The 41,396-nt window shown below is 71.6% G+C and carries 39 protein-coding genes; 18 read left to right on the top strand and 21 right to left on the bottom strand.

Annotated features, from left to right (window positions below):
* Positions 1-230 precede the first annotated feature (230 nt).
* Together ACFWVP_RS02315 and ACFWVP_RS02310 are read left to right on the top strand one after the other, a co-directional pair.
* Positions 231-422 (top strand): DUF6381 family protein, encoded by a 192-nt coding sequence (locus ACFWVP_RS02315; protein ID WP_384493053.1) that lies wholly within the window; start codon positions 231-233, stop codon positions 420-422.
* A 128-nt stretch (positions 423-550) separates the two neighbouring features.
* Complete coding sequence (locus ACFWVP_RS02310; protein WP_384493052.1) at positions 551-2,971, top strand: ABC transporter; 2,421 nt, start codon at positions 551-553, stop codon at positions 2,969-2,971.
* A gap of 25 nt (positions 2,972-2,996) precedes the next feature.
* On the opposite strand, the gene ACFWVP_RS02305 is transcribed toward ACFWVP_RS02310, so the two are convergent.
* From ACFWVP_RS02305 to ACFWVP_RS02295, 3 genes are read right to left on the bottom strand one after another with little or no spacing between them, the layout of a single operon-like run.
* Positions 2,997-3,743 (bottom strand): succinate dehydrogenase/fumarate reductase iron-sulfur subunit, encoded by a 747-nt coding sequence (locus tag ACFWVP_RS02305; RefSeq protein WP_384493051.1) that lies wholly within the window; start codon positions 3,741-3,743, stop codon positions 2,997-2,999.
* A complete protein-coding gene (locus ACFWVP_RS02300) occupies positions 3,740-5,689 on the bottom strand; it encodes a fumarate reductase/succinate dehydrogenase flavoprotein subunit (protein WP_384493050.1) in 1,950 nt (649 codons plus the stop codon). Before ACFWVP_RS02300 ends, ACFWVP_RS02305 begins: the two co-directional genes overlap by 4 nt.
* 1 nt (position 5,690) lies before the next feature.
* Entirely contained in the window at positions 5,691-6,398 is a 708-nt protein-coding gene (locus tag ACFWVP_RS02295) for a succinate dehydrogenase (RefSeq protein WP_384493049.1), read from the bottom strand.
* Positions 6,399-6,494: 96 nt separating this feature from the next.
* Here ACFWVP_RS02295 and ACFWVP_RS02290 point away from each other — a divergent pair, with 96 nt between their 5' ends.
* Complete coding sequence (locus tag ACFWVP_RS02290) at positions 6,495-7,463, top strand: LysR family transcriptional regulator (RefSeq protein WP_384493292.1); 969 nt, start codon at positions 6,495-6,497, stop codon at positions 7,461-7,463.
* Between the two features lie 96 nt (positions 7,464-7,559).
* On the opposite strand, the gene ACFWVP_RS02285 is transcribed toward ACFWVP_RS02290, so the two are convergent.
* From ACFWVP_RS02285 to ACFWVP_RS02275, 3 genes are all read right to left on the bottom strand, one after another.
* Positions 7,560-9,734: a putative bifunctional diguanylate cyclase/phosphodiesterase gene (locus ACFWVP_RS02285; protein WP_384493048.1), complete on the bottom strand. Its 2,175-nt coding sequence runs from the start codon at positions 9,732-9,734 to the stop codon at positions 7,560-7,562.
* Positions 9,731-10,549: an SAM-dependent methyltransferase gene (locus ACFWVP_RS02280; protein WP_384493047.1), complete on the bottom strand. Its 819-nt coding sequence runs from the start codon at positions 10,547-10,549 to the stop codon at positions 9,731-9,733. The genes ACFWVP_RS02285 and ACFWVP_RS02280 overlap by 4 nt, the downstream gene beginning before the upstream one ends.
* A gap of 202 nt (positions 10,550-10,751) precedes the next feature.
* Positions 10,752-11,714, bottom strand: coding sequence for an SCO0930 family lipoprotein (locus tag ACFWVP_RS02275; protein WP_384493046.1), 963 nt, complete (start codon positions 11,712-11,714; stop codon positions 10,752-10,754).
* A gap of 220 nt (positions 11,715-11,934) precedes the next feature.
* Between ACFWVP_RS02275 and ACFWVP_RS02270 the strand changes: the two genes are divergently transcribed.
* The 3 genes from ACFWVP_RS02270 (at position 11,935) to ACFWVP_RS02260 (ending at position 14,175) form a co-directional block, all read left to right on the top strand.
* Entirely contained in the window at positions 11,935-12,441 is a 507-nt protein-coding gene (locus tag ACFWVP_RS02270; RefSeq protein WP_384493045.1) for a hypothetical protein, read from the top strand.
* Positions 12,442-12,457: 16 nt separating this feature from the next.
* Positions 12,458-13,225, top strand: coding sequence for a DUF4239 domain-containing protein (locus ACFWVP_RS02265; protein ID WP_384493044.1), 768 nt, complete (start codon positions 12,458-12,460; stop codon positions 13,223-13,225).
* A gap of 404 nt (positions 13,226-13,629) precedes the next feature.
* A complete protein-coding gene (locus tag ACFWVP_RS02260) occupies positions 13,630-14,175 on the top strand; it encodes a hypothetical protein (protein WP_384493043.1) in 546 nt (181 codons plus the stop codon).
* Positions 14,176-14,294: 119 nt separating this feature from the next.
* Here the strand turns inward: ACFWVP_RS02260 and ACFWVP_RS02255 are convergent, their stop codons facing one another.
* On the bottom strand, positions 14,295-14,900 hold the full coding sequence (locus ACFWVP_RS02255; protein ID WP_384493042.1) for a hypothetical protein: 606 nt from the start codon (positions 14,898-14,900) through the stop codon (positions 14,295-14,297).
* A gap of 324 nt (positions 14,901-15,224) precedes the next feature.
* Here ACFWVP_RS02255 and ACFWVP_RS02250 point away from each other — a divergent pair, with 324 nt between their 5' ends.
* Positions 15,225-15,887 (top strand): class F sortase, encoded by a 663-nt coding sequence (locus ACFWVP_RS02250; protein WP_384493041.1) that lies wholly within the window; start codon positions 15,225-15,227, stop codon positions 15,885-15,887.
* A 141-nt stretch (positions 15,888-16,028) separates the two neighbouring features.
* Here the strand turns inward: ACFWVP_RS02250 and ACFWVP_RS02245 are convergent, their stop codons facing one another.
* Positions 16,029-16,874, bottom strand: coding sequence for a polysaccharide deacetylase family protein (locus tag ACFWVP_RS02245; RefSeq protein WP_384493040.1), 846 nt, complete (start codon positions 16,872-16,874; stop codon positions 16,029-16,031).
* Positions 16,875-17,019: 145 nt separating this feature from the next.
* On the opposite strand from ACFWVP_RS02245, the gene ACFWVP_RS02240 reads away from it, so the two are divergent.
* Positions 17,020-17,481 (top strand): universal stress protein, encoded by a 462-nt coding sequence (locus tag ACFWVP_RS02240; protein WP_384493039.1) that lies wholly within the window; start codon positions 17,020-17,022, stop codon positions 17,479-17,481.
* 57 nt (positions 17,482-17,538) lie between these two features.
* Here the strand turns inward: ACFWVP_RS02240 and ACFWVP_RS02235 are convergent, their stop codons facing one another.
* Positions 17,539-18,738 (bottom strand): CapA family protein, encoded by a 1,200-nt coding sequence (locus tag ACFWVP_RS02235; protein WP_384493038.1) that lies wholly within the window; start codon positions 18,736-18,738, stop codon positions 17,539-17,541.
* Positions 18,739-18,995: 257 nt separating this feature from the next.
* Between ACFWVP_RS02235 and ACFWVP_RS02230 the strand changes: the two genes are divergently transcribed.
* Positions 18,996-19,565 (top strand): sigma-70 family RNA polymerase sigma factor, encoded by a 570-nt coding sequence (locus ACFWVP_RS02230; RefSeq protein WP_384493037.1) that lies wholly within the window; start codon positions 18,996-18,998, stop codon positions 19,563-19,565.
* Here the strand turns inward: ACFWVP_RS02230 and ACFWVP_RS02225 are convergent.
* Positions 19,499-19,696 carry a zf-HC2 domain-containing protein gene (locus ACFWVP_RS02225; protein WP_384493036.1) on the bottom strand — a complete coding sequence of 66 codons (198 nt, stop codon included), beginning with the start codon at positions 19,694-19,696 and terminating at the stop codon, positions 19,499-19,501. The two genes, ACFWVP_RS02230 and ACFWVP_RS02225, sit on opposite strands and share 67 nt — an antisense overlap.
* 111 nt (positions 19,697-19,807) lie before the next feature.
* Here ACFWVP_RS02225 and ACFWVP_RS02220 point away from each other — a divergent pair, with 111 nt between their 5' ends.
* Entirely contained in the window at positions 19,808-20,311 is a 504-nt protein-coding gene (locus ACFWVP_RS02220; RefSeq protein WP_384493035.1) for a hypothetical protein, read from the top strand.
* A 20-nt stretch (positions 20,312-20,331) separates the two neighbouring features.
* Here ACFWVP_RS02220 and ACFWVP_RS02215 read toward each other — a convergent pair whose 3' ends face one another.
* From ACFWVP_RS02215 to ACFWVP_RS02175, 9 genes are all read right to left on the bottom strand, one after another.
* On the bottom strand, positions 20,332-21,519 hold the full coding sequence (locus ACFWVP_RS02215; protein ID WP_384493034.1) for a sensor histidine kinase: 1,188 nt from the start codon (positions 21,517-21,519) through the stop codon (positions 20,332-20,334).
* Positions 21,516-23,006 carry a cation acetate symporter gene (locus ACFWVP_RS02210; protein WP_384493033.1) on the bottom strand — a complete coding sequence of 497 codons (1,491 nt, stop codon included), beginning with the start codon at positions 23,004-23,006 and terminating at the stop codon, positions 21,516-21,518. Before ACFWVP_RS02210 ends, ACFWVP_RS02215 begins: the two co-directional genes overlap by 4 nt.
* Positions 23,003-23,365 (bottom strand): hypothetical protein, encoded by a 363-nt coding sequence (locus tag ACFWVP_RS02205; protein ID WP_384493032.1) that lies wholly within the window; start codon positions 23,363-23,365, stop codon positions 23,003-23,005. Before ACFWVP_RS02205 ends, ACFWVP_RS02210 begins: the two co-directional genes overlap by 4 nt.
* Before the next feature lie 62 nt (positions 23,366-23,427).
* Entirely contained in the window at positions 23,428-24,180 is a 753-nt protein-coding gene (locus ACFWVP_RS02200) for a LytR/AlgR family response regulator transcription factor (protein WP_381555767.1), read from the bottom strand.
* 365 nt (positions 24,181-24,545) lie between these two features.
* Entirely contained in the window at positions 24,546-25,406 is an 861-nt protein-coding gene (locus ACFWVP_RS02195) for an Fpg/Nei family DNA glycosylase (protein ID WP_384493031.1), read from the bottom strand.
* Positions 25,407-25,450: 44 nt separating this feature from the next.
* Positions 25,451-26,314, bottom strand: a complete 864-nt coding sequence (locus ACFWVP_RS02190; RefSeq protein WP_384493030.1) for an amidohydrolase family protein — start codon at positions 26,312-26,314, stop codon at positions 25,451-25,453.
* 34 nt (positions 26,315-26,348) lie between these two features.
* On the bottom strand, positions 26,349-27,350 hold the full coding sequence (locus ACFWVP_RS02185) for an aldo/keto reductase (protein ID WP_384493029.1): 1,002 nt from the start codon (positions 27,348-27,350) through the stop codon (positions 26,349-26,351).
* 160 nt (positions 27,351-27,510) lie between these two features.
* Positions 27,511-28,869, bottom strand: a complete 1,359-nt coding sequence (locus tag ACFWVP_RS02180; RefSeq protein WP_384493028.1) for a wax ester/triacylglycerol synthase family O-acyltransferase — start codon at positions 28,867-28,869, stop codon at positions 27,511-27,513.
* Between the two features lie 119 nt (positions 28,870-28,988).
* A complete protein-coding gene (locus ACFWVP_RS02175) occupies positions 28,989-31,055 on the bottom strand; it encodes a SpoIIE family protein phosphatase (protein ID WP_384493027.1) in 2,067 nt (688 codons plus the stop codon).
* 123 nt (positions 31,056-31,178) lie between these two features.
* Between ACFWVP_RS02175 and ACFWVP_RS02170 the strand changes: the two genes are divergently transcribed.
* From ACFWVP_RS02170 to ACFWVP_RS02160, 3 genes are read left to right on the top strand one after another with little or no spacing between them, the layout of a single operon-like run.
* Positions 31,179-32,015 (top strand): YndJ family protein, encoded by an 837-nt coding sequence (locus ACFWVP_RS02170; RefSeq protein WP_384493026.1) that lies wholly within the window; start codon positions 31,179-31,181, stop codon positions 32,013-32,015.
* Complete coding sequence (locus tag ACFWVP_RS02165; protein ID WP_384493025.1) at positions 32,012-32,524, top strand: DUF1990 family protein; 513 nt, start codon at positions 32,012-32,014, stop codon at positions 32,522-32,524. Before ACFWVP_RS02170 ends, ACFWVP_RS02165 begins: the two co-directional genes overlap by 4 nt.
* 16 nt (positions 32,525-32,540) lie before the next feature.
* On the top strand, positions 32,541-33,977 hold the full coding sequence (locus ACFWVP_RS02160; RefSeq protein WP_384493024.1) for a lipase maturation factor family protein: 1,437 nt from the start codon (positions 32,541-32,543) through the stop codon (positions 33,975-33,977).
* A gap of 64 nt (positions 33,978-34,041) precedes the next feature.
* Here ACFWVP_RS02160 and ACFWVP_RS02155 read toward each other — a convergent pair whose 3' ends face one another.
* Complete coding sequence (locus ACFWVP_RS02155) at positions 34,042-34,215, bottom strand: hypothetical protein (protein WP_384493309.1); 174 nt, start codon at positions 34,213-34,215, stop codon at positions 34,042-34,044.
* 366 nt (positions 34,216-34,581) lie between these two features.
* Positions 34,582-36,072 carry an SDR family NAD(P)-dependent oxidoreductase gene (locus tag ACFWVP_RS02150; RefSeq protein ID WP_384493023.1) on the bottom strand — a complete coding sequence of 497 codons (1,491 nt, stop codon included), beginning with the start codon at positions 36,070-36,072 and terminating at the stop codon, positions 34,582-34,584.
* A gap of 351 nt (positions 36,073-36,423) precedes the next feature.
* Here ACFWVP_RS02150 and ACFWVP_RS02145 point away from each other — a divergent pair, with 351 nt between their 5' ends.
* From ACFWVP_RS02145 to ACFWVP_RS02125, 5 genes are all read left to right on the top strand, one after another.
* Positions 36,424-37,320 carry an RNA polymerase sigma factor SigF gene (locus ACFWVP_RS02145; RefSeq protein WP_384493022.1) on the top strand — a complete coding sequence of 299 codons (897 nt, stop codon included), beginning with the start codon at positions 36,424-36,426 and terminating at the stop codon, positions 37,318-37,320.
* Positions 37,321-37,449: 129 nt separating this feature from the next.
* Positions 37,450-38,712, top strand: coding sequence for a PP2C family protein-serine/threonine phosphatase (locus ACFWVP_RS02140; RefSeq protein WP_384493021.1), 1,263 nt, complete (start codon positions 37,450-37,452; stop codon positions 38,710-38,712).
* Positions 38,709-40,355, top strand: a complete 1,647-nt coding sequence (locus ACFWVP_RS02135) for an ATP-binding protein (protein WP_384493020.1) — start codon at positions 38,709-38,711, stop codon at positions 40,353-40,355. Before ACFWVP_RS02140 ends, ACFWVP_RS02135 begins: the two co-directional genes overlap by 4 nt.
* Positions 40,352-40,795 carry a response regulator gene (locus ACFWVP_RS02130; protein ID WP_384493019.1) on the top strand — a complete coding sequence of 148 codons (444 nt, stop codon included), beginning with the start codon at positions 40,352-40,354 and terminating at the stop codon, positions 40,793-40,795. Before ACFWVP_RS02135 ends, ACFWVP_RS02130 begins: the two co-directional genes overlap by 4 nt.
* 99 nt (positions 40,796-40,894) lie before the next feature.
* Complete coding sequence (locus ACFWVP_RS02125; protein ID WP_384493018.1) at positions 40,895-41,350, top strand: ATP-binding protein; 456 nt, start codon at positions 40,895-40,897, stop codon at positions 41,348-41,350.
* The last annotated feature ends 46 nt before the right edge of the window (positions 41,351-41,396 follow it).

Below are 41,396 nucleotides of genomic sequence, written 5' to 3'. Positions count from 1 at the left end.
CATGCTCTCGCATCCTACCGGGGGGCCACCGTCGCCGCCGCCCGCGCCCCCCCCCCCCCCCCGGCGCCGCGGGGCGGCCCGGCCCGCCCCGTGCCCCCACCGCCGCGCGGGAGACCCGGGCGGGCCGCCCGCCGGCTGCGCCGATCGCGGTGCGTGGCCGTTCGAGATGCATGTTCGCCCCGCCGCTGATTCGCTGATCGGGTCAGCTCCCCACAGATCCAGGAGTGATCATGAGCGTTGCAGGTGAGTCCGGCGGCCGTGCGCGGCAGCTGAAGGCCAAGGCGCAGGAACTGAAGGAAGCAGCGGACCGCGCCACGGACCCGGAGCAGCGCCGACGGCTCCAGGACAAGGCCCGCCGTCTGCGGGAGCAGGGCGAGCAGGAGAGCAGCATGCAGGACCGGGGCATGGACCCGATGGTGTAGGTCCCCGATGGTCCGGGGCCTCGCGCCCGCACTCTGCCGGTGGTACTCCCGTGTGCGACGCGTGCGGGAGGATCACCGGCAGAGCCGTGTCCGTCCGCCCCACCGATCCGTACGGAGCCGTACCGCCCATGTCCACCCCCCATGATCCGTACGTCCGGGTACGAGGCGCCCGTGAGCACAACCTCCGCGATGTGGACGTCGACATCCCCAGGGACACGCTCACGGTCTTCACCGGCGTCTCGGGGTCGGGAAAGTCCTCGCTCGCGTTCGGGACGATCTACGCCGAGGCGCAGCGCCGCTACTTCGAGTCCGTCGCCCCCTACGCCCGCCGGCTGATCCATCAGGTCGGGGCTCCCGATGTCGGTGAGATCACCGGTCTGCCGCCGGCGGTGTCCCTGGAACAGCGCCGGTCGGCGCCCGGGTCACGGTCCTCGGTGGGCACCGTGACCACGCTGTCCAACTCGCTGCGCATGCTGTTCTCACGTGCGGGTGACTATCCGGCGGGTGCCGAGCCGCTCGACTCCGACGCCTTCTCGCCGAACACGGCGGCCGGCGCGTGTCCCGAGTGCCACGGTCTGGGGCGGATCCACCGCACCACCGAGGAACTGCTCGTGCCGGACCCTTCGCTGTCGATCAGGGACGGGGCCGTCGCGGCCTGGCCGGGCGCCTGGCAGCGGAAGAACCTGCGCGACGTCCTGGACGCCCTCGGCCACGACGTCGACCGGCCGTGGCGGGAGCTGGACCCGCGGGAACGCGAGTGGATCCTGTTCACCGACGAGCAGCCGGTGGTGACGGTCCATCCGGTCCGCGACGCAGGGCGGATCCAACGCCCCTACCAGGGTACGTACATGAGCGCGCGGCGCTATGTGATGCACACCTTCGCGGATTCCAGGAGCCGTACGCTGCGGGCGAAGGCCGAGCGCTTCCTCACCAGCGCCCCGTGTCCCGTGTGCGACGGCAGCCGGTTGCGGCCGGAGGCGATGGCGGTGACGTTCGCGGGTCGTACGATCGCCGGCCTGACCTCCCTTCCGCTCGCCGCCCTGACCGAGGTGCTCCTGGCCGCGGGCGACCGCAGCGACACGGCACGGGTGCTGACTGCCGATCTGCTGGCGCGCATCGAGCCCGTCACGGAGCTGGGCCTGGGCTATCTCAGCCTCGACCGGACGGCTCCGACCCTGTCCTCGGGCGAACTGCAGCGGCTGCGGCTCGCCACCCAGCTTCGGTCGGGGCTCTTCGGTGTGGTCTACGTGCTGGACGAGCCGTCGGCCGGACTGCACCCCGCCGACACGGCGTCCCTGCTCTCCGTGCTCGGCAGGCTACGTGAGGCGGGGAACTCGGTGTTCGTGGTGGAGCACCAGATGGATGTGGTCCGGCAGGCCGACTGGCTGGTGGACGTGGGTCCGCTGGCGGGTGAGCGCGGGGGCCGGGTGCTGCACAGCGGACCGCCGGACGGCCTCGCCCACGTGGCCGGGTCCGCGACCCGGCGCTTCCTCTTCGACGAGGACCCTGCCCCGGCCCGGGAGCCGCGCACCCCGTCCGGGTGGATCCGGTTGCGCGGGGTCGACCGGCACAATGTGCGCGGGGTCGACGCCGACTTCCCGCTGGGGGTGCTGACGGCGGTCACCGGTGTGTCGGGATCGGGCAAGTCGACGCTGGTCGGCCAGGTCCTGGCGGGTGTGCTGGCCGACCGGCAGGCGGCGGACACTCCGGGGCCGCCCGCGCAGGAGGAGGGCTGCGCGTCGGCGGAGGGGCTTGCGGCGGTGGACCGGCTGGTGCAGGTCGACCAGAAACCCATCGGCCGGACACCCCGGTCGAATCTTGCCACGTACACCGGGCTGTTCGACGTCGTACGGAAGCTGTTCGCGGGCACGGAGACGGCACGTGAGCGGAGCTACCGGGCGGGACGGTTCTCGTTCAACGTGGCGGGCGGGCGGTGCGAGACCTGTCAGGGGGAAGGGTTCGTCTCCGTCGAACTGCTCTTCCTGCCCAGCACGTACGCCCCCTGCCCGGACTGTCACGGTGCGCGCTACAACCCGCCGACGCTGGAGGTCACGCTCCGCGGCCTCACGATCGCCGGGGTGCTGGACCTGACCGTGGAGGCGGCTGCCGCGTTCCTGGCGGGGACACCGGCGGCCGAGCGCAGCCTGCGGGCCCTGCTCGACGTGGGGCTCGGCTATCTGCGGCTGGGGCAGCCCGCGACGGAGCTTTCGGGGGGCGAGGCCCAGCGGATCAAGCTCGCCACCGAACTGCAGCGCACCCGGCGCGGGCACACGCTGTACCTGCTGGACGAGCCGACGACCGGGCTGCACCCGGCCGATGTGGAGGTGCTGATGCGGCAGCTGCACGGCCTGGTGGACGCGGGCGACACGGTGGTGGTCGTGGAGCACGACATGGCCGTGGTGGCGGGCGCCGACCATGTGATCGATCTGGGCCCGGGCGGTGGTGACCGGGGCGGCCGGATCGTCGCGACCGGTACGCCTCGGGAGGTCGCACGGGCGGCGGGGAGCCGCACGGCCGCGTACCTGGCGAAGGCACTGCGGCCGGTCTGACTCCCCGCCGTGAACTCGGGTGCGGTCAGCGGCGCACCTTGCGGGTGGCCCGCAGCCACTCCTTGTTCATCGCGGCGATCGAGGGCAGCGGGATGCCCTTCGGGCACGCCGTGGCACATTCGCCGGTCAGGGTGCAGCCGCCGAAACCCTCCTCGTCCATGGTGGCGACCATGTCGAGCACCCGGGTCTCGCGCTCGGGTGCGCCCTGCGGGAGCACGTTGAGGTGGTTGATCTTCGCCGAGGTGAAGAGCATCGCGGAGCCGTTGGGGCAGGCCGCGACGCAGGCGCCGCAGCCGATGCACTCGGCGTGTTCGAAGGCGAAGTCGGCGTCCGGCTTGGGCACCGGGGTGGCGTGGGCGTCGGGCGCGGTGCCGGTGGGGGCGGAGATGTATCCGCCGGACTGGATGATCCGGTCGAAGGCCGAGCGGTCGACGACGAGGTCCTTGACCACGGGGAACGCGGACGCGCGCCAGGGCTCGATGTCGATCGTGTCGCCGTCCTGGAAGGACCGCATGTGGAGCTGGCAGGTGGTGGTGCGTTCGGGGCCGTGGGCGTCGCCGTTGATGACGAGGCTGCAGGCGCCGCAGATGCCTTCGCGGCAGTCGTGGTCGAAGGCGACGGGCTCGTCCCCGTCGAGGATGAGCTCCTCGTTGAGGGTGTCGAGCATCTCCAGGAAGGACATGTCCTGCGAGATGCCGTCGACTTCGTAGGTGGCCATGGCGCCGGGCGCCTCGGCGTTCTGCTGGCGCCAGACGCGCAGGGTGAGCTTCATGCGTAGCTCCGCTGGGTGGGGTGGACGTACTCGAAGACGAGGTCTTCCTTGTGGAGGACGGGGGCGTCGCCGGTGGAGCTGAACTCCCAGGCGGCGGCGTAGGAGAACTCCTCGTCCCGGCGGGCGGCTTCGCCGTCCGGGGTCTGCGACTCCTCGCGGAAGTGGCCTCCGCAGGATTCGGCGCGGTGCAGGGCGTCGAGGCACATGAGCTCGGCGAGCTCCAGGTAGTCGACGATCCGGTTGGCCTTCTCCAGCGACTGGTTGAACTGTTCGCCGGTGCCGGGCACCTTGATGCGGCGCCAGAACTCCTCGCGGATCCGCGGGATGCGGACCAGGGCCTCGCGCAGTCCCTCCGCGGTGCGGGCCATTCCGCAGAACTCCCACATGAGTTCGCCGATCTCGCGGTGGAAGGAGTCCGGCGTCCGGTCCCCGTCGACGGCGAGGAGCAGGTTGAGCCGGTCCTCGGTCTCGGCGACGGCCTCGGCGACGGCCGGGTGGCCGGCGTCGACGGTCTCGGTGTGCGGATTGCGGGCCAGGTAGTCGTTGATGGTGGACGGCAGGACGAAGTAGCCGTCGGCCAGGCCCTGCATCAGCGCGGAGGCGCCGAGCCGGTTGGCCCCGTGGTCGGAGAAGTTGGCCTCGCCGATCGCGAAGAGGCCGGGGATCGTGGTCTGGAGGTCGTAGTCGACCCAGAGTCCGCCCATCGTGTAGTGCACGGCGGGGTAGATCCGCATGGGGGTCTCGTACGGGTTCTCCGCGGTGATCCGCGCGTACATGTCGAAGAGGTTGCCGTACTTCTCCTCGACCTTGTCCCGGCCCATCCGCTGGACGGCCTCGGTGAAGTCGAGGTAGACGCCCTGCCCGCCGGGCCCGACACCACGGCCCTCGTCGCAGACGTTCTTCGCGGCGCGGGAGGCGATGTCGCGGGGCACGAGGTTGCCGAAGGCAGGGTAGAGGCGCTCCAGGTAGTAGTCGCGCTCCTCCTCGGGGATCTGACCGGCCGGGCGGTCGTCGCCCTTGGCCTTCGGGACCCAGATGCGCCCGTCGTTGCGCAGCGACTCACTCATCAGCGTGAGCTTGGACTGGTGCTCACCGGTGCGGGGGATGCAGGTGGGGTGGATCTGGGTGAAGCAGGGGTTCGCGAAGTATGCGCCGCGGCGGTGGGCACGCCAGATCGCGGTGGCGTTGGAGTTCATCGCGTTCGTCGACAGGTAGAAGACGTTGCCGTAGCCGCCGCTGGCCAGCACGACCGCGTCGGCGAAGTACGTGTCGATCTTCCCGGTGATCAGGTCGCGGGCGACGATGCCCCGGGCCTTCCCGTCGACGACGACCAGGTCGAGCATCTCGGTGCGTGGGTGCAGTTCGACGTTGCCCGCGGCGATCTGGCGGGACAGCGCCTGGTAGGCGCCGAGGAGGAGCTGCTGTCCGGTCTGGCCGCGGGCGTAGAAGGTGCGGGAGACCTGGACGCCGCCGAAGGAGCGGTTGTCGAGGAGGCCGCCGTACTCGCGGGCGAAGGGGACGCCCTGGGCGACGCACTGGTCGATGATCTCGACGGAGATCTCGGCCAGGCGGTGCACGTTGGACTCGCGGGCGCGGAAGTCGCCGCCCTTGACCGTGTCGTAGAAGAGCCGGTGCACGGAGTCGCCGTCGTTGCGGTAGTTCTTCGCCGCGTTGATCCCGCCCTGCGCGGCGACGGAGTGGGCGCGCCGGGGTGAGTCCTGGAAGCAGAACTGGACGACGTGGTAGCCCTGTTCGGCGAGTGTGGCGCCGGCCGATCCGCCGGCCAGGCCGGTGCCGACGACGATGACGGTGTGCTTGCGGCGGTTCGCCGGGTTGACCAGCTTCGCCTGGAAGCGGCGGGTGTCCCAGCGGTCGGCGACGGGGCCCTGAGGTGCCTTGGTGTCGACGACGGGTTCGCCGGTCGCGTAGTTCGTGTAGTCGCTCATGTCAGTTCACCACTCCGGTCATGACGGCCACGGGCACGGAGACGAAGCCCACCGTCAGCACCACCGCCAGGCCGTTGGCGAGGGTCTTCAGCACCCGGTCGCGGGTCGCGTTGCCCACGCCGAGGGTCTGTGCGGCGCTCCAGAACCCGTGCTGGACGTGCAGGCCCATGGCGAGCACCGCGACGATGTAGATGACGTTGCCGTACCAGGTGGAGAAGGTGTCGAGCACGTTCTGGTAGGGGTGCCCGGACTGGAATCCGCCGGTGTGCACGGCGCCGGTCGTCAGGTCCAGGATGTGCCAGACGATGAACAGCGCCAGGATGATGCCGCCCCAGCGCATGGTGCGGGTGGCGTAGCTGGAGCGGGCCTTCCTGTGCACGTACGCGTTCGGGCGCGCCCTGATGTCGCGGCGGCTCAGCTGGTACGCGGAGACGGCGTGCAGGACGACGGCCGCGACGAGCACCAGGCGCACGATCCACAGGGCCCACTCGTAGTGCAGGAAGGGCTCGCCGAGTGTCCGGAGCCAGTGGGCGTAGTGGTTGAACTCGTCGGATCCGAAGAAGATCTTCAGGTTGCCCAGCATGTGGACGACCAGGTAGCCGAGCATGATCAAGCCGCTCACAGCCATGATCGTCTTCTTGCCGACGGACGAGTCCCAGAGCGTACGCGTCATGGACGGCCGTCGGTCCGTCCGCGTTGCCAATGCCATGGACACGACGCTAGGGCCGAAGGGCATCATCAGTCCAAGACATGAAGTGACTCATGTCCATAGGCATTGGCTATGCCGTTCGCTATCGTCGGTTCCATGCACTTCCAGCAGCTCACCTATTTCGTGGCCGTCGCCGAGGCGAGGCACTTCACCCGGGCCGCCGAGGAGGTGCACGTCTCGCAGCCGTCGCTCTCGCAGCAGATCAAGGCGCTGGAGAACGAGCTCGGGGCCGAGCTCTTCAGCCGGGCGCGGGGCAACATCGCGCTCACCGACGCGGGCGAGGCGCTGCTGCCCCTGGCCCGCCGGATCCTGGCGGACGCGGACACGGCACGGCACGAGGTGCAGGAGCTGGTGCAGCTGCGCCGGGGCCGGATCAGGCTCGGTGCCACCCCGAGCGTCTGCACGGGCCTGCTGCCGGACGTGCTGCGCGCCTTCCACGATCTGCACCCGGGCGTCCAGCTCCTGATCGAGGAGGGCGGCTCCCACGACCTCGTACGGGAGCTGGCGCGGGGTGCGCTGGACCTCGCTCTGCTCGTGCTGCCGCTGCCGGCGGCGTCGCCCGCGCTGACCACGGTGGAACTGCTGCAGGAGGACCTGGTGGTGCTGTCGTCGCCTGCCGGGCCGGCGCCGGGCCACGGGGGGACCGTGCGCGTCGCGGACCTCGCGGGCGAGCCCATGGTGATGTTCCGGCACGGCTACGACCTGCGGGAGCTGACCGTGGCCGCCTGCCGTGCGGAGGGCTTCGATCCGTCGTTCACCGTGGAGGGCGGGGAGATGGACGCCGTACTGGGCTTCGTACGCGCGGGCCTCGGGGTCGCCGTGGTGCCCCGCATGGTCGCCGTACGGGCGGGTCAGGACCTGCGGACGACCCCCCTGGCACCACCCGGCCTGCGACGCACGATCGCGCTCGCGCACCGGACCGACGTGGCACCACCGCGGGCGGCACGCGAACTGCAGCGGATGCTCCTCGCGAACGGACCGGACCGGCGGGACCGGCGGGCCCCGCGGGACGGGCCGCACGGACTGGACCGGCAGGACGGCGGGAACCCGTCGGCCCGCCCCTAGCCGCGCCCCGCGGCCTCGACCTCCGGACCGCCCCACCCCGCGGCCTCGACCGCCGGACCGACGCGCGGCCCGTCCTGCGGTCGAGGCCGGGGCCTGTCAGACCGCGTCCGCCAGCAGCAGCGCGTGGATCCGGTCCGGCGCCCCCGGACGGGCGTAGTACCAGCCCTGGGCCGTGTCGCAGCCGAGCTGCTTCAGCTGCTCCGCCTGCGCCCCGGTCTCCACGCCCTCCACCGTGACCGCGAGGTCCAGGCTGTGGGCGAGCGAGACGATGCCCTCGACGATCTTCATGTCGACCGGGTCGGCCGGGTGATGCTGCATGCCCTGGGTGAAGGAACGATCCAGCTTGAGCACGCTCACCGGAAGCCGGCGCAGGTTCGCCAGATTCGAGTAGCCGGTGCCGAAGTCGTCGAGGGCGATGTCCACGCCCATCTCGGCCAGTTGACGCAGCGGCTTGAGCAGATCGTCGTCGGCGCCGATCAGCGCGGACTCGGTGACCTCCAGGCAGAGTGCCCCCGGTTCGAGCCCGGAGCGTTCCAGCACGTCGACGGTCTCGGCGACCAGCCGTGGGTGGTGCAGTTGCGTCGGCGAGAGGTTGACGTTGATCCGCAGGGGCCCGCCGTCGGTGTGCCGCTCCTGCCAGAAGTTGGCCTGCCGTACGGACTCCTCCAGCACCCAGCGGCCGAGCGGCACGATCAGCCCGGTGTGCTCGGCGAGCGGAATGAACCGGTCGGGCCCGAGCACGCCGTGCTGCGGGTGGCACCAGCGCACCAGCGCCTCCGCACCGTGCACGCTGCCGTCGCCGAGGTGCACCAGCGGCTGGTACTCGATGAAGAACTCGCCCCGGTCCAGCGCCGCGGGCAGCGCCGTCGTCAGCCCGTGCCGGGTGATGGCGCGGGCGTCCGCCTCGGCGTCGGCGAGCGCGAAGCGGTTGCCGCCCGCCGCCTTGGCCCGGTACATCGTGATGTCGGCGCTGCGCAGCACCTCCGCGGCGGTGCGCTCACCCGAGGGCCCTTCGACGACGCCGATGGATCCGCGTACGGTCAGCTCCCGGCCGTCGAGGCGGATGGGGGTGGCGAGCGCCGAGAGGATGCGGCCTGCGAGTTCGTCGACCTCCTCCTCGGTCCGCGGGCCGGTCGTGAGGGCGACGAACTCGTCACCGCCGAGCCGGGCGACCATCTCGCCGGGTGCGGTCGCACAGCTCTGCAGCCGGTCGGCGACCTCGACAAGGAGCCGGTCGCCCGCCGCGTGCCCCAGGCTGTCGTTGATCGCCTTGAAGCCGTCGAGGTCGAGGTAGCAGAGCCCGAACCGCATGCCCTCCTTGTGGGCGAGGGCCTTCTCCAGACGTTCGAAGAAGAGGGTCCGGTTGGGCAGTCCGGTGAGGGCGTCGTGCGTGGCCTCGTAGCGCAGCCGGAGGTTGAGCAGCCGCCGCTCGGTGGTGTCCTCCATGAGGGCCAGCTGGTACTCCGGCCTGCCCTCCGGGTCACGCAGCAGCGAGACCGTGAGGTTGGTCCACAGCACGGTGCCGTCGTTGCGGTAGTACGGCTTCTCCACGCTGTAGTGCTCGCGTTCGCCCCGCACCAGCTCGTTGTAGTACTTCCATACGTGCGGCGAGTCCTCGGGGTGGACCCACTCGTTCACCTTGTGGCTGCGTACGTGGTTCTCCAGGCCGCCGAACATGAGGGTGAGGGTGTCGTTGATCTCCAGGATGTTGCCTTCGAGGTCGGCGATGCCGATGCCGATGGCGGCGTCCTTGAACACGGCGCGGAAGCGCGCCTCCGTCGCGTGCAGGGCCTGCTCCGCGTTCGATCGGGCGGTGAGCGCCGACCGGGCGATCGCCTCCTGCTCCGCGAGGGTCCGCTCGCGCAGCGCCTGGGTGAACCCGCCGGCGAACGCGTGCTGGATGCGCGCGCAACGGGCGCGGCTGTCCTCGGTCGACAGCTCCACCGGCCCGTTGCCACCGCAGTACAGCACCAGGTACGAGTCGACGACACCCAGCGTGGAGCTGAGCGCGTCGGGATCGGTGCAGTGCGCGTCGACGAGCGCGGCGCCCACCCGCTGGGCCGACGTCGCGTCGAAGGGCCGCGCGTGCAGGATCACGCTGAGCTCCCGGGCCATCGGCAGCAGGTGCTGCTCGAATTCCGGGCGGGTCATCGAGGTGGCCGTGGACGGGAAGATCGCCCGGCTCCAGATGGTGGCGAATCTCCGGAGCCGGCCCTCGGGCCCGTCCGGTTCCGCGTCCGGCGCACCGGACGCCTGGGCGGGAATGCTCACGCCTTGCGTCCAACCCCGGCGAAGCCCGAGAAGGCGAAGGGGTCTTCCTGTGTCCGCGAACCGGGGGACTCGGGACGCCAGTCGGGCATCGAGACGAGTCCGGGCTCGATCATGTCGAAGCCGGTGAAGAAGCGGCTGATCTCCTGGCGCGACCGCATGATGAGCGGGTTGCGGATGGTGCGGTAGACGCCGACGGTGCCTCCCGCCTCCTCCTGGGAGAGCGGGATCCCCTCGTACGAGGCGTGGGTGAGGACGAGCAGGCTGCCGGGGGCCAGCGCCTCGTGCAGCGTGGCGACCGCGCCGTACGGGTCGTCGGTGTCCTCGATGAAGTGGAGGACCGCCACGAGCAGCAGGGCCACCGGCTTGTCCAGGTCGATGAGCGCGCGGATCTCCGGGTTCTCGAGGATCCCCTCGGGCTTGCGCAGATCCGCGGCGGCCACCACGGCCCGCTCGTTGCCCGTCAGTACGGCCTGGCTGTGCGCGACGGCGACCGGGTCGTGGTCGACGTAGGCGATCCTGGCCTCCGGGTCGTCCGCCTGGGCGACCTCGTGGACATTGCCGAACGTCGGTATGCCCGATCCGATGTCCAGGAACTGTCTGATACCCGAAGCGGTGGCGTAGTGCACGGCCCGTCGCATAAAGGCGCGATTCGCCTGCATGATCTTGGGAAGCCCCGGCATGAACTCCATGGCCTTGCGGGCCGCTTCCCGGTCCACCTCGAAATTGTGCGAACCGCCCAGATAGAAGTCGTACATGCGAGACACGCTCGGCACCGAGATGTCTATGCCCTGCGGTGCCCAGGAGGGACGCTCCATCGATGTCTCCAACAAGTCGCCACGGCGATCCGGCCATGTTCATGGTCAGTGTTGACCAGAGGCTACTGATCGACCGCCAAGAGAGCGAGTGGAAACGGAAATTAGAGATCCGTTATTGGTCACACACCGGTGGCATGTGCACCGGTCCGTCGCTGCGCGTGAACCTTCGGCGACGGACCGGTACAGCGAAGCGACCTCGGTACTACTTGGAGGCTCCGACCAGTTTCGCGTCGGGTGACACCGCGTACCATGTGCCCCCGACCCCTTGGCCGTTGGTGTCTCCGGGCTCGGCGTCACCGGAGTAGGTGTAGATCGGCCAGCAGTCGACCGACTGCTGCCGGATACCGTCCGGGCGGTCGAAGGTGGTGAATCCCTTGGTGGTGACACCCCCGACATCATTCTTCTGCACGGGACTGACGACGGGCCACTTCTTGAGGCAGTCTCCGGTGCACGCCGACTTCATCGGCCAGGCCGAGTCCTTCGTGAAGCGGTAAACCGTCATGCCCCGCTTGTCGACGACGATGTCTCCGAGTTCCGGGTCCTTACGGACGGAAAGTCCGGCGAGATCGGCCGGTTCCGCACCCGCGGGGCCGTCCGCGTTCACCGCCGCCTTTTTTCCGTCGGGGGCCGAGGCGAACCATGTACCCCCGACACCCTGCCCGGTGGCGTCCCCCGGACGCGTGTCCTTGGCGTACCGGTACATCGGCCATCCCCCGACGGTCAGCTGCTCGGTGCCGTCGGCCCTGGTGACCTCGCCCAGCAGCGCGGCGTCGCTGCCCGCCGCGGCCGTGGCGTCGTCGGCTGGCACCACCGGCCAGGCGCTCGCACAGTCGCCTTCGCAATTCGATTTCGGCGGGTCGGCCGTGTCCTTGTCGAAGCGGTAGAGCGTGAAGCCGGCGCTGTCGGTGAGCACCTTGCCCAGCTTCTTGCTGTCCCACACCGCGAGCTGACCGGCCGACTTCGGTGCGGACGCGTCGGCCCCCGTGCCGGAGCCGTAGCCGGTGTCCGAGCCGTAGCCGCTGCCGGCCGGCTGCTGGGCGGGGGCCGCGTTGCCCACGGCCTGGCCGTTGGGGGACGAGCTGCCGTTCTCCTGACCGCACGCCGTCGTCAGCGTCAACAGGGCCGCGGCCGTCACCGCGAGCGAGGCGTTCCGCCAGGTATTCATGTCGACTCCCGTTGTCCTTCTGCCGGTTGCGACGCGAGTCCGCGCCTTTCATGGCCTAGGTACGGACGGCCGGTGGCCCCGCGTTCAATACGTCACCGAGAAAGTTTCTCCGGCCGTAAACGCGAATCGCCGAATGTCCCCACCATCGGGCGAATCACCCCTTTGCCCGGCGTGTCCCCGGCCGCGAGGGAACATGCTCCCCGGCGTGTACGGATCACGCATGGCACGGCTCACGGCCGCCGCCGCTCTGCTCTGGCTCTTCGCCCTGCCGGTGCCGGCGACCGGTGACGACTGCGCGGTCGCCTCCATCGGACAGGGGGACGGCGGCTCGTCCGTCGCCGTGTCGGGCGACGGCGGGTGCAAGGCCGTCATCGACGAGCCGGCGCCCGCTCCGCCCCCGCCACCGGCCCCGCCCAAGCCCGAGCCGCCCCCGCCCCCTCCGCCGCCTCCGGACCCCCCTCCGCCGCCTCCCCCGCCACCTCCGCCGCCGCCTCCTCCACCCCCCGCACCGCCCGAACCGGAACCCGAACCGGAACCGGATCCCGCGCCACCGCCGCCCGAGGCGCGGGCGACCCCGCCCGGGCCCACACCCGTGGCGCTCCCCGCCTACCGGAATACGGCCCGCAAGGCACCCCGGGCCGGCCCTTCGCTGGTCTCACTCACCCTGGTCGTCACCGCACCGGCCGTCTTCGCGGTGGCCGTCCTGCGGCCCCGCTCGTCCCGCTGATCACCGAAGGGAACACATGTCGGAATGGCTTGTTCTGACCATCGCGATGGCCTCGGCCTGTGCCGTCGTCATCACGATCGCCGTCCTCAACAACCGTCGCATCGGGGAGGACGACGACCCCTCCGAGACGCCCGATGTCATCGAGTACATGACGATGATGATCGGCGTGGTGTACGCGATCGTGCTCGGTCTCGCCATCGCGGGCGTCTGGGAGGGCCGCAGCGCCGCCCAGGAGTCGGTCCGCATGGAGGCCCAGGCCCTGCACGAGGTGAGCGCGCGGTCCGCCGTCTACCCGGCCGAGGTCCGCGACCGCATCCGGGCCGATGTCGACGCCTACGTCACCTATGTCGTCACGGACGAGTGGAAGGCCATGATGGACCACGGCGCCCTCACGGCGGAGGGCACCAGGCTCCTGGACCGGCTGCGGGCCGACGTCACGCGGTACGAGCCGCAGACGGACCACGAGGGGCAGGCCTACCAGCCGCTGGTGGACCAGGTGGCCGCCGTCGACGACGCACGCGGCTCACGGGGCCAGAACGCGGGCGCGACCATGCCCGGGGTCGTCTGGTTCGGCCTGATCACCGGAGCGCTGGTCACGGTCGGGCTGATCTTCACACTCCAGATCCGCAGAACCTTCCGTGAACTGCTGCTCGCAGGACTCTTCAGCGTGCTGATCGCCTTCCTGCTCTTCCTGATCTGGAACTTCGACGCCCCGTTCGGCCGGGGCATCTCGGCGACCACCGCTCCCTTCGTCGATCTGTTCCCGCACGCGACGGGAGGTTAGGGCCTCTCGTTCGGATCATGCCGGGCTCGCGGGGCCGGCACGCGCCCCCCGAACTCTCGGCTGCGCACGGGCGGGGAGGCACCCCTCCGGCGTTGCGTCGGTCTTCCCCGAACTCTCGGCTGCGCACGGGCGGGGGAGGACCCGACCGCTCCGCGTGGGCTCCTTCCCGCACCGTGCAGCCGCACGCACCGGGCCCCGCTCCCTGACCCGGCCTGATCCGACCAAAGACCTCAGGAGGACTCCCCCGGCCGGTGAGCCGGCCGGGGGACAAGGCTGCCCCATTCGCCTGACCCCGATCGCGGGTGGTATGCGGCACTTCTAGCGTTTCGGGCATCGAGGTGCATTTCCCATGCCGTGCGGAAATCCGTTCCGCGGCTGCTCCTCGGGGACCCGGAGGATCCACCATGCGCGCGATACGTGTCGCACCCGCCGCCCTGCTGGGCGCCGCCGCTTGTGTCCTGATGGCACCGGCCGCATCGGCCCACGTGCTCACCGGCGGCACGTCCACCTTCACGCCGACCATCACTCCGTCGACGGTCGCGCCGGGGGGTCGGGTCACTCTCGGCGCCGTGGGGTGCACGAGCGACGCGACCGCCTTCTCGGGCGTGTTCGACACGGTCACCATCCCGAGGGGAAGGTCGGCCACCGCCACGGTCGACTGGGACGCCAAGCGCGGTTCCGTCTACGAGGTGACCTTCCGCTGCGGCAACACCACGCGGACGGCCGACCTGTCCATCACGAGCGGGGCCACCGCCTCCCCCACGACCGTTCCCACCACAGCCCCCACCACCAGCTCCACCGCGACCCCCAGCGGTGTGCTGGGAGGGCTCGGCGGCAGTGTCGACACCATGGACCCCGGCGAGATCGCCGCCGGTTCCGCCCTGGTGACGACCGCCGCGGCCGGCGCCTTCTACGTACTGCGCAAGCGGCGCACCGGCCGTCAGCACTGACGGTCCGGCACACCACACAAGCGCTGACGGCCCTGCACGCCACGCACGACAGTCGCCCCGGGTCCTGGTCCAGGACTCGGGGCGACGGGCGTATCGGGCCGGGCGGGGTGTTCGACGCGTCAGCCGGTCGCATCGCTCATCCGGCGCCGGACGATGAAGACGGCACCGCCGACGGCTGCCGCGGCGGCAAGACCGCCTCCGACCTGCATCTCGACGGAGCTCGGGCCCATGGAGCCGCCGAGACCGCCCTGTGCGCCCCGGCTGGGGAGCACGGTGAACCGGGCCGTCGCGACCGAGTCGGCCTCGTCACCGCGGTTGCCGCGGTCGCCGCCGTTGCCGCCGTTGCCGCCGTTGCCTCCGTTCCCGCCGTCACCTCCGTTGCCGCCACCGAAGTTGTTGTCGCTCTCGTTGCACTTCACGGACAGGCTGTACTGACCGGGCGTCGCGTTGTCCCGGATGTGGGCGGTGGCGTAGCCGACCCGGCCCGGTGAGAGGTTCACCGTCGGGAACGCGTTCGACCAGACCTTGCCGCCGGCGCGGCCGCAGCCCTCGGCACTGACCTGCATGGTGGCGCCCTGGTGCACCGAGGACGGGTTGACGGTGACGTTGGTGGGAGCAGTGTTGTTCGGGCTGCCCGGGCCACCGCCCGCGGCGGCCGTCGGCGCGGCGAGACCGACCGCCGCGAATGCGGTCGCGGTCACCGCGAGAACGCGTGAAGCACGCATCTTTGAACCTCCGGCGGGAAGCGCCCCGGAGTCTTGTCCTCCGGGATCAGTCGACGAGAACGCGTCCCATGACGAACCCTCACCAGAGACCGGCGTTGTCGCACTTCGGCACTGCTCCACCCCGGTGAGCCGACACGCCGGACGACGGCTCCGGAATCTGACGGAGCCGCAGGTCACGGACCGTCAGAAGTTTTATCCGCTCATTACTCCGAAGAGAAGTCGGCTCCGGCGCCGGGCCGGTGGCCGCCACCCGTTCGCCCTTCCCTGATCGCCCCCGCCCCCACCCCCATCTAGCGTGTGCGATGTCGCGACGAAGGGAGAACCATGGGCCGGGACCAGTGGGGCACCGAACGGGGCAGACGCACACCGTGGGGCGCGATCGCCCTGGTGATGCTCACCGGACTCGCTCTCATGCGCAATGGTGTGGAGACCTCCCCCGGACCGCCGCAGCCCGCGGCCGCGGCCTCGGTGGCCGGTCCCCGGGACGCGGCGGAGGCCGGCCCCGTCGAGGGTGAGCCGGTCCAGCCGCTCGCGTACGCTCCCGCCGCCCGCGTGCGGATTCCGTCGATCCAGGTCGACGCGCCCATGATCGACGTGAACCTGGACCCGGCGGGCTGGATCGAGGCACCTCCCGCGCAGGACCCGAACCTCGCGGGCTGGTACCAGAACGGCATCTCCCCGGGCCAGCGCGGGACGGCGGTGGTGGTCGGCCACGTCGACAACCTGTCCGGTCCCGCGGTCTTCTACGGTCTGGGATCCCTCCAGAAGGGCCGGCGCGTCGAGGTGTCCCGCTACGACGGCCGCATCGCGGTGTTCGAGATCTACGGGGTCGAGGTGTTCTCCAAGAACGACTTCCCCGGTGCCCGGGTGTACGGCGACACCGGGTACTCCGAGCTCAGGGTCATCACCTGCGGCGGCGGCTACTCACAGGCCGACGGCTACGACGGGAACGTGGTCGTCTTCGCCCGGCTCGTCGAGACGCGCTGAGGGAGCTTTCCGACAACGCGGCGAGGTGCCGTGGCTGTCGTCGTGCGCCCGCCAGAAGTCACGGGACTGCCCTTGGCCGCGACGGATCCCGGTGGGCCCGGCGAGCGTGTGTGGCGCGCCCGGGCGCGTCGGGTCGGGCCGTCAGCTGCGGTGCGGGACGGTCAAGCGGTAGCCGTCCGCGATCAGCGCGGGCAGATACCGCCGCAGGGCGGCCACGCTCTGGGACCGGTTGCCGCCGGCGTCGTGCGAGAGCACCACGACGCCGGGTGCGGCACCCCGCTCGACCCGGCGGACGATGGTGTCGGCGCCCGGTGCCGTCCAGTCCAGGGTGTCGACGGTCCAGGCCATCGGCTCCATGCCCATCTCGGCGCCGATCTCGAAGGAGTTCCGGTTCCAGGCACCGTACGGAGCCCGGTACCAGAGCGGCGGGGACCCGAGCGTCTTCTCGATCAACCCGCTGGTGCTGCCCAGTTCGTCACGGATGCCGCTCCGGGAGAGCTCCGGGATCAGCGGGTGCGACCAGGAGTGGTTGCCGATCACGTGCCCGTCGTCGGCCATCTCACGCAGCAGGTCCTGGTTGTCCGCCGCCATCTCGCCGCAGACGAAGAACATCGCCCGCACCCCGTACCTGCGCAGCGTCGCCAGGATGTCCGGTGTGTAGCGCGGGTCGGGGCCGTCGTCGAAGCTGAGCACCATCGCGTCGGCCCCCAGCTCGGGCATCTCCTCGAAGGGCCGGGTGCGGACCGGTGGCGCGGCGGGGCGGAAGCGGGGCGGGGCCCCTCCGGTCATGGGCCGCAGCCGGTAGGCGGTGGGGCCCGTCCTCGCCTGCGACGGGGGTCCGGCGGCCGGCCCGAGGGGCTCACCGCCGGGCCGGGCGGGCGTGCCGGCGGGGTCCGCGGCGATCACGCGTACGGCGGACGCGGCCCCCAGTGCGAGGGCGAGGCGCAGCAGCGTACGGCGTTCCGCGGGAAGCTGATCATGTTTCATGGCCAACTGCTCGCACGGACTTCCGCCCGGAACCGGCCACGACACCCGGACGCGCGGCGATCTGCACCCGATGGGCGGAGTGGCACCGTGACCAGGGGAGACCCGGTACGGCGGGCCCCGGGCGGAAGCGGCTAACCTCGTGGCCGTGACAGACCAGCGACACGACCGGTTCGAGCGTGGCACCGACGGCCCGAAGGTGATCGTCGCGGGCATCGACGGATCCGACTCCTCGATGCGGGCGGCGGCGTACGCGGCGGGCCTGGCCCGGCGGCAGAACGCCATGCTCGCCCTGGTGTACGTCCAGCCGGTGATGCCGGCGGGCGCCGCGCTCGGGGTGCCCGTCGCCGGCACGACCGGGGAGGTCGCCGAGGAGCTGGTGAACGAGATCAGGACGGCGACCGAGCAGCTCAAGGACACGTGGAACGTCCGCTGGGAGTTCCACACGTTCCGGGGTGACCCGTACAACGGGCTCGTGACGGCGGCCGACGAACTGACGGCGGACGCCGTGGTGGTGGGCGCCTCGGAGTCCGCCGGGCACCGCTTCGTCGGTTCGGTGGCGGTCCGTCTGGTGAAGGCCGGGCGCTGGCCGGTCACCGTCGTGCCGTAGCCCGTGGCCCATCTCCCTCGGGCCGTGGCCGCCGCCCGCGTACTCGCAGGGACCGGCTCACTTCCCCATGACGAGACCGGCCTCGGCGCCGCCCCGGCTGAGGACCACGTCGCGGATGCGGTCGCGGACCTCCCGCAGGTGTTCGGCGGGTGCGCCGAGGCCGATCACTCGGCCGGTCCCGGTGTCGAACCACTGGGGGATGAATTCGGCCTTGCTCACGGTCCAGCGCTCTCCCGGTTTCCTCGGCGGTGCGAAGGTGAAGCGGCCCATCGAGCTCTCGTTGCCCCGTGGGTCCCGGGCGCCCTCGTGGTTGACCATCGCGCCGGCGATCTGGTCGCCCATGCCGTAGACGATCCAGGTGCCGTTGACCTTCTCGTACGCCTGCGGGACATGGGCGTGTGTGCCGAGGATCAGGTCGATGTCGGGGCGCCCCCCGGTGCCGGAGGCCGTGAGTTCGCGGCCGAGTCCGAGCTGGACGTCGTCGGGCGCGTCCTGCCATTCCGTTCCCCAGTGCAGGGACACGACGACCACGTCGGCGCCCGCGCGGCGGGCCGCCCGGGAATCGGCCACGATGCGGTCCTTGTCGATGAGGTTGACCGCCCAGGGCCGGTCGGCGGGCAGGGGGTTGTCGTTGGTGCCGTACGTGTACGCGAGGTGGGCGACCTTCGCCGCCTTCTTGCCGGTCCCGGCCTCGAGCAGGGTGGGGCGGCCCGCCTCGGCGACGGTACGGGCGGATCCGGCGTGGGCCACACCGGCCCGGTCCAGGGCGTCGAGCGTGCGGCCGATGCCCGGGGCACCGTCGTCCAGGGTGTGGTTGGAGGCGGTCGAGCAGGAGTCGTAGCCGGTGGCGCGCAGGGCGGCCGCCACCTCGGGCGGTGACTTGAAGGACGGATAGCCCGTGTAGGGGCCGCCGTTCTCCCCGTACACGGTCTCCATGTGACAGATGGCCAGATCCGCACCGGAGACGAGCGGCGCGGCTCCCTTGAGCATCGGGCGGAAGTCGTAGCCCTTGCCGCCCGCGTCGGCCGCGGCCTGGTCGATGACCGACGAGTGGGGCAGGACGTCGCCCGAGGCCAGCAGGGTGAAGGGGCGCGCGATGTCCGGTCCCCCGCTGTCCGCCCCGCTCGCGCCGTGCCCGGCGGACAGTTGCCGCCCGGCGAACCCGGGGGGTGAGGACTGCTGGCCGGTACAGGCCGTCGCGGCGGCGAGGAGGCCCGCGACGGCGATCACCGTGCCCTGTCGGATGCGTTTCGCCATCTGAACGACTCCCTATTCGGATGATTTCAGCCATCCGAATACACATATATTCATACTGGAGAGTCAAGGACAAAACCGACGAAGTACCTGAATCGGCCGTATCGCTCCCCGTTGACCGTTCACCGCACCACTCGCCGCTCCGTGCGACCGCTCGGCGCACATCTCGGTGCACCGCCTGTTCCCCCGCGCCCCGATGCGTTCGTATACGCCAGGCGGGAGCGAGGCGGCAGGGGCCTCTTCGGGAAAGGACGTTCACGATGACCACGGCGACGACCGATGAGCGCACCCTCGCGGAGCTGCAGCGGGAACACGGGCCGGCGTTGCTCCACTTCCTGCTGGGTCTGACCTTCGGCGACCGGCAGCGGGCGGAGGACCTCTCCCAGGAGACCCTGCTGCGCGCCTGGCAGCACCCGGAGGCGTTCGACGCGCCCTACGACTCGATGCGGCCCTGGCTCTTCACCGTCGCGCGGCGCCTGGCCATCGACGCCCGCAGGTCCCGCCAGGCCCGGCCGGCCGAGGTCAGCGACGTCGTCCTGGAGAGCTCGCCCGCCCGGGAGGACACCGCGGACTCGGCGGTCCGCGCCCTCGATGTGCGTGAGGCCGTCAGGACGCTCAGCCCCGAGCACCGGGCGGTGCTGGTGCAGATCTACTTCCGCGGGCTGAGCGTGGGCGAGACCGCCGAGGTCCTCGGGATACCGGCGGGCACGGTCAAGTCCCGTTCGTACTACGCGCTGCGGCTGCTCTCGCGTAACCTGCCGGGCTATTCCAGCAGGTCCTCCTCATCGAGCAGCGCGAGCAGGGACACGGCGTCGGCGACCTCCACGTAGGCCGCGGCGCAGGTGTCGCACCGCTGGAGGTGGCGGGCGACCGGGCCCGTCTCCTCGGCGGACAGGGCGTCGAGCACGTACGCGCCCAGCAGCTGCCGCACGTGCGGGTCGTCACCGTGGTCGGCGGTCATCTCACCTCGTATCTCCCGACGGATCCTGCCCTTCTGCCCACGCGGGGCATCCGCTCCCGGTTCAATGCTGCGTGAAGCCCGCTACCGAGACGAAGGAAGAGGCGAGACGGGGTGCGTCCCGAACATCACGACGGAGCCGGTGGGGGCGGGCTGCTGGTCCCGATGGCCTGGATGTACGCCGAGTACATCGCGGACGAGCTGCTGCTCACCGGTGACCTGATGGAACCGGCCACGCTGGAGTACCGCGCGGGCCGCGAGGCGCTCGCCCTGACGGTCTTCCTGTCCGACGGGCCGGTGGCCGACGCGCTGCCCGCGGCCCGGGTCGACGAGCTGCGGCTCCTCACCGCGTACGGGACGTCCTGGAGGCGGTGGGTCCGCGCGCGGCTGGACGCGCCGGAGGACGGGCGGCGGGACCCGGACCTGGCACTGGCACGGGCGGCGTGGCGGTGGCTGGAGGAGACGGAACTGCTGGCCGCCGACCTCGACGCGATCGGGCCGCCGCCGTGGGAGCCGGTGGGCGGCGACGGGGAGGACGACTGCGGGGAGGCGCGGGTGTGGACGCCCGCGTGGCAGCTGGGGCTGCCGCTGGGGCATCTGGCGATCCATCTGTACTGAGCACCGGGCTGTTCCGCTCGTCACGAACCGTGCACCCCCGCACGGTATTTGGGAAGCCGCAGCGTGATCTTCATGCCCGCGCCGACGCCCGTCTCGATGACCAGGCCGTAGTCGTCGCCGTACACCTGCCGCAGACGCTCGTCCACGTTGAGCAGCCCGATTCCGGTGGAGGTACCGCCCTCGCCGCGCAGGATCCGCCGCAGCCGCTCCGGTTCCATGCCGGTGCCGTCGTCCTCGATCACGACCTCAGCCTCGGCGCCCGAGTCCAGGGCGCTGATGGTGATGCGGCTCCTGGTGACGGCACCCTCCAGGCCGTGCTTGACGGCGTTCTCCACCAGTGGCTGGAGGCAGAGGAACGGCAGCGCGACGGGCAGCACCTCCGGGGCGACCTGGAGGGTGACCGAGAGCCGTTCGCCGAAGCGGGCCCGCACCAGTGCCAGGTACTGGTCGATGGAGTGCAGTTCGTCGGCCAGGGTGGTGAACTCGCCGTGCCTGCGGAAGGAGTAACGGGTGAAGTCGGCGAACTCCAGCAGCAGCTCGCGCGCCTGCTCGGGGTCGGTGCGGACGAACGAGGCGATGGCGGCCAGGGAGTTGAAGATGAAGTGCGGCGAGATCTGCGCCCGGAGCGCCTTGATCTCGGCCTCGATCAGCTGCGTACGGGAACGGTCGAGCTCGGCCAGCTCCAGCTGGACGCACACCCAGCGGGCCACCTCCCCCGCCGCCCTGGCCAGCACGGCCGATTCGCGCGGGGCGTAGGCGACGAGCGCGCCGAGCACGCGGTGGTCGACGGTCAGCGGGACGGCGACGGCCCAGCGCAGGGGGCAGTCGAGGTCGCCGCAGTCGCTGAGGAAGGCGGTGTCCCGGCCGCCGGCGAGGAGCTCCCGGACCTGGTGCATCACGTCCTTGCCGTGGTGGACCCCCTCGCCGTCCCAGACGAGCACCCGGTCCCGGTCGGTGAGGCAGAGGGCGTCGGTGCCCAGCAGGGAGCGCAGCCGGCGGGCCGACCTGCGGGCGCTCTCCTCGGTGAGTCCGGCGCGCAGCGGCGGCGCGGCGAGGGAGGCCGTGTGCAGCGTCTCGAACGTGGCGTGCTCGACGGGTGTGCCGACGTCGCTGGTGCGTACGGGCCGGGCCGTGCGCCCCAGGAGGAAGCCCGTGCCGAAGATCAGCAGGGCCGGCACGGCGATGGCGGCGATCCCGGCCCCGGTCATCGGCCTCTCCCCGAGGTCAGCGCTTCCGGCAGGTGGAAGCGGGTCATGGCGGCGTTGGTACCCGGCGGTATCCGTCCCGGGGTGGCGAGCGAGACGAGGATCATCGCGAGGAAGCCGACCGGCACGGACCAGACGGCGGGCCAGGCGAGCAGCGCGTGGGGCCAGCCCGGCGGGCGTACCGCGCCACTGACCGTGATGGCCACGGACAGCAGGGCGGAGCCGCCGCCGAGGAGCAGCCCCGCGATCGCACCCGGCGGGGTGAGCCGCCGCCACCAGATGCCGAGGACGAGCAGCGGGCAGAAGGAGGAGGCGGAGACGGCGAAGGCCATGCCCACGGCGTCGGCCACCGGCACCCGGCTGACCAGCAGCGAACCCGCCAGCGGTACGGCGATGGCGAGGACGGTGGCCAGCCGGAAGTGCCGTACGCCGCGCGAGGGCAGGACGTCCTGGGTGATGACTCCGGCGACGGCCATGGTGAGTCCGGAGGCCGTGGACAGGAACGCGGCGAACGCGCCGCCGGCGATGAGCGCGCCGAGCAGATCGCCGCCGAGGCCGTCGATCACCCGGGCGGGCAGCAGCAGTACGGCGGCGTCGGCGTCACCGCCGTGGATGAGTTCGGGGGCGTACAGCCGGCCCAGGGCCCCGTACACCGGCGGCAGCAGGTAGAACACGCCGACCAGGGCGAGCACGGCGACCGTGGTGCGGCGGGCGTCACGGCCGTTGGGGCTGGTGTAGAAGCGGACCACGACATGGGGCAGGCCCATGGTGCCGAGGAAGGTCGCCACGATCAGTCCGTACGTGGCGTAGAGCGGGTGGTCGGCGCGGAAGACGGAGATCTGCTCGTCGAAGCTGACGCGGGGCCGTCCGTCGCCCTGCCAGGCGAGCACCAGGAAGATCGCCGGTACGAGGAGGGCGGTCAGCTTCAGCCAGTACTGGAAGACCTGCACGAAGGTGATCGAGCGCATGCCGCCGGCCGCGACGGCGAGGACCACGACGGAGGCCACGAGCACGTCGCCGAGCCATCCGGGGGCGCCGGTGAGGATCTTCAGGGTGAGGCCGGCGCCCTGCAGCTGCGGTACGAGGTACAGCCAGCCGGCGCCGACGACGAACACGCTGACCAGCCTGCGCACCTGCCGTGATTCCAGGCGTCCTTCGGCGAAGTCGGGCAGGGTGTACGCCCCCGAGCGGCGCAGCGGCGCGGCGACGAAGATCAGCAGCACCAGGTATCCGGCGGTGTAGCCGACCGGGTACCAGAGCATGTCGGGCCCGTGCACCAGGACCAGGCCCGCGATGCCGAGGAAGGAGGCGGCGGAGAGGTATTCGCCGCTGATCGCGGCGGCGTTGAGCCTCGGCCGTACGGTGCGCGAGGCGACGTAGAAGTCGGAGGTGGTCCTGGAGATCCGCAGCCCGAAGCCGCCGACCAGCACGGTGGCCAGGACGACGAGGGCGACCGCCACCACCGATGCGGGATGGCCGGGTGCGCTCACGGTGCCGGACGGCCTTCCACGAGCCGGGCGAAGTCTCGCTCGTTGCGCTCGGCCCGCCGTACGTACCACCACGCGGCGAGGGTGAGCGGCGGGTAGGTGGCGAAGCCGAGCACCGCCCACACGACGGCGTCGCTGTGCACGGCCTCGAAGACCAGGGGCAGGGTGCCGGCGACCAGGGCCAGGACGGCGAAGGCGGTGAGTCCGGCGCGGAGCTGGCTGCGCATCAGTGAGCGGACGTAGGCGCCGCCGAGCGCGGTCTGCTCGTCGATCTCCGACTGGGCACGGTAGCGGGGCAGCGGACGCACCCGCCGGGGCTCCCCGGTGACCACTTCGCGCCGGGGTGTGCTCTCTGCGGACATGGGCTCGGAGTGTAGGCGGCGCGGGGTCGGCTGGGAAGGGGTCCGAGCCGGGTAGGCCCAGGTCAGCGGCCGGTCTGGCGCATGAGGAGGTCGCGCAGGGCGCGGGTGTGACGGCGGCTGACCGCGAGCTCCGCGTCACCGATGCGCACACTCATGCTGCCCGCGTCGAGGCGGAGCTCGTCGATGCGGCCCAGTGCCACGAGGTGGCGGCGGTGGATGCGTACGAAGCCCCGGGACCGCCAGCGTTCCTCGAGGGTGGTGAGCGGGATCCTGACGAGGTGGCTGCCGGTGGCGGTGTGCAGCCGGGCGTAGTCGCCCTGCGCCTCGGCGTACGCGATGTCGTCCACGGGTACGAAGCGGATCACGCCGCCCAGTTCGACCGCGATCTGGTCGGCCGCGGCGTCGTGGACGGGTGCGGAGCGTTCGCCCACCTGCTCGGCGACGCGTCGTACGGCCTCGGCCAGGCGCTCGCGGCGGACGGGCTTGAGCACGTAGTCGACGGCCTTGAGGTCGAAGGCGTGGACTGCGAAGCCCTCGTGGGCGGTGACGAACACGATGAGCGGGGGCGCGGCGAATCCGGCCAGGAGCTGCGCCACGTCGAGCCCGGTGAGGCCGGCCATGTGGATGTCCAGGAAGACGACGTCGATGGCCGAGGGGTCTTCGGGGCCGGCGTCGACCGCGCCGCCGATGCGGCGCAGCGCCTCGGTGGCGCCGGTGGCTCCCTCGGCGCTCCGGATCCGGGGGTCGGCGCGCAGGAGGTAGAGGAGTTCCTCCAGGGCGGGCTCTTCGTCGTCGACGGCTAGTACGCGCAGCATGAAGCCGGAGTTTAGGTGCTGTCCGGGCGGTGTGGGGTGAGTGATCCGTGGGTTCTCTCCGTATCCGGGGGCATGCGCATCCCCGAACCCCACCGCGACGCCGGAGCCTATGCGCTCGGGGTGCTCGGTGCTGCCGAAGCCTTCCGCGGGGGTGTGCGCGCTGGTCGCGGTGGGCCGGGACGGCAGTGAGCAGACGGTGAGCACCTGGTCGGTGGCCGGGGCGGGCGCGGAGCCGGCGGTGGTGCGGGGTGGCGCTGCGCCGGTTCCGGCCGACATCGATCATTTCGAGGTGCGGGCGGCGGACGGGCACCGGCCGGCGACGGTGACGCGCTGACGGCGCCGCCTCGCGGCGGGAGCGCTGGAGGTCACTTCAGCAGGCGGGAGAGGCGCCGGTCCGCGAGGGGCTTGCCGCCGGTCTGGCAGGTGGGGCAGTACTGGAGCGAGGAGTCGCTGAACGACACCTCCAGGACCGTGTCGCCACAGACGGGGCACGGCTGTCCGGCTCGGCCGTGGACGCGCATGCTGCTCTTCTTCTCGGCCTTGAGCCGCCCGGCGGCGAGGCCCCGGGAGCGTTCGACGGCTTCCTCGAGGGTCGTGCGCATCGCCGTGTACAGGTGGGTGATGTCGTCGTCGCCGAGGCCGGTGGTGAGCTTGAACGGGGACATCTTCGCGACGTGCAGGATCTCGTCGCTGTAGGCGTTGCCGATGCCCGCGATCAGCGACTGGTCGCGCAGGGCTCCCTTGATCTGCCGCCGTTCCCCGCCGAGCAGCCGGGCGAACGCGTCCCGGTCGAAGGAGTCGGCCAGCGGATCGGGCCCGAGGCGTGCGACGCCGGGTACGTCGGCGGGGTCGTGGACCAGGTGGACCGCGAGGCGTTTGGTGGTGCCCATCTCGGTCAGGTCGAAGCCGTCCCCGCCGGTGAGGACCGTACGCAGGGCCAGTGGTCCCTTGCCGGGGCGTGGCGGGGTCGCGGGGAAGCTGTCCTTCCACTGCAGCCAGCCCGCGCGCGCCAGATGGATGAGCAGGTGGAGCGGTCCCGCCGTGATGTCCAGGAATTTGCCGTGGCGGATCACGGAGGTGACGGTGGCGCCCTCCAGGGCGCCGGGCGGCGGGTCGTACGTCTTGAGGACGCTGATCGCCAGCGGCAGGACGCGGGCGATCTCCTTGCCGACCAGGTGGTCGTCGAGGAAGTCACGCAGGGCTTCGACTTCCGGCAGTTCGGGCATGACACCAGCCTGCCGCAGCGGCCCGGCGGATGCCTCCCCGGCGGTCAGGCGACGGCACCCAGACCGTAGACGCGGCGCGCGGTGTCCGAGAAGACCGCCCGCTGCCCGTCCTCGCCGAGGCCGGCCGTGAGCGTGCGTGCCGCGCCGAGGACGTCGGCGTACGGGGCGGCGAGCCGGCACACCGGCCAGTCGGAGCCGAACATCAGCCGCTCGGGTCCGAAGGCGTCGATGACGGTGTCCGCGTACGGGCGCAGGTCGTCGACGGTCCAGGTCCGGTGGTCGGCCTCGGTGACCAGGCCGGAGAGTTTGCAGACGGTGTTGGGCAGCGCGGCGAGCGCCCGCAGCCCGTCGGCCCACGGGTGCGTACGCCGCTGCGCCACCGGTGGCTTGCCCGCGTGGTCGAGTACGAAGGTGAGTCCGGGCACCAGGGCGGCGGCCCGGACGGCGGCGGGCAGTTGGTGGGGCAGGACGATCAGGTCGTAGGCGAGTCCGGCGGCGGCGACGGCCTCCAGCCCGCGCAGGACGTCGGGGCGCAGGAGCCACCCGGGGTCGGGTTCACCCTGGACCTGGTGGCGGATCCCGGCGAGCAGGTCCCCGCCGGGCAGGCCGCGCAGGGCTGCGAGCGTGCCGGCGACGTCCGGTGCGGTGAGGTCGGTCCAGCCGACGACTCCGGCGACGAGGGCACTGCGGGCGGCGAGCGCGAGGAACTCCGGGGTCTCCTCGGCGACGGTGACGGTCTGGACGAGGACGGTGGCTCCCACACCGGCGGCACGGGTCTCGGGTTCGAGGTCGGCGAGGGTGAAGGTGCGGCGGAGCGGTGCGAGTTCCGCCCCGGTGATCCAGTCCTGGTCGCGCACGGAGAGGTCCCACACGTGGTGGTGGGCGTCGACGAGCGGCGGCTGTGTCATGTCTCCTCAGCTCCGTAACGCTCGGGGGCGGCCGTCATGCCGGTCCCGCCTCCCCGGCCCCGGTCCCGGCGAGGAGCCCTTCGGCGCGCAGGTCGTCCCAGAGCGCGTCCGGGACCGGGGTGCGCAGCAGGGCGGCGGCGTCCCGCACCTCGTGCGGGGAGCGGAAGCCGACGAGCACGCCCGCGACGGCCGGGTGTCCCAGCGGGTGGTGCAGGGCGGCGGCGCGCAGCGGGACACCGTGCCGCTCGGCGACGGCCTTGATACGCAGCGCCCGGTCGACGAGGGGTGCGGGCGCCGAGGCGTAGTCGTACGGGGCGTCCGGTCGCGGGTCGGCGAGGAGTCCGGAGTTGAACACTCCGCCGACGACGACGCTGCGGCCCCGGGCGGCGGCTTCCGGCAGGAGGGCGCCGAGGGCGCTCCCGTCGAGGAGGGTGAAGCGTCCGGCGCAGAGGACGGCGTCGACGTCGGTGTCGCGCAGGAAGCGGGTGAGCATGGCGGTCTGGTTCATCCCGGCGCCGATGGCGCCGACCGTCCCTTCGGCGCGCAGCTTCTCCAGGGCCGGGTAGCCCTCGCGGAAGGCGGCCTCCTCGTGGTCGTCGGGGTCGTGGAGGTAGACGACGTCGATGCGGTTGAGGCCGAGCCGGCCGAGGCTTTCCTCGATGCTCCGGCGGATGCCGTCGGCGCTGAAGTCCCAGCGGCGACGGTGGGTGTGCGGCACGGCGAACCCGTCCGAAAGACCTTCGGCGGCGGCCGTCTCCCCGGCGAGCAGCGGGTCGAGGACCCGGCCGGCCTTGGTGGACACCGTGTACGCGTCGCGGGGGCGGTTCCGCAGGGCCTCGCCGAGTCGCCGTTCCGAGAGGCCGAGGCCGTAGTGCGGCGCGGTGTCGAAGTGGCGGACGCCCTCGTCCCAGGCGGCGTCCACGGCCGCGGCGGCCTGTTCGGGGGCGACCTCGGTGAAGAGGTTGCCGATGGCCGCCGCGCCGAAGGAGAGTTCGGTGATCTCGACAGCACTGCTCCCGAGCCTGATGCGCCGCATGTCCGTGCCGCCCCCGCTGATGATCGCCTGTGGTCCGCACAGCGAATATTCATCGGATCACTGGGGCACGTCAACACCTGCCACCGCCCAGTAGTGGCGAATTCTGGGCCAGCTGTCCGATCTATAGGGGGCGACGACCCCGTCTACAGGGTGACGGTCGCTACGCGGGGGCGGGCACTCTGGGGACGAGTGCGCGCAGCTCCAGGAGTTCGTCCGCGACGGCCGTGGCCAGCCGGTCGAGGTCGGGCAGCGCCTTGCCGTCGGCCACCAGCCCGACCTGCACCCGCCCGCCGTACGTCGACAGGGCGACGGCGAGCGACTGTCCACGGGCCAGGGGGGCCATCGGGTAGACGGCACGCAGCGGGCAGCCGCCGAGCGAGAGCGCGGAGCGCGGGAGGGGCACGCTGGTGACCAGGATGTCGAAGAGCATCCGGGCGGCGTTCCCCGCCAGCGGCGCCCCGAACCGGTGGGCCAGCGCGGGCAGCTGATCGGCCAGCACGGCGACGGCGCCCGCGCCGCGCATCGGCCCCGCCGCCTTGTTGCGTTTCATGCCCGTACGCACCAGCCGCAGCCGTTCCCGGGCGTCGGGCTCGCCGACCGGGAGGCCCAGGAGGTAGGCGGAGAGCCTGTTGCCACTGGCCGCGCCGCCGGGCCTGCGCCGGGAGACGGGAACCAGGGCGCGCGGGTCGGCGCCGGGGAGCTGCTCGCCCCGTTCCAGCATCCAGCGCCGCAGCGCCCCCGCGACGACGGCGAGCAGGACGTCGTTGGCCGTGCCGCCCTCGGCCCGGCGGATCCGCCGGACCGTTTCGGCGTCCAGCTCGGCGGTGGCCAGGCGGCGGGTGCCGCTGGAGCTCGCGGTCAGGGCGGTCGACCCGCGCAGGTCGAGGCGGCTGGCCCGCACGACGGACGCGCCGACCCCCAGGGCCCGGCCGACACCCCCGATCCGGTCCAGCGCCATGCCCGCCACCTCGTACGGGCCGGGCAGCCAGGAGCGCGGCGGTACCGGGGTGCGGCGGCGCACCGCGCCCCGGCCGGCACCGACGGTGGCGATCTGGTCGAAGATACCGGCGCCGATGGCCACGGCCCGCATCCCGTCGGCCAGCGCGTGGTGCAGCTTCACCAGGACGGCGAACGTGCCGTCACCCGCGCCGTGGAGGAGGTACATCTGCCAGGGCGGCAGCCCCCGCCCCAGCGGCTGCTCCATGAGTTCACCGGCGAGCCGGGTGGCCTCCGCCATGAAGTCGCCCTCGGGGAGCACGACCTGCTTGACGTGCCGGTGCACGTCGAAGTCCTTGTCGGGGAACCAGGCCGCGCCGCCCACCGGCAGCAGGACGTCCCGCACCCGCATCCGCAGCCGGGGAATCGCGGCGGCGCGGGCTCCGAGCAGTTCGAGCAGGTCCGGCGGCGAGACCCCGGGCGCCGCGGTGAAGACGGCGAGCGCACCGAGATGCATCGGGTGGGCATCGGTTTCGAGGTGCCAGAAAGCCAGATCAAGGGGTGCCAGTAGCTCGGTACTCAACGGGGCCTCGCGTCATCTGCAGCAGAACTACGGGATCGCAGTCGATCCCTGATGGCCAGTTACGTTCAAGCATCGCCATATTACGTACTGTTACAGTCTCGCGCCGCCAGGACGCCGCCTCACCGGCGCTCCGCCACGATGAACTCGCACCACACGCACTTGCCGTTGCCGCGCGACTCCACGCCCCAGATGTCGGCCAGCCGGTCCACCAGCATCAGGCCGCGCCCGGAGACTCCCGACTCCCCCGCGTCCCTGCGGCGCGGCAGGGCGCTGGAGCGGTCCTCCACGTCGACCCGCAGCCGCCGCTCGGGGCCGGTGAGCACCCGGATGGTGACGATCGCTCCGCCGTCGGTGTGCATGAGCGCGTTGGTGATCAGCTCGTCGGCCGCCAGCTCGACCTCGTCGGCCCGGTCCCTGGCACCCCAGGCGCGTACCGCCGCCCGGATCATGTGCCGGGCGGAGCTCAGCGCCTCGGGGTCGTTCTGCGCCACGTGCTGCTGGAGCCGGCCGCCGGGGTGGGGCGCGTGGGCGGCGTGGCGGCGCAGCAGGAGTACCGCCACGTCGTCCTCGCCGCCGCGTTCGCCGACGACCTCGCAGAGCTGGTCGGCCAGCTGCTGGAGGTCCTGCGGTCCGTCGCGCACCATCGAGGTCAGCAGCCGCATGCCCTCGTCGAAGTCGACACCGGGCAGCTCCACCAGGCCGTCGGTGTACAGGATCAACGTCTGGCCGGGATCCAGTTCGAGGGTGCTGACCGGGTAGTCCAGTTCTCCGAACTCCGCCGAGAGCCCGAGCGGGAGTCCGCCTTCGGCGGGCAGCTTGCGGCAGTTCCCGTCGACGTCGCGTACGAGTGGGTCCATGTGCCCTGCCCGCACCAGCTGCACCACGCCCGTGGTCAGGTCGGCCTCGGCGTAGGAGCAGGTGGCGAAGCGGTCGGTGTCCAGTTCGTGGAGGAAGACGGAGGCCCGCGCCATGACCGTGGCGGGGCTGTGGCCCTCGGCCGCATAGGCGCGCAGCACGATCCGGAGCTGCCCCATGACCGCGGCGGCGTGCGTGTCGTGGCCCTGCACGTCCCCGATGACGGCGCCGACCCGCCCACCGGGCAGCGGGATGATGTCGTACCAGTCGCCGCCGATGTCCCGGCCGAGCCGCGCGGAGCGGTAGCGGACGGCGACCTGGGCGCCGGGCACGTCGGGGATCCGGCGGGGCAGCATCGCCTGCTGGAGACCTTCGGCGAGGTCGTGCTCCTGTTCGTAGAGCATGGCCCGCTGGAGGCTCTGGGCGATCGAGCTGCCGAGGGCGACCAGCAGGTTCCGTTCGTCGGCGGTGAAGCCCGCCTTGTTCCCGTAGAGGAGTCCGAGCGCGCCGATGGGACGGGCCTGGGCGATGAGGGGCAGATAGGCCGCGGCGGTGATGCCGAGGTGGCTGATGTTCGGCCACAGGATCGGGTAGGAGGCCTCGAAGTCCTCCGGGGTCTCGATGAACCTGGGCGTGAGCGTGCGGATCACTTCACTCATCGGGTACGGCTCGTCCGTCCGGGTGTACCGGGTGCCGGGCACGTACGCCCCTTCGGGGCCGTCGGCCACCAGGTGGATGCGCCCGGATTCCAGCAGGCCCATGACGAGGCTGGTCGCGCCGAGGTTCGCCAGGCCCTGGGAGTTCTTCAGCACGTCGGTGACGTCCTTGACGGTCCGCGCGTGGGCCAGCGCCGCCGTGGTCCCCTCGACCAGACTGGTGCGGCGCCGTCGTTCCTCGTCGACCGACCTGCGGGCGGTCGAGTCGGCCAGCTCCTGGGTGGCGTCGCGGATGATCCCGATGATGCGGCGGGGCCGGCCGGTGCCGTCGCGGCGGATGAATCCCTGGGTGTGGGTCCAGCGCAGGGATCCGTCGCGCCGCATCCTGCGGAAGTAGGCGCCGTAGTTCTCGCGGCCGCTCTTGAGCGCCTGCGAGACCATGCCGTCGAGCCGGATCGCCTCGTCGGTGGGAACTCGCGGGGCGAGCGACGCGGGCCGGTTGTCGTACTCGTCGGGGCGCAGGTCGAACACGGCAAGTGCGGGCTGGTCCATGTGCATGAGCCCGCTGTCCAGATCCCAGTCGAAGCTGCCCATTCGGTTCAGGGCGAGACTGAGGTCCGGGTGGGCGGGCCAGTCGTCCGGGAGTGACAGGGCACCCGCTACCCGATCATCCATGTGCGCCACTCTGCCATTATTTGTCCGATTCCTCGACCGAACCGCCCGTCTTGAACACGTTCAAGAAAACCTCTAGGCTCGGCGCAACGCAGGTTGAACGTGTTCATTTCTGGGGGTGGGGTCATGTCCGTGCTGGTCGGCCTGATCGTGATGCTGGGCATGCTGGTGATCGTGCCGGCGGGGCTGCGACTCGTCGGAGACCCGGCACTCGACCGGATACGGCGCCTGTGGCCGCTCTTCGCGGTGCCCGGCGCCGTGGCCCTGTGGCTGCCGCGCGGGGGCACCGCCACCGCACTCGCCGCCTGCTACGCGCTGGGGGCACTGGCCCTCGCCGCCCACGCACCGTGGCGTCTCGCCCGGACCCGCAGCGTACGGCCCGCGGAGATCGCGGTGCTCACCGCGCTCGTCACCCCGTCGGTGGCCGCGCTCGCCCTGCTCGCCGAGCGCGCGGGCCACGAGCTGTTCGGCTTCGGGCTCGGCATCCTGGCGCTGACCGTGCCGCACTTCCACTTCGCCGGATTCGCCGCCGCCCTGGTCGCCGGCCTCGTCTGCCGGGCCGCCGACGGGGCCGCGGGCCGGTTCGCCGCGCTGAGCGTCCCCCTGGGCACGCTGCTGGTCCTCGTCGGCTACTTCGTCGGGGACCGGGCCGAGCTGGCCGGGGCGGTCGTGCTCACCGCCGGGATGTGGACGGTCGCCCTGCTGACCTGGCGTTCGGTCCGCACCGCGGGCCGGGACCGCGCCACCCGCGTGCTGCTCGCCGTCTCGGCCTCCGTCCTGGTGGCGACCATGGTGCTCGCGCTGAGCTGGGCACTCGGCGAGGCCACCGGGCTCCCCCACCCCACTCCGACCTGGATGGCCGCCACCCACGGGCTGGGCAACGCGCTGGGCTTCGCGCTCTGCTCGCTGCTCGCCTGGCGCCGCATCCAGGACCGCACCCACCAGGAAGGCAGGACCGCATGACCGCCCTGACGTACCCCGAGGTCGGAGCGACCCGGCTGGGACCACTCCCCGACGGCTATCACCACCTGCACCACCGGACCGCCGTCGGCCGGGGCCGGGCCGACTTCGAGGCGGCGGGCGCCGCCGTCACCGAGTGGCGGATGCACCGTGCGGCCGGAACCCGGGTGAACGCCTGTGCCGAGCGGGCGGCCACCGGGGACGGCGTCGCGATGTCCCTGGGCATGGGGCCCTTCCGGGTGACCGCACACTGCGAGATCGTCTGGACCGCGTACGAGGACGGGCGCATCGGCTTCGGCTACGGCACGACGGCCCGGCACCCGGAGCTGGGCGAGGAGTGCTTCGTGGTCGAGCTGGCGGACGACGGGACGGTGTGGTTCACGGTCATGGCCTTCTCCCGCCCCGCCTCCTGGTACGCCCGGCTCGCCGGGCCGCTCGTCCCGGTGCTCCAGCGCTGGTACGCGCGCCGGCTGGGCAGCACGCTGCGCCGGAGCGTGCCCAAGGCCCGATGAGCCGATACTGGAAGGGATGGAGTGGTTCACCGCAGACGGGTACTGGCTCAGCCGGCTGATCTTCCAGCGGGCCCTGGCTGCCGTCTATCTGGTCGCGTTCCTCTCGGCCGCACTCCAGTTCCGGGCGCTGATCGGGGCACGGGGCATGCTCCCAGTTCCCGAACACCTGCGGCGCACTCCCTGGCGGGCGGCGCCCGGCCTGTTCCGGCTGCACTACTCGGACCGCTTCTTCGCCGTCGTCGCCTGGACGGGCTGCGCGGTCTCGCTCGCCCTCCTCGCGGGGCTGGACGCCTGCGTCCCGCTGTGGGCGGCCATGCTGCTGTGGGCGCTGCCCTGGGCGCTGTACCTGTCGATCGTCCAGGTCGGCCAGGTCTGGTACGGCTTCGGCTGGGAGTCGCTCCTGCTGGAGACGGGCTTCCTCGCCGTGTTCCTCGGCAACGCCGGCACGGCGGCCCCGGTCCTTGTGCTGTGGCTGCTGCGCTGGCTGCTCTTCCGGGTCGAGTTCGGCGCCGGACTCATCAAGATCCGCGGCGACGCGTGCTGGCGGCGGCTGACCTGTCTGGACTTCCACCACGAGACCCAGCCGATGCCGGGGCCGCTGAGCTGGTTCTTCCACCACCTGCCGAAGCCGGTCCACCGGGTGGAGACGGCCGCCAACCATGTGACCCAGCTGGCGGTCCCCTTCCTCCTGTTCACCCCGCAGCCGGTGGCGAGCATCGCGGCCGGGCTGATGGCCGTCACCCAGCTGTGGCTGATCCTGTCCGGCAACTTCGCCTGGCTGAACTGGCTGACCATCGCCCTGGCCCTCGCGGCGATCGACTGGTCCCCGCTCGCCGGCCCGCCGCCCGCGCAGTCCGCACCGCCCCTCTGGTACGAGGTGCTGGTCATCGCCGTCACCGCGCTCGTCCTGGCCCTCAGCTACCGCCCGGCGCGCAACCTCCTCTCCCGCCGCCAGGCGATGAACCGGTCCTACGACCCGCTGCACCTGGTCAACACGTACGGGGCGTTCGGCAGCATCAGCAGGACGCGGTTCGAGGTCGTGGTCGAGGGAACCGACGAGCCCGTGATCCACGAAGGGACCCGCTGGCGCGAGTACGGCTTCCACGGCAAGCCGGGCGATCCGCGCCGGATGCCGCGCCAGTTCGCGCCGTACCACCTGCGGCTCGACTGGATGATGTGGTTCGCCGCGCTCTCCCCCGCGTACGCCCGCTCCTGGTTCGGGCCGTTCGTCGAGCGACTGCTGCGGGGCGACCGCGACACCCTGCGGCTGCTGCGCCACGACCCGTTCCCCGACGGGCCGCCCGCCCACATCCGGGCCAGGGTCTTCCACTACCGGTACACGGATCCGAGGGAGTTGCGGGCCACCGGGTGCTGGTGGCACCGGACCTTCGTACGGGACTTCATGCGGCCGGTGGCCAGGCCCGTGCCGCTGCGGCCCCGGGGGCGGACGTGAAAGCGCTCCGGCCCCCGCGGGTGCGGGGGCCGGAGCTCAGCTCTGTGCGAAGGGGTGCGAGCGGTCAGTCGATGCCGGGCAGGATGTGCGGCTCGGCGAGATCGTCCTCGTAGCCGGCCAGCCGGATAGGCGCCGACCTGGCCCAGACCTCGATGTTGCGGAGCTTCTCGGGCCCGTGGGTCCGCGCTCCGGTCCCCTCGGCCGGGCTCTGCTCGCTCTTCGTCATTTCAGGTGTCACCGCGGACTCCTTTGTGTCGCGTAACCCCGGGCGGTGGCGACGCTGCGGCTGTGAGAACCGTGTATCGACCGCCCTCTGCGGGGCAGGGGCAGAAACAGTTCGGTCGCGGTGGCGCCGGTTCACGGGGCGGGACGGCGGCCTGCTTACAGACCTGTCCCAGGACGGCCGAGGAAGTTTCGTGGATCCCTTGGTGGCGTCCGTTCGCCTCAGAGTAACCAAATGAGCGGCATCCCGCTCGACAGAACGTGTGGCCTGAGTCACTTTCAGCCAACAGAATTCACCACGTGTTCCCCAGGAATCACACCCCGGGACGAAAAAGGCGGCAACCCGTGGGCACAGGTCGCCGCCTTCCCGCTGTCCGGGAGGTCACCAGCCGGCGGGCGCGTAGTCCTTCAGGAAGCAGCCGTACAGCTCCTCGCCCTCTTCGCCGCGCACGATCGGGTCGTAGACCCGGGCGGCGCCGTCGATGAGGTCGAGCGGGGCGTGGAAGCCCTCCTCGGCGAGACGGATCTTGTCGGGGTGCGGGCGCTCGTCCGTGATCCAGCCGGTGTCGACGGCCGTCATGAGGATGCCGTCCTTCTCGAACATCTCCTGGGCGCTGGTCCGGGTGAGCATGTTCAGGGCGGCCTTGGCCATGTTCGTGTGGGGGTGCCCCGCGCCCTTGTAACCGCGGCCGAAAACACCCTCCATCGCCGATACGTTCACCACGTAGGCCCGCTTCGCGGCCGTCCTGGCCATGGCCGGGCGGAGCCGGCTGATCAGGATGAAGGGAGCGGTGGAGTTGCAGAGCTGGACCTCGAGGAGCTCGATGGGCTCGACCTCCTCGACCGTCTGGATCCAGCTGTTCGTGTCGTGCAGGTCGGGCACGAGGCCGCCCGCGTCGATCGCGGTGCCCGCGGCGATACGGGCCGGGGAGGCGGATCCGGTGACCAGGGCCAGGCTCGTGACGTCGTCCGCGGTCAGCCCCTCCCCGTCCTTACGGGCTGCGGGCAGCGCGGCGACACGGTCGACGGTGCCGCTGCCGAACGTGCCGATCACCTCGGCGACGGGCAGCTCACCGGCGGGCAGCGGGGCGGACTCGGCACCGAGCAGCTCGCTGTAGGCCTGCGCGGAGCGGCGGACCGTCTGCGCGGCGTTGTTGATCAGGATGTCCAGCGGGCCCTCGGCGGCGACGGAGTCGGCGAGCGCGACGACCTGGGCGGGGTCGCGCAGGTCGATGCCCACGATCTTCAGCCGGTGGATCCACTCGTCGCTGTCCGGCATCGCCTTGAAGCGGCGGATCGCGTCGTTGGGGAAGCGGGTGGTGATGGTGGTGTGCGCCCCGTCGCGCAGCAGCCGCAGCGCGATGTACATGCCGATCTTGGCCCGGCCGCCGGTGAGCAGGGCCCGGCGTCCTGTGAGGTCGGTACGGGCGTCGCGCCGGGACCGGTTCTCCTTGGCGCACGACTGGCAGAGCTGGTGGTAGAAGGCGTCGACCTCGACGTATCGGGTCTTGCAGATGTAGCAGGACCTGGGGCGCTGGAGTATGCCCGCGATCTCGGCGGTGGCCGAGGACGACGGGAGCACACCCTGCGTCTCGTCGTCGATGCGCTCGGCGGAGCCGGTCGCGGTGGCTTCGGTGACGGCCTTGTCGTGCGCGGTCTTGGCGGCCCGGCGCTCCTGGCGGCGGCGCTGCTTCACCGTCCGGTAGACGCCGGCGGTCGCCCTGCGTACGGCGATCGCGTCCGGGTGGTCGACCTCGATGGAGTCGAGCTCGTCGAGCACGCCCAGGCAGACGGCCAGCCGCTCCGGGTCGATACCGGGACCGAACTCGTCGATTCCGGGAGCGAACCCCGGGCTGTCCTCTGTCACCGTCATTGCCGTTCCTCTGTTGCTCGTCACTCGCGCCGCTGCCGGGCTCCGGTGGTGGGGAGGAGGTCCGGCCCGGGGCCGGCGGGGGCCGGCGCGCCAGGGGCCGAATGCCCCGGTCAAGTCTGCCATGAGTCGGGCGCTGCTCCGTTCGGCTGTGACCGGGCCCTCGCACGGCCCCGGACCTGGCGCTCCCCCGGGCCCAGGCAGGGCACTTCCGCCGCCCGTGAAGGGGTCCTCCGGCGGGCCGTGAAGGGGTCCTCCGGCGGCCTGGGAAAATTCTTCGGGATTCGCAGGCATGAGTTCAGGAAAGCCGGGCAGGTGCCGGTCGGTACACAGGACTCCAGGGAGGGCGACACCATGACGGCCATGTCAGTGCGAACCACCGAGACGACCGGCACAACGGCGGCGCGGTACGACGGCGTCGCCGCGGGGCCGGACGGGGCCGCACTGCCGTGGATCGAGGACGCGGGCAAGGTCGCCCCGAAGGACGCGCGGGCCATGTCGAAGCTGTTCTTCGACCGCATCCAGGTCCTCGAAGAGGGCACCCACGAGTACCAGTACGCCCGTAACACCCTGATCGAGATGAACCTCTCGCTGGTCCGTTTCGCCGCCTCCCGGTTCCGCAACCGCGGCGGTGACGACACCGAGGACATCATCCAGGTCGGCACGATCGGCCTGATCAAGGCGATCGACCGCTTCGACCTGTCGCGCGAGGTGGAGTTCGCCACCTTCGCGGTGCCGTACATCGTCGGTGAGATCAAGCGGTTCTTCCGCGACACCACCTGGTCCGTCCACGTTCCGCGCCGACTGCAGGAGCTGCGCGTCGAGCTGGCCAAGGCCAAGGAGCAGCTGTCCGCGGAGCTCGACCGTGACCCGACGGTCGCCGAGCTCGCCGCGCTTCTGAATCTCCCCGAGGAGGAGATCATCGAGGGTCTGGTCGCGGCCAACGGCTATTCCGCCGGCTCGCTGGACACCCCGAGCGCCGACGGCGATTCCGGGAGTGACCAGCGCGCCTACGCCGATCTGCTCGGCGAGGAGGACCCGGCCATGGAGAGCGTCGAGAATCTGCACGCCCTGGCTCCGCTGCTGAGGGAGCTTGACGAGCGCGAGCGGAAGATCGTCCGGATGCGCTTCGGCCAGGAGATGACGCAGGCCCAGATCGGTGCGGAGCTGGGCGTTTCCCAGATGCATGTCTCGCGGCTGCTCAGCAGGATCGTGCAGCGGCTCCGTGCCGGCATGTGCGTCGAGGCCTGAGGAGACGGGCTCCTGAAGCTCCCGAGAGAAAGGGCCGGGGCCCGGCAGTCCGCCGGGCCCCGGTCACATATGCTTCCTGGCGAAACGGCGCGGGGTGGTCCCCGTGCCGTCCGTTCAAGGGGGTGGAGCGTGGGCGAACTGTCGTCGGGCACCGCGGCGCGGCTGCTGGAACCCGACAGGATTCCGGAGCAGCAGGCGGGGCCCACCGTCGCCGCCGACGCGTCCGGCTGGAAGGTCGACGCCGCCCTTCTCCTGGTCGAGGACGACTCCGGGGACGCGCTGCTCGTCGAGGAGATGCTGGCCGACAGTGAGCTGGACTCCTCGCTCACGTGGTGCAAGACGCTGGCCGAGGCGCGGCGGTTCCTCGAAACCTGCCGGATACCGGTCTGCGTCCTGCTGGATCTGCACCTGCCGGATGTGCACGGTCTGGACGCGGTCAGCCAGCTCGTCGGGTCCGCGCCTGACGCCGCGGTCATCGTGCTGACGGGGCTGGCCGAGTCCGAGACCGGGCTGTCCGCGGTGGCGCACGGCGCCCAGGACTACCTCGTCAAGGGGCGGATCGACCCCGAGACACTGGGCCGGGCGGTCCGTTACGCGCTCCAGCGCAAGCACGCCGAGCGGTCCACGGCGGCGATGCGGACGAGCCGCCTGATAGCCCAGGAGAACGCCCGGCTGGAACGCGCGCTGCTGCCCATCCCGCTGCTGCTCGACGAGAGCTTCGGGGTGGCCGCCCGCTACGAGGCGGGCCGTGCCCACGGGTTGCTGAGCGGTGACTTCTACGACGTGGTGCAGACCGCCGACGGTGTGGTGCACGCCGTGATCGGCGATGTGTCGGGGCACGGTGCGGCGGAGGCGGCGCTGGGCGTCTGCCTCCGGGTGGCCTGGCGCACGGCCGTGCTCACCGGTGTCACCCAGCTGGAGAAGATCGCTCTGCTGGAGGCGATACTCGTCGCCGAGCGGTCCGATCCCCATGTCTTCGCCACTGTGACCATGCTCGTCTTCCCGCCGGGCCGCGACCGGGTCCTCGTCGCACGGGCCGGCCATCCGGGACTCCTGTTACGGAGCGGCCCGGACGTCACCTGGGTGGAGCCCGCCGTGGGCATGGCCCTGGGGGTGTTGCCCGGGGCGGGCCGCTGGGTGGTGACGGAGCTGGAGCTCGCGCCCGGGAGCGAGCTCGTCCTGTTCACCGACGGCTTGTTCGAGGGCAGGACCGGACCGCGTTCCCGCCTCGGCGAGGAGGGTCTGCTCGCCATGGCCCGCAGGCATGCGGCGCTGGAGCCCCGGGCGTTCGTCGACGCGCTGGTCGCCGAGGCCACCGGGAGCGCCTCGCCTTACGGCGGACTGGCGGACGACGTCGCCGTCCTGCACCTGGGCTGGCGAGCGGACTCATGAGCTCCGGAAACATCGGCAACACCGGGGACGGGCCGGCCTGGCGGCGGTCGGGCCGGTTCGGGCGGCTCTCGGTGCAGAACTGGGTACACCTGATCCTGGCCGGGTTCGTCCTGATGGTCTGTGCCTGTCTCGTCGTGGGCGGGCTCGTCCTCTCCCGCATCTCCGACCGGACCACGGACCTGGTGGACGGCATCCAGCCGGCCCGTTCCTCGTCGTTCCAGCTGCAGAACTCGCTGCTCGACCAGGAGACGGGGGTGCGCGGCTTCGCGCTCACCGGTGACGACTCGTTCCTGGAGCCGTACGAGGCCGGTACGCGTGCCGAGCGGCTCGGGCTGGACCGGGTGCGTGCCCTGGTCGGGGGTGAGCAGCCGTACGCCGGGGATCTGGACCGGATCGAGCGGGCCGCCCAGGAGTGGCGTCGGCAGCAGGCCGAGCCGCTGATCGCCTCGGTGCGCAGGGACGGCCCGGCCGGTGCGTCCTCGGCCCCGATCCAGCGGAGCAAGTCGGAATTCGACACGCTGCGACGGCTGTACGCCGTGCAGCAGGGGCATCTGGACACCGCACGCGACCGGGCCCGCGCCGAACTCGACGACGCGCGCACCACCCGTGACCGGGTGCTCGTCGCCCTGCTGATCGGCTTCGTGCTGGCCGTCGTGTCGCTCAGTCTGCTGCTGCACCGGATGGTGGGCAGGCCGCTGAACGCCCTGGCCACGGCGTCGCGCAAGGTGCGGTCCGGCGCGTTCGGCAGCCGGATCGAGGTCCGGGGTCCCTCCGACGTCAGAGCGGTGGCCGCCGCGGTGGAGGACATGCGGCAGCGCCTCGTGTCGGAGCTCGCCGAGTCCCAGGAGCGGGAGACCCTGCTGGCCGAGCAGACCGGGGAGCTGCGCCGCTCCAACTCCGAGCTGGAGCAGTTCGCCTACGTCGCGTCGCACGACCTGCAGGAGCCGTTGCGCAAGGTGGCCTCCTTCTGCCAGCTGCTGGAGAAGAGGTACGGAGCGGAGCTGGACGAACGCGGCAAGCAGTACATCGACTTCGCGGTCGACGGCGCCAAGCGGATGCAGGTCCTCATCAACGACCTGCTCACCTTCTCCCGGGTGGGGCGGGTGCACGAGAGCTGGAAGCCCGTCGATCTCGAGCACTCCCTGGACCGGGCCCTGGCCAATCTCGCCCTGGTCGTCGAGGAGTCGGGGGCCACCGTCGTACGCGAGGACCCGTTGCCCGAGCTGCTGGGCGACGCGACGTCGCTGGCCATGGTGTGGCAGAACCTCGTCGGGAACGCGGTCAAGTTCCGCCGGCCCGGTGTGCCGTGCCGGATCACCGTGGGATGTGTGCGCGAGGACGAGGACTGGCATCTGACGGTCGCCGACAACGGCATCGGGATCGCGCCGGAGTTCTCGGAGAAGGTGTTCGTCATCTTCCAGCGGCTGCACGCCCGCGACGAGTACGAGGGGACGGGCATCGGCCTCTCGCTCTGCCGCAAGATCGTCGAGTTCCACGGCGGCCGGATCTGGTTGGACCCCGCCCCGGGCGAAGGTACGCTCATCCACTTCACCCTGCCCGTCCTTCCCGATGCCCCCACGCACACCACGGCGGAGCTGCTCGCACCCGCCCTGCTCACCGACCAGTCGGGAGACGCCCCGTGAACGACCCTGTCCGGCCCATCGAGGTCCTGCTCGTGGAGGACGATCCCGGCGACGAACTGATGACCCGTGAGGCGTTCGAGGACAACAAGATCCGCAACACGCTCCATGTGGTGCGCGACGGCCAGGAGGCGCTGGACTTCCTCTACCGCCGGGGCGAGCACGCCGACGCGCCGCGGCCGGATCTGGTGCTGCTCGACCTGAATCTGCCCAAGTACGACGGCAGGCAGGTGCTCGAACGCATCAAGACGGACCCCGAAATGGCCCTGATCCCGGTTGTGGTCCTCACCACGTCGTCGGCGGAGGAGGACATCCTGCGCAGCTACAAACTGCACGCCAACGCCTATGTCACCAAGCCGGTGGACCTGGAGCAGTTCATCGGCGCGGTGCGGCAGATCGACGACTTCTTCGTGAGCGTGGTCCGATTGCCCGGTCGTGCGTAAGATCTGGAGAACCTACCGGAGTGGGATCTCTCGACGCGGGTAGACGAACGGCGAGAAAGAGGTCGTTGACCTGACCCTGCGGCGCCTTGGCTGGAGCACATGAACGAACAGGCCACCTCACGGCCGGAAGACCCCTGGCGGGCGTCTCCGTCCACGGAGGTTCTGCTCGTCGCCGAGGTGTTCGACGGCGAACAGGGCTCCATCGCGCAGGCCCGTGCGCTGGCCGACCGTTTCCTGGCGCGACTGGTGGCGGAGTGGCTCGCGGTCCTCGGTGAGCACACCCGCAGCGATCTGATGCTGGCGGTCAGCGAGCTCGTCACCAACGCCGAGCGCTACAGCCACGGTCCGTACCTGCTGGAGCTGGAGGGCACCGCGGAGCGCATCAGCGTCACGGTGTACGACAGCAGCACGGCCCTCCCGGTGCTCTACGCCCCCGACCCGGCCCGCCTCGGCGGTCACGGCATGGAGATCGTGGTGGCGCTCTGCGACCGGCTGACGGCGGAGCGGGTGCCGGTGGGCAAGCGCATCCGGGCGGAGTTCCAGCTCAGCACCTGAGACGACACGGCGGCGCCCCCCCCCCCCCCCCGGGGGCCCGGGGCGG

Origin of the sequence: Streptomyces sp. NPDC058637 (assembly GCF_042717325.1) — a bacterium.
GTDB lineage: Bacteria > Actinomycetota > Actinomycetes > Streptomycetales > Streptomycetaceae > Streptomyces.
The sequence above is the reverse complement of the archived record's forward strand: the minus strand, read 5'-3'. Positions and strand labels throughout refer to the sequence as shown.

Bases quoted from the DNA above. Each gene is read 5' to 3' on its own strand.
- ACFWVP_RS02185 (WP_384493029.1), bottom strand. From the start codon at position 27,350: ATGCGGCGCATCAGGCTCGGGAGCAGTGCTGTCGAGATCACCGAACTC.
- ACFWVP_RS02215 (WP_384493034.1), bottom strand. From the start codon at position 21,519: ATGACCGGGGCCGGGATCGCCGCCATCGCCGTGCCGGCCCTGCTGATC.
- ACFWVP_RS02245 (WP_384493040.1), bottom strand. From the start codon at position 16,874: ATGAAACATGATCAGCTTCCCGCGGAACGCCGTACGCTGCTGCGCCTC.
- ACFWVP_RS02205 (WP_384493032.1), bottom strand. From the start codon at position 23,365: ATGTCCGCAGAGAGCACACCCCGGCGCGAAGTGGTCACCGGGGAGCCC.
- ACFWVP_RS02175 (WP_384493027.1), bottom strand. From the start codon at position 31,055: ATGGATGATCGGGTAGCGGGTGCCCTGTCACTCCCGGACGACTGGCCC.
- ACFWVP_RS02160 (WP_384493024.1), top strand. From the start codon at position 32,541: ATGGAGTGGTTCACCGCAGACGGGTACTGGCTCAGCCGGCTGATCTTC.
- ACFWVP_RS02295 (WP_384493049.1), bottom strand. From the start codon at position 6,398: ATGGCATTGGCAACGCGGACGGACCGACGGCCGTCCATGACGCGTACG.
- ACFWVP_RS02315 (WP_384493053.1), top strand. From the start codon at position 231: ATGAGCGTTGCAGGTGAGTCCGGCGGCCGTGCGCGGCAGCTGAAGGCC.
- ACFWVP_RS02195 (WP_384493031.1), bottom strand. From the start codon at position 25,406: ATGCCCGAACTGCCGGAAGTCGAAGCCCTGCGTGACTTCCTCGACGAC.
- ACFWVP_RS02190 (WP_384493030.1), bottom strand. From the start codon at position 26,314: ATGACACAGCCGCCGCTCGTCGACGCCCACCACCACGTGTGGGACCTC.
- ACFWVP_RS02165 (WP_384493025.1), top strand. From the start codon at position 32,012: ATGACCGCCCTGACGTACCCCGAGGTCGGAGCGACCCGGCTGGGACCA.
- ACFWVP_RS02260 (WP_384493043.1), top strand. From the start codon at position 13,630: ATGCGCGCGATACGTGTCGCACCCGCCGCCCTGCTGGGCGCCGCCGCT.
- ACFWVP_RS02265 (WP_384493044.1), top strand. From the start codon at position 12,458: ATGTCGGAATGGCTTGTTCTGACCATCGCGATGGCCTCGGCCTGTGCC.
- ACFWVP_RS02125 (WP_384493018.1), top strand. From the start codon at position 40,895: ATGAACGAACAGGCCACCTCACGGCCGGAAGACCCCTGGCGGGCGTCT.
- ACFWVP_RS02270 (WP_384493045.1), top strand. From the start codon at position 11,935: ATGGCACGGCTCACGGCCGCCGCCGCTCTGCTCTGGCTCTTCGCCCTG.
- ACFWVP_RS02230 (WP_384493037.1), top strand. From the start codon at position 18,996: ATGACCACGGCGACGACCGATGAGCGCACCCTCGCGGAGCTGCAGCGG.
- ACFWVP_RS02150 (WP_384493023.1), bottom strand. From the start codon at position 36,072: ATGACGGTGACAGAGGACAGCCCGGGGTTCGCTCCCGGAATCGACGAG.
- ACFWVP_RS02310 (WP_384493052.1), top strand. From the start codon at position 551: ATGTCCACCCCCCATGATCCGTACGTCCGGGTACGAGGCGCCCGTGAG.
- ACFWVP_RS02225 (WP_384493036.1), bottom strand. From the start codon at position 19,696: ATGACCGCCGACCACGGTGACGACCCGCACGTGCGGCAGCTGCTGGGC.
- ACFWVP_RS02145 (WP_384493022.1), top strand. From the start codon at position 36,424: ATGACGGCCATGTCAGTGCGAACCACCGAGACGACCGGCACAACGGCG.
- ACFWVP_RS02255 (WP_384493042.1), bottom strand. From the start codon at position 14,900: ATGCGTGCTTCACGCGTTCTCGCGGTGACCGCGACCGCATTCGCGGCG.
- ACFWVP_RS02300 (WP_384493050.1), bottom strand. From the start codon at position 5,689: ATGAGCGACTACACGAACTACGCGACCGGCGAACCCGTCGTCGACACC.
- ACFWVP_RS02275 (WP_384493046.1), bottom strand. From the start codon at position 11,714: ATGAATACCTGGCGGAACGCCTCGCTCGCGGTGACGGCCGCGGCCCTG.
- ACFWVP_RS02280 (WP_384493047.1), bottom strand. From the start codon at position 10,549: ATGGAGCGTCCCTCCTGGGCACCGCAGGGCATAGACATCTCGGTGCCG.
- ACFWVP_RS02290 (WP_384493292.1), top strand. From the start codon at position 6,495: ATGCACTTCCAGCAGCTCACCTATTTCGTGGCCGTCGCCGAGGCGAGG.
- ACFWVP_RS02235 (WP_384493038.1), bottom strand. From the start codon at position 18,738: ATGGCGAAACGCATCCGACAGGGCACGGTGATCGCCGTCGCGGGCCTC.
- ACFWVP_RS02200 (WP_381555767.1), bottom strand. From the start codon at position 24,180: ATGCTGCGCGTACTAGCCGTCGACGACGAAGAGCCCGCCCTGGAGGAA.
- ACFWVP_RS02305 (WP_384493051.1), bottom strand. From the start codon at position 3,743: ATGAAGCTCACCCTGCGCGTCTGGCGCCAGCAGAACGCCGAGGCGCCC.
- ACFWVP_RS02135 (WP_384493020.1), top strand. From the start codon at position 38,709: ATGAGCTCCGGAAACATCGGCAACACCGGGGACGGGCCGGCCTGGCGG.
- ACFWVP_RS02170 (WP_384493026.1), top strand. From the start codon at position 31,179: ATGTCCGTGCTGGTCGGCCTGATCGTGATGCTGGGCATGCTGGTGATC.
- ACFWVP_RS02250 (WP_384493041.1), top strand. From the start codon at position 15,225: ATGGGCCGGGACCAGTGGGGCACCGAACGGGGCAGACGCACACCGTGG.